Source organism: Streptomyces sp. NPDC053560 (genome assembly GCF_044544605.1).
GTDB lineage: Bacteria > Actinomycetota > Actinomycetes > Streptomycetales > Streptomycetaceae > Streptomyces.
Genome location: NZ_JBITXI010000001.1, coordinates 110417 through 166161 on the forward strand (window position 1 = coordinate 110417; position 55745 = coordinate 166161).

Annotated in this window: 53 protein-coding genes (2 of these 53 running past the window's edge); 25 read left to right on the forward strand and 28 right to left on the reverse strand. The window is 73.6% G+C overall.

Annotated features, from left to right (window positions below):
* Nucleotides 1-1045, reverse strand: the 5' portion of a protein-coding gene (locus tag ACIGQF_RS00540) for an MmgE/PrpD family protein (RefSeq protein ID WP_399703508.1). It extends 173 nt beyond the left edge of the window; the window shows 1045 of its 1218 coding nt (coding positions 1-1045); the start codon lies at nt 1043-1045; its stop codon lies beyond the left edge, outside the window.
* Between the two features lie 257 nt (nt 1046-1302).
* Here ACIGQF_RS00540 and ACIGQF_RS00545 point away from each other — a divergent pair, with 257 nt between their 5' ends.
* From ACIGQF_RS00545 to ACIGQF_RS00560, 4 genes are all read left to right on the forward strand, one after another.
* The gene (locus tag ACIGQF_RS00545) at nt 1303-2697 is read left to right on the forward strand and encodes an MFS transporter (RefSeq protein ID WP_399703511.1); all 1395 of its coding nucleotides are present in this window, start codon (nt 1303-1305) and stop codon (nt 2695-2697) included.
* Nucleotides 2698-2728: 31 nt separating this feature from the next.
* Entirely contained in the window at nt 2729-3637 is a 909-nt protein-coding gene (locus tag ACIGQF_RS00550) for a hypothetical protein (protein WP_399703514.1), read from the forward strand.
* Complete coding sequence (locus ACIGQF_RS00555) at nt 3634-4461, forward strand: HpcH/HpaI aldolase/citrate lyase family protein (protein ID WP_399703518.1); 828 nt, start codon at nt 3634-3636, stop codon at nt 4459-4461. The genes ACIGQF_RS00550 and ACIGQF_RS00555 overlap by 4 nt, the downstream gene beginning before the upstream one ends.
* A gap of 147 nt (nt 4462-4608) precedes the next feature.
* On the forward strand, nt 4609-5349 hold the full coding sequence (locus ACIGQF_RS00560) for a GntR family transcriptional regulator (protein WP_399703521.1): 741 nt from the start codon (nt 4609-4611) through the stop codon (nt 5347-5349).
* A 15-nt stretch (nt 5350-5364) separates the two neighbouring features.
* Here the strand turns inward: ACIGQF_RS00560 and ACIGQF_RS00565 are convergent, their stop codons facing one another.
* From ACIGQF_RS00565 to ACIGQF_RS00580, 4 genes are all read right to left on the reverse strand, one after another.
* Nucleotides 5365-5928: a GNAT family N-acetyltransferase gene (locus ACIGQF_RS00565; protein WP_399703523.1), complete on the reverse strand. Its 564-nt coding sequence runs from the start codon at nt 5926-5928 to the stop codon at nt 5365-5367.
* Between the two features lie 105 nt (nt 5929-6033).
* Complete coding sequence (locus ACIGQF_RS00570) at nt 6034-7401, reverse strand: aldehyde dehydrogenase family protein (protein ID WP_399703526.1); 1368 nt, start codon at nt 7399-7401, stop codon at nt 6034-6036.
* Nucleotides 7402-7555: 154 nt separating this feature from the next.
* The gene (locus ACIGQF_RS00575; protein WP_399703528.1) at nt 7556-8251 is read right to left on the reverse strand and encodes a type 1 glutamine amidotransferase domain-containing protein; all 696 of its coding nucleotides are present in this window, start codon (nt 8249-8251) and stop codon (nt 7556-7558) included.
* Nucleotides 8252-8376: 125 nt separating this feature from the next.
* The gene (locus ACIGQF_RS00580; protein ID WP_399703530.1) at nt 8377-9678 is read right to left on the reverse strand and encodes an MFS transporter; all 1302 of its coding nucleotides are present in this window, start codon (nt 9676-9678) and stop codon (nt 8377-8379) included.
* Between the two features lie 213 nt (nt 9679-9891).
* Between ACIGQF_RS00580 and ACIGQF_RS00585 the strand changes: the two genes are divergently transcribed.
* Entirely contained in the window at nt 9892-10413 is a 522-nt protein-coding gene (locus ACIGQF_RS00585) for a DinB family protein (RefSeq protein WP_399703532.1), read from the forward strand.
* Nucleotides 10414-10558: 145 nt separating this feature from the next.
* Nucleotides 10559-11188 (forward strand): histidine phosphatase family protein, encoded by a 630-nt coding sequence (locus ACIGQF_RS00590; protein WP_399703534.1) that lies wholly within the window; start codon nt 10559-10561, stop codon nt 11186-11188.
* A gap of 18 nt (nt 11189-11206) precedes the next feature.
* Here ACIGQF_RS00590 and ACIGQF_RS00595 read toward each other — a convergent pair whose 3' ends face one another.
* Nucleotides 11207-11380 (reverse strand): hypothetical protein, encoded by a 174-nt coding sequence (locus ACIGQF_RS00595; RefSeq protein WP_361561562.1) that lies wholly within the window; start codon nt 11378-11380, stop codon nt 11207-11209.
* Nucleotides 11381-11598: 218 nt separating this feature from the next.
* Here ACIGQF_RS00595 and ACIGQF_RS00600 point away from each other — a divergent pair, with 218 nt between their 5' ends.
* Both ACIGQF_RS00600 and ACIGQF_RS00605 read left to right on the forward strand, forming a co-directional pair.
* Entirely contained in the window at nt 11599-11793 is a 195-nt protein-coding gene (locus tag ACIGQF_RS00600) for a hypothetical protein (RefSeq protein WP_103835563.1), read from the forward strand.
* 49 nt (nt 11794-11842) lie between these two features.
* The gene (locus ACIGQF_RS00605) at nt 11843-13447 is read left to right on the forward strand and encodes an ATP-binding protein (RefSeq protein ID WP_399703537.1); all 1605 of its coding nucleotides are present in this window, start codon (nt 11843-11845) and stop codon (nt 13445-13447) included.
* 131 nt (nt 13448-13578) lie between these two features.
* On the opposite strand, the gene ACIGQF_RS00610 is transcribed toward ACIGQF_RS00605, so the two are convergent.
* Nucleotides 13579-15084 carry a PLP-dependent aminotransferase family protein gene (locus ACIGQF_RS00610; protein ID WP_361561564.1) on the reverse strand — a complete coding sequence of 502 codons (1506 nt, stop codon included), beginning with the start codon at nt 15082-15084 and terminating at the stop codon, nt 13579-13581.
* A 208-nt stretch (nt 15085-15292) separates the two neighbouring features.
* Here ACIGQF_RS00610 and ACIGQF_RS00615 point away from each other — a divergent pair, with 208 nt between their 5' ends.
* The 4 genes from ACIGQF_RS00615 to ACIGQF_RS00630 all read left to right on the forward strand — a co-directional run bounded on the left by ACIGQF_RS00615 (nt 15293) and on the right by ACIGQF_RS00630 (nt 18984).
* Complete coding sequence (locus tag ACIGQF_RS00615) at nt 15293-15961, forward strand: YitT family protein (RefSeq protein WP_399704735.1); 669 nt, start codon at nt 15293-15295, stop codon at nt 15959-15961.
* A 155-nt stretch (nt 15962-16116) separates the two neighbouring features.
* Nucleotides 16117-16917: a glycerophosphodiester phosphodiesterase family protein gene (locus tag ACIGQF_RS00620; protein WP_399703541.1), complete on the forward strand. Its 801-nt coding sequence runs from the start codon at nt 16117-16119 to the stop codon at nt 16915-16917.
* A 68-nt stretch (nt 16918-16985) separates the two neighbouring features.
* Complete coding sequence (locus ACIGQF_RS00625) at nt 16986-18350, forward strand: MFS transporter (RefSeq protein ID WP_399703544.1); 1365 nt, start codon at nt 16986-16988, stop codon at nt 18348-18350.
* Nucleotides 18351-18606: 256 nt separating this feature from the next.
* Entirely contained in the window at nt 18607-18984 is a 378-nt protein-coding gene (locus ACIGQF_RS00630) for an RNA polymerase-binding protein RbpA (RefSeq protein ID WP_103835566.1), read from the forward strand.
* A gap of 138 nt (nt 18985-19122) precedes the next feature.
* Here the strand turns inward: ACIGQF_RS00630 and fxsA are convergent, their stop codons facing one another.
* From fxsA to ACIGQF_RS00655, 5 genes are all read right to left on the reverse strand, one after another.
* Nucleotides 19123-19689, reverse strand: coding sequence for an FxsA family membrane protein (fxsA, locus tag ACIGQF_RS00635; RefSeq protein ID WP_399703548.1), 567 nt, complete (start codon nt 19687-19689; stop codon nt 19123-19125).
* 229 nt (nt 19690-19918) lie between these two features.
* Complete coding sequence (locus ACIGQF_RS00640) at nt 19919-20698, reverse strand: polyprenol monophosphomannose synthase (protein WP_399703551.1); 780 nt, start codon at nt 20696-20698, stop codon at nt 19919-19921.
* Nucleotides 20695-22407 carry an apolipoprotein N-acyltransferase gene (lnt, locus tag ACIGQF_RS00645; protein WP_399703554.1) on the reverse strand — a complete coding sequence of 571 codons (1713 nt, stop codon included), beginning with the start codon at nt 22405-22407 and terminating at the stop codon, nt 20695-20697. Before lnt ends, ACIGQF_RS00640 begins: the two co-directional genes overlap by 4 nt.
* A 575-nt stretch (nt 22408-22982) precedes the next feature.
* A complete protein-coding gene (locus ACIGQF_RS00650) occupies nt 22983-24623 on the reverse strand; it encodes an amidohydrolase (RefSeq protein WP_399703556.1) in 1641 nt (546 codons plus the stop codon).
* A 111-nt stretch (nt 24624-24734) separates the two neighbouring features.
* Complete coding sequence (locus ACIGQF_RS00655; protein ID WP_030261445.1) at nt 24735-25175, reverse strand: Lrp/AsnC family transcriptional regulator; 441 nt, start codon at nt 25173-25175, stop codon at nt 24735-24737.
* Between the two features lie 208 nt (nt 25176-25383).
* Between ACIGQF_RS00655 and ACIGQF_RS00660 the strand changes: the two genes are divergently transcribed.
* Entirely contained in the window at nt 25384-25800 is a 417-nt protein-coding gene (locus ACIGQF_RS00660; RefSeq protein WP_361561570.1) for a hypothetical protein, read from the forward strand.
* 107 nt (nt 25801-25907) lie between these two features.
* Here ACIGQF_RS00660 and ACIGQF_RS00665 read toward each other — a convergent pair whose 3' ends face one another.
* Nucleotides 25908-27080 carry an acyl-CoA dehydrogenase family protein gene (locus ACIGQF_RS00665; protein WP_399703561.1) on the reverse strand — a complete coding sequence of 391 codons (1173 nt, stop codon included), beginning with the start codon at nt 27078-27080 and terminating at the stop codon, nt 25908-25910.
* Nucleotides 27081-27428: 348 nt separating this feature from the next.
* On the opposite strand from ACIGQF_RS00665, the gene ACIGQF_RS00670 reads away from it, so the two are divergent.
* The 7 genes from ACIGQF_RS00670 (at nt 27429) to ACIGQF_RS00700 (ending at nt 37172) form a co-directional block, all read left to right on the forward strand.
* Nucleotides 27429-28721, forward strand: a complete 1293-nt coding sequence (locus ACIGQF_RS00670) for a glycoside hydrolase family 18 protein (protein WP_399703564.1) — start codon at nt 27429-27431, stop codon at nt 28719-28721.
* A 308-nt stretch (nt 28722-29029) separates the two neighbouring features.
* Entirely contained in the window at nt 29030-29539 is a 510-nt protein-coding gene (locus tag ACIGQF_RS00675; RefSeq protein WP_399704737.1) for a DUF6230 family protein, read from the forward strand.
* Complete coding sequence (locus tag ACIGQF_RS00680; RefSeq protein ID WP_399704739.1) at nt 29536-30555, forward strand: DUF6114 domain-containing protein; 1020 nt, start codon at nt 29536-29538, stop codon at nt 30553-30555. Before ACIGQF_RS00675 ends, ACIGQF_RS00680 begins: the two co-directional genes overlap by 4 nt.
* Nucleotides 30556-30781: 226 nt before the next feature.
* Nucleotides 30782-33427, forward strand: a complete 2646-nt coding sequence (lanKC, locus tag ACIGQF_RS00685) for a class III lanthionine synthetase LanKC (RefSeq protein WP_399703567.1) — start codon at nt 30782-30784, stop codon at nt 33425-33427.
* Complete coding sequence (locus ACIGQF_RS00690) at nt 33424-33543, forward strand: SapB/AmfS family lanthipeptide (RefSeq protein ID WP_399703570.1); 120 nt, start codon at nt 33424-33426, stop codon at nt 33541-33543. Before lanKC ends, ACIGQF_RS00690 begins: the two co-directional genes overlap by 4 nt.
* A gap of 66 nt (nt 33544-33609) precedes the next feature.
* Nucleotides 33610-35385 carry an ABC transporter ATP-binding protein gene (locus tag ACIGQF_RS00695; protein ID WP_399703572.1) on the forward strand — a complete coding sequence of 592 codons (1776 nt, stop codon included), beginning with the start codon at nt 33610-33612 and terminating at the stop codon, nt 35383-35385.
* Nucleotides 35382-37172, forward strand: coding sequence for an ATP-binding cassette domain-containing protein (locus ACIGQF_RS00700; RefSeq protein WP_399703575.1), 1791 nt, complete (start codon nt 35382-35384; stop codon nt 37170-37172). The genes ACIGQF_RS00695 and ACIGQF_RS00700 overlap by 4 nt, the downstream gene beginning before the upstream one ends.
* On the opposite strand, the gene ACIGQF_RS00705 is transcribed toward ACIGQF_RS00700, so the two are convergent.
* A complete protein-coding gene (locus ACIGQF_RS00705; protein WP_399703578.1) occupies nt 37102-37707 on the reverse strand; it encodes a response regulator transcription factor in 606 nt (201 codons plus the stop codon). The genes ACIGQF_RS00700 and ACIGQF_RS00705 overlap by 71 nt on opposite strands.
* A 234-nt stretch (nt 37708-37941) precedes the next feature.
* Complete coding sequence (locus tag ACIGQF_RS00710; RefSeq protein WP_399703580.1) at nt 37942-38889, reverse strand: hypothetical protein; 948 nt, start codon at nt 38887-38889, stop codon at nt 37942-37944.
* 179 nt (nt 38890-39068) lie between these two features.
* Here ACIGQF_RS00710 and ACIGQF_RS00715 point away from each other — a divergent pair, with 179 nt between their 5' ends.
* On the forward strand, nt 39069-39287 hold the full coding sequence (locus ACIGQF_RS00715) for a hypothetical protein (protein ID WP_399703583.1): 219 nt from the start codon (nt 39069-39071) through the stop codon (nt 39285-39287).
* 51 nt (nt 39288-39338) lie between these two features.
* Here the strand turns inward: ACIGQF_RS00715 and ACIGQF_RS00720 are convergent, their stop codons facing one another.
* Nucleotides 39339-40094, reverse strand: a complete 756-nt coding sequence (locus ACIGQF_RS00720) for a FadR/GntR family transcriptional regulator (RefSeq protein WP_399703585.1) — start codon at nt 40092-40094, stop codon at nt 39339-39341.
* A gap of 5 nt (nt 40095-40099) precedes the next feature.
* Nucleotides 40100-41419 carry an enolase C-terminal domain-like protein gene (locus ACIGQF_RS00725; protein WP_399703588.1) on the reverse strand — a complete coding sequence of 440 codons (1320 nt, stop codon included), beginning with the start codon at nt 41417-41419 and terminating at the stop codon, nt 40100-40102.
* Between the two features lie 184 nt (nt 41420-41603).
* Here ACIGQF_RS00725 and ACIGQF_RS00730 point away from each other — a divergent pair, with 184 nt between their 5' ends.
* Together ACIGQF_RS00730 and ACIGQF_RS00735 are read left to right on the forward strand one after the other, a co-directional pair.
* A complete protein-coding gene (locus ACIGQF_RS00730; protein WP_399703590.1) occupies nt 41604-42935 on the forward strand; it encodes an MFS transporter in 1332 nt (443 codons plus the stop codon).
* The gene (locus ACIGQF_RS00735; RefSeq protein ID WP_399703592.1) at nt 42910-43836 is read left to right on the forward strand and encodes a fumarylacetoacetate hydrolase family protein; all 927 of its coding nucleotides are present in this window, start codon (nt 42910-42912) and stop codon (nt 43834-43836) included. Before ACIGQF_RS00730 ends, ACIGQF_RS00735 begins: the two co-directional genes overlap by 26 nt.
* Nucleotides 43837-43886: 50 nt before the next feature.
* Here ACIGQF_RS00735 and ACIGQF_RS00740 read toward each other — a convergent pair whose 3' ends face one another.
* Entirely contained in the window at nt 43887-44309 is a 423-nt protein-coding gene (locus ACIGQF_RS00740; protein ID WP_399703595.1) for a PaaI family thioesterase, read from the reverse strand.
* 98 nt (nt 44310-44407) lie between these two features.
* The gene (locus tag ACIGQF_RS00745; protein WP_399703598.1) at nt 44408-45049 is read right to left on the reverse strand and encodes a maleylpyruvate isomerase family mycothiol-dependent enzyme; all 642 of its coding nucleotides are present in this window, start codon (nt 45047-45049) and stop codon (nt 44408-44410) included.
* 239 nt (nt 45050-45288) lie between these two features.
* Here ACIGQF_RS00745 and ACIGQF_RS00750 point away from each other — a divergent pair, with 239 nt between their 5' ends.
* Nucleotides 45289-46083: a BTAD domain-containing putative transcriptional regulator gene (locus tag ACIGQF_RS00750; protein WP_399703601.1), complete on the forward strand. Its 795-nt coding sequence runs from the start codon at nt 45289-45291 to the stop codon at nt 46081-46083.
* Nucleotides 46084-46118: 35 nt separating this feature from the next.
* Here the strand turns inward: ACIGQF_RS00750 and ACIGQF_RS00755 are convergent, their stop codons facing one another.
* From ACIGQF_RS00755 to ACIGQF_RS00795, 9 genes are all read right to left on the reverse strand, one after another.
* Nucleotides 46119-47339, reverse strand: a complete 1221-nt coding sequence (locus tag ACIGQF_RS00755; protein ID WP_399703603.1) for a beta-ketoacyl-[acyl-carrier-protein] synthase family protein — start codon at nt 47337-47339, stop codon at nt 46119-46121.
* Nucleotides 47339-47569, reverse strand: coding sequence for an acyl carrier protein (locus tag ACIGQF_RS00760; protein WP_399703605.1), 231 nt, complete (start codon nt 47567-47569; stop codon nt 47339-47341). The genes ACIGQF_RS00755 and ACIGQF_RS00760 overlap by 1 nt, the downstream gene beginning before the upstream one ends.
* A gap of 72 nt (nt 47570-47641) precedes the next feature.
* Complete coding sequence (locus ACIGQF_RS00765; RefSeq protein ID WP_399703607.1) at nt 47642-48673, reverse strand: beta-ketoacyl-ACP synthase III; 1032 nt, start codon at nt 48671-48673, stop codon at nt 47642-47644.
* 7 nt (nt 48674-48680) lie between these two features.
* Nucleotides 48681-49661, reverse strand: a complete 981-nt coding sequence (locus ACIGQF_RS00770) for a VlmB-like protein (RefSeq protein WP_399703610.1) — start codon at nt 49659-49661, stop codon at nt 48681-48683.
* Complete coding sequence (locus tag ACIGQF_RS00775; RefSeq protein ID WP_399703613.1) at nt 49654-50190, reverse strand: hypothetical protein; 537 nt, start codon at nt 50188-50190, stop codon at nt 49654-49656. The genes ACIGQF_RS00770 and ACIGQF_RS00775 overlap by 8 nt, the downstream gene beginning before the upstream one ends.
* Nucleotides 50191-50193: 3 nt before the next feature.
* Nucleotides 50194-50694: a type II toxin-antitoxin system RatA family toxin gene (locus tag ACIGQF_RS00780; protein ID WP_399703615.1), complete on the reverse strand. Its 501-nt coding sequence runs from the start codon at nt 50692-50694 to the stop codon at nt 50194-50196.
* A 5-nt stretch (nt 50695-50699) separates the two neighbouring features.
* Nucleotides 50700-51980, reverse strand: a complete 1281-nt coding sequence (locus ACIGQF_RS00785; RefSeq protein WP_399703618.1) for an aspartate aminotransferase family protein — start codon at nt 51978-51980, stop codon at nt 50700-50702.
* Entirely contained in the window at nt 51977-53611 is a 1635-nt protein-coding gene (locus ACIGQF_RS00790; protein WP_399703621.1) for an MmgE/PrpD family protein, read from the reverse strand. Before ACIGQF_RS00790 ends, ACIGQF_RS00785 begins: the two co-directional genes overlap by 4 nt.
* Nucleotides 53612-53617: 6 nt before the next feature.
* Nucleotides 53618-54616, reverse strand: a complete 999-nt coding sequence (locus tag ACIGQF_RS00795) for a diacylglycerol/lipid kinase family protein (RefSeq protein WP_399703624.1) — start codon at nt 54614-54616, stop codon at nt 53618-53620.
* Between the two features lie 193 nt (nt 54617-54809).
* Between ACIGQF_RS00795 and ACIGQF_RS00800 the strand changes: the two genes are divergently transcribed.
* Nucleotides 54810-55745, forward strand: the 5' portion of a protein-coding gene (locus ACIGQF_RS00800) for a bifunctional lysylphosphatidylglycerol flippase/synthetase MprF (RefSeq protein WP_399703625.1). 63 nt of this gene lie beyond the right edge of the window; the window shows 936 of its 999 coding nt (coding positions 1-936); its start codon is at nt 54810-54812; the stop codon falls past the right edge of the window.

A 55745-nucleotide genomic window follows, 5' to 3' on the forward strand; every position in this document is an offset into this window, starting at 1 on the left:
GGGCCAGCTCGGAGTGGACGGCCGTGCCGTCGGCGAAGTCCAGCCGGAGGGCGACCTCGCCGTCGAGCAGGGTGGTGGTCCCGCCGGGCCGCCGGTCGACGGTGACCTGTCCCATGAGCTGCTGCGCTGCGGGGCGGGACACGGCCTCGTCGGTGAAGCTGCCGAAGCCGGGATAGTCGTCGAGGAGCGCGGTGGCGACCGCGTACGGCATGGAGAACTTGCCCTCCAGGCCGGTGAGGGGCCGGTCGTGGATGAGGGGGTGGACGGTGCCGGCGGGGGTGGTGACGGTGACGCCGGTGAGGTCGCCGTGCACCCGGTCGCGGACCTCGCGCAGTGCGGCGATCGGCCGCTGCATGGCGTAGCAGCAGGGGTACATCTTGATCGCCAGACCGCCGGGGACGGCGGGGGCTGTGGGGAAGTCGGTGGCCGGGGTGCCGCCGACGCGGGTCAGCCAGGCATCCAGGGCGCGCGGGTCGGCGGTGGCGCCGGCGCGGGCGAGCCGGGCGGCGCGTACTCCGGCGTCGGCGGCGAAGCCCACTTGGAGGGACTTGCTGTGGGTGCCGAACGCCTCCTGGACGCCGCCGGCCGCGGGGACGGCGAGCGCCATGGCGGTGGCGAGCCGGTCCACGTCCAGGCCGAGGGCGATACCGGCCGCGACGGCGGCGGCCGGGGCGCCCGCGGTGCAGGTCGCGTGCCAGCCCGCCGCGTAGTGGCCCCAGCCGAGCATCGCGCCGAGCCGGGCCATGACGCCGGCGCCCGCGAGGTAGGCGCGCGCGTCGCCGCCTGCGGCGAGCACGGCGGGGACGGTGACGACGGAGATGTGCGTGGTGGTGTCCGTGTGCAGGTCGTCGAAGTCCAGCACGTGGGCCATGGCCGCCCAGCGGGCCGCGTCCGGGAGCGGCGCGGCGACCGGGCGCAGCGGGTGGTCCCGGGCGGCCAGCGCGACGGCGAGGGTGTCGGCCAGCGCCCGGTCGGCGAGCGCGTGGCCGTCGGGGTCTGCCCGGTGGTCGTGTGCCCACTGGGCAAGGGCTCGGGCGGCGGTCATGCGGTCCCCTCCGTGGTTCGGCGGCCACCGGCCTCACGGTCGGCGGCTCCTCTGCCGAGGATTTGTACGGCCAAATGATCGCGGTGTCAATGGCGCCTCACCCGGCCGACAAATCCAGCGATCACCGGGCCTTGACGTCGCCGTGAGCCGGACCACAGAATGCCGACGCCATGCGTGGAGCCACTTTGTACGCAGCAATGCCGTACATTGCCGCACCGAATGGCCGACCCTTTCCGGGACTCCTTGGAGGTACGTCAGTGACGCCCCCGTCCCCCGCCCTCGCCGCGCTCGGCACAGCGCCGATCGGCCGCACCCACCGCAAGGTGCTGCTGGTCGTCAGCGCGATGTTCCTGTTCGACCTCGCGGACCTGAACACCTTCGCCTTCGCGGCGCCGGCGATCCGCGCCACGCACCACTTCACCGTCCAGGACGTGGCTCTGGTGACCGCGCTGAGCTTCGCCGGGATGGCGGTGGGCGCGGTCCTCGGCGGCCGGGCGGCCGACCTCGTCGGCCGCCGGCTCGGCATGTCCGCCGCCGTCGCCCTCTTCTCCGCCGCCTCGCTGCTCAACGCCGCCGTCTCGACGCCGGGCACGATGGCCACCGCCCGCGCGCTCACCGGCTTCGGCCTCGGCGCGATGACCGCCATCGCGATCTCCTACCTCTCCGAGGTCACCCCCACCACCCACCGCGGCCGCTTCCAGGCCGTCGCCCTCGGCGTCGGCCTCGTCGGCATCCCGCTGGTCGCCTTCACGGCCCGCGGCATCACCGTGTCCCACCCCGCCTCCTGGCGCTGGCTGTTCGTCGCCGGCGCGCTCGGCTTCCTGCTGCTCCCGCTGGTCCTCCGGCTGCCCGAGTCGCCGCGCTGGCTGCTCACCCGGGGCCGGACCGCGGAGGCCGAGGAGACGGTGCGCCGCTTCGTACCGGACTTCCGCGGCGGCGGGCAGGAAGAGCCGGGCGGAACGCTTCCCGCGGCCGCGCCCAAGGCCCGCTTCCGCGACCTCTTCGCACCGGGGCAGCGCCGCAACTCGATCGTCATGATGGTCGTCTGGGCCTTCGCGCTGACCGGCTTCTACGGCTTCCAGTCCTGGGTGCCGACCCTGCTGGCCGATCGCGGCCAGGACTTCGCCACCTCGATGACCATGTCGGCGGTCAACACGATCGGCGCGGTGCCCGGCGCCTTCCTCGCCGCCCCGTTCATCGACCGCTTCTCGCGCAAGCACCTCGCGGTGGCCCTCGGGCTGATCGTCGCCGCCGTCGGCATCGGCTACGGCCTGAGCGCCGGCTCGGTGGCCATCATGCTCTTCGGCGTCGCGTTCGCCGCGCTCAGCCAGGCCTACATCGCGGTCCTGTACTCCTACACACCCGAGCACTTCCCGACCGCCCTCCGCACGGCGGGGTCCGGTCTCGGCAACGGCGCCGGGCGGGCCGCCAACATCGTCGCTCCCTTGATCATCGCGGCCGTCTACACCGCCCCGCACCTCGGCTACGCGGGCGTGTTCGCCTTCGTCGCCGGCACCTGGCTGGTCGCCACCCTCACCGTCGCGTTCTTCGGCATCGACACCCGCGACCGGCCGCTGGAGGACCTGCACGGCCGCACCGCGCAGGACGATGGAGTACCCGACGGCATCCCGCGCCCCGCCACCACCCGCTGACCCGCACCCGCCCCGTACGACAGGAGCCTTCATGACCGGCGCCCCCGCCGACGTCCCGGCCGCCGACTTCCGCGTCCTCGAAGAGACCGCCCGCACCTGGCACCCCGCCGACACCGGCGCCACCGACCCCCTCGACCCGGCGCCGGTCGCCGCGCTCTCCGCCGTACTGGACCTGCCGGAGCCGGTCGCCGCGGCCGGGCAGCCGCTCCCCCCGCTGTGGCACTGGCTGCACTTCCTGACCTGGCCCCGGCAGAGCGAGCTGGGACCGGACGGGCACCTGCGCGACGGCCACTTCCTGCCACCGCTGCCCGAGCGGCGCCGGATGTTCGCGGGCGGCCGGCTGAAGGTCCGCAAGCCGCTCACGGTCGGGCGGCCGGCCGAGCAGACCAGCGGCGTGGTCAAGGCGCAGGCCAAGCAGGGCCGGACCGGCGGGCTGCTGTTCGTCACCGCGCGCACCGAGTTCCGCCAGGACGGCGAGGTGCGGGTGACCGAGGAGCAGGACATCGTCTACCGCAGCGGCGGCGGCGCGCCCGTACCGGACCGGATCACCCTCGACCCGGACGCCGCACCGCACAGCGACGAGCCGTGGCAGCTGCCGTGGACCACCGACCCGGCCGTCCTCTTCCGCGTCAGCGCGCTCACCGCCAACGCGCACCGCATCCACTACGACCAGCCCTACGTCACCGGGGTCGAGGGCTACCCCGGGCTGGTCGTGCACGGCCCGCTGCTCGTCCTGCAGATGCTGGAACTGGTCCGCCGCCACGCGCCCGGCCGCACCGTCCGCACGCTCTCCTACCGGCTGCGGCAGCCGTCCTTCTGCGGCGAGCGGCTGCTGTCCTGCGGCACGCCGTACGAGGAGGACGGCCGGGCGGGCGTCCGGCTGTCCGTCGCCGGACCGCGCGCCGCCGAGCACGCCACCGCGGAGGTGACCTTCGCATGACCGTCGCCGAGGCAGCCCCGTACGTCCGGGCCCTGGCCGCAGCGCGCAGCCTGCTCTTCGTCCCCGGCAACCGCGCCGACCGCTACGCCAAAGCGGCCGGGGCAGGCGCCGACGGGGTGATCGTGGACCTGGAGGACGCGGTCGCACCGGACGGCAAGAACGCCGCGCGGGACGCCGTCGCCGAGTGGCTGGCGGGCGGCGCGCGGGCGGTGGTGCGGATCAACCCGCCGGACACCGAATGGCACGAGGCCGACCTGGCGATGGCCGCCGCGCACGGCGCGCCCGTCATGCTCCCCAAGGCCGAGGACCCGGCCGTCCTCGCGGCGGTCGCCGACCGGACCGGCGGCAGGCTGCCGGTGCTGGCGCTGGTGGAGACGGCGGCCGGGGTGGAGAACGCCGCCGCGCTGTGCCGCGCCCCGAACGTCGTACGCGCCGCCTTCGGCAACATCGACCTCGCGGCGCAGCTCGGCGTGGATCCCGACGACCACCAGGCGCTGGCGTACGCGCGCTCGCGGCTGGTCTGCGCTTCCGCGGCGGCCGGGCTGGCACCGCCGCTCGACGGGGTGACGGCCGGGCTGGCGGCCGACGGGCCGCTGCCGGGGGACGTGGCGCACGCCCGGCGGCTGGGCTTCGGCGGCAAGCTCTGCATCCATCCGCGTCAACTCGGCACCGTGCACGAAGGGTTCACTCCGTCGGCGGCCGAGACGGAGTGGGCGCGGCGGGTGCTGGCGGCGGAGGGCGCGGTGGCGGTGGTCGACGGGCAGATGGTGGACCGGCCGGTGCTGGAGCGGGCCCGGCGCATTCTGGCAGCGGGGCGCGGTTGAGGTCGGTGCGGCGCGTGGCCCGGCGGCCGCGCCGGGCCGGCCGGGCCGCGCGCCGCACCGCGTCGGAGACGTCCCCGCAGGTGACCAGGGTGTTCCGCGGCCGATAAGCTGGCCTTCCCTTCCCACCCGAACGGCGACGAGGATGTGATGGCCAACAAGCCGACCCGTGGACGGACCGCGTACCAGCAGCTGGCGGACGACCTGCGCACGGACCTCGCGGGCGACCGGTACCCCAAAGGGGTGCGGCTGCCGACCGAGGCGGAGCTGGCCGAGAAGTACCGGGTCAGCCGGCAGACGGTGCGCCGCGCCTTCCACGACCTGGTCGCCGAGGGCCTGGTGTACCGGGTGCCCGGGCGCGGCACGTTCGCCGCGCCGCGCGACGGCCGCTATCTCCGCAGGTTCGGCTCGGTCGACGACCTGATGGGCCTGTCGCTGGACACGATCATGCAGCTGACCGGCCCGCTGCGGCGGCGGGTGGACATCGACGCGGCCGGGCGGCTGCGGCTGGACAGCGACGTGGTGCACACCCTCGCCTTCCGCCGGCTCCACGACGACGTGCCGTTCTGCCATACGACGGTGTGGCTGCCGCCGGACGTCGGCGAGACGCTGGCGGACGTGGAGCAGCTCACCGAGACCGGCGCGCGCTCCACCTTCACCATCATCGGCCTGCTGGACGACCGGCTGGACTCGCCCATCACGGAGGCCGAGCAGTCCATCACGGTCGCACCGGCCCCGGCGGCCGTCGCGGAGGAGCTGGCGTGCGAGCCGCACCACCCGCTGCTGCGCATCGACCGGCTCTACACGACCTCCGAAGGCCGCCGCGTCGAGCTGGCCACCAGCTACTTCCTGCCCGAGCAGTACTCCTACCGGGTCCGGCTGCGCCGCTGATCCCCGCCCCCGGCGTCAGGCCCCGGAGGGCGGCCGGTCGTTCAGGATCCGCTGGAAGAGCCGGTGGTCCTGCCACTTCCCGTGCACGTGGAGGAATTGCGGCGCGACGCCGTAGGCCCGGAAGCCGCACTTCTCCAGGACGCGCTGGGAACCGACGTTGTGCAGCAGCGTCCCCGCTTCGAGCCGGTGCAGCCCGGCGTCCTCGTCGGCGTACCGGGCGACCGCCTCGACGGCGGCGCTCGCCAGCCCTTTCCCGGTGTGGTCGACGTCGATCCAGTAGCCGACGCTGCCGCTGTTCAGCGGGGCGCGCACGATCCCGGACAGCGTGACCGTGCCGGCGAGCCGAGAGCCGTCGGTGAGCACCCAGGGCATCGCCCGGCCGGCCTCGCGCTCCGCCAACTGCACGGCCAGGCGGTCCCGTTGTCCCTCGATGGTGTAGAAGCCCTCGTCCCGCCACGGGTCCCACGGCCGCAGGTGCTCGCGGTTGCGCAGATACGCCGCGAGCAGCGCGTCGACATCGCCGGCGTCGGCCGGGCGCATCTCGATGCCACCCGGCAGCACGCATGTCTCATTCCCCATGCCCGTCACAGTAACTCCGCCGCCTGCCGGGCCTATTGGCCCGGTGCGGAAGGCGTCGGGCAGCGTCGGGTACGCGCTCCGGGGGCGGGGCGGCGACGCGGGGCCTCAGGCCAGCGGGACGTCCAGCACGGCCTTGCGGTGGCTGAACGTGGCGATGGAGTGCGGGCCGTGGTACGCGCCCATGCCACTCTCGCCGACGCCGCCGAACGGCAGGTCGGGGATGCGCAGATGGGCCATGGGCATGCCGAAGCCCAGGCCGCCCGAGGAGGTCTCCGTGGCCAGCCGGCGACGGGTGGTCTCGTTCTCGGTGAAGCCGTAGAGGGCCAGCGGCTTGTCGCGGTCGTTGATGAACGCGATCGCCTCGTCCAGGCCCTCGACCTCGACGATCGGCAGCAGCGGACCGAAGATCTCCTCCTGCATGACCGGGGAGTCGGGAGCGACGTCGGCCAGCACGGTCGGCGCGATGTACTTCTGCTCCCGGTCGTGGCCACCGCCGGTGACGGTCCGGCCGGAGCCGAGCAGACGGGTGAGCCGGTCGAAGTGGCGGTGGTTGATGATCCGGCCGTAAGCGGGGGACGCCGCCGGGTCGGTGCCGTACAGCCCCTCGACGGCCTCAGCGAGCGCCGCCTGGAGGGCCTTGGAGGTCTCCGGGTCGGTCAGCACGTAGTCGGGTGCGACACAGGTCTGGCCGGCGTTCTGGAACTTGGTGCGGGCCAGCCGCTGCGCCGTGCGCGTCACGTCCGCGTCCCGGTCGACGAACGCCGGGGACTTGCCGCCCAGTTCGAGGGTGACGGGCGTGAGATGCTCGGCGGCGGCCCGCATCACGATCCGGCCGACCGTGCCGTTGCCGGTGTAGAAGATGTGGTCGAAGCGCTGCGCGAGCAGTGCCGTGGTCTCCGGCACCCCGCCCTCGACGACGGCGACCGCGTCGTTGTCGAGGTACTCCGGCAGCAGCCGGGCCAGCAGCGCCGAGGTGGCCGGGGCCAGCTCACTGGGCTTGGCGATGACGGTGTTGCCCGCCGCCAGCGCGCCCGCGAGCGGCACGAGCAGCAGCTGTGCCGGATAGTTCCACGGGGCGATGACCAGGACGACGCCGAGCGGGTCGAACCGGGTGCCCGCCGTGCTGCCCGCCGGGAAGCCCTCCGCCGAGAGCGGCTTGGCGCTGGGCCGCAGCCACTCCTCCAGGTGCTCCAGGGTGTGGTCGATCTCCCGGACCGGGAAGTCCACCTCGGCGGCGAATGCCTCGGCCTCGCTCTTGCCCAGGTCCGCGTGGAGCGCGGCGGCGAGGTCGGCGCGGTGCTCGGTGAGCAGCGTCCGGAGCTTCCAGAGCTGCTGCGCACGCCACTCCAGGGAGCGGGTGCGGCCGTCGCGGAAGGTGGCACGCAGCCGGGCGACGAGGTCGGCGGGGGCCTCGGCGGCGGTGTCAGCGGTGGCTGCGGGCGCTTCGGCGGTGGTGGCGGGTGAGCCGGTCATGCGGTGCTCGATTCGTTCGAGGTGTTGCGTGCGATCGGTTATGCACAGCGTCGGAGTGGAAGCATTCATTCCGCCGAGGACGGGACCGGCCCGGAGGCAGTACCGAAGCCGGAGCGGACCCGGGGTCGGCGCCGGGGCCGGAGCCGGCCCGCGGTCAGCCCAGCGCCTTGGCCACCTCGGTGGCCAGCGGCGCCGACGAGGACGGGTTCTGGCCGGTGTAGAGGTTCCGGTCGGCGATGACGTGCGGCGCCCACGGCTCGCTCTCGCGGAAGTCCGCACCGAGCTCCACCAGGCGGTCCTGGAGCAGCCACGGCGCCTTGTCCGCGAAGCCGGCCTGCGCCTCCTCGGCGTTGGTGAAGGCGGTGAGGCGGTACCCGGCGAACGGCGAGGTGCCGTCGGCGCCGCGCGTGGCGAGCAGCGCGGCCGGGCCGTGGCAGACGATGCCCAGCGGCTTGCCCGAGGCGAGCGTCTCGGTGAGCACCCGGCCCGAGGCCTCGTTCACCGCCAGGTCCTCCATCGGGCCGTGGCCGCCGGGGTAGAAGACGGCCGCGTAGCCCGCCACGTCGACCTGCTCCAGCTTGACCGGGCTGCGCAGCGGGTCCATCGACTGCAGCGCGGCGGCGACCGCGTCCGAGCCGTCCTGGCCGCCGTTGAACTCCGGCGCCAGGCTCGCCGGGTCCAGGGTCGGCTGCACGCCGCCGGGCGTGGCGACCACGACCTCGTGCCCGAGCTCGGTGAAGACCCGGTACGGGGCCACCACCTCTTCGCCCCAGAAGCCGGTGGGGTGCCGGGTGCCGTCCTTCAGCGTCCAGTGGTCGGCGCCGGTCAGCACGAAAAGGATCTTCGCCATGTCGGTCCTCCGGTTCCTTCGGTTCCGCGGGGCGTGTGCGCTGCCCCGAACGTAACGGCTGTGCCCGGTCCGCGCCGTCCAGCGCGCCGGGGCCTCGGACGCCCGCGTGCCCGGCCGTCCGCCGGCTATGCCTGGTTCCCCCGATCCGAGGGCGGCCCCACCGTTCCCTCCGGGCCCGCGCCGCCCGCGTCCTCCCCGCCGTTCCACTCCCGGTCCATCTCCCGCCACTCCCGCCGGAGTCCCGCCAGCTGGGTGGCGAGAAGGTACGCGGCGCCGCTCACCGCCAGGACCGGTACCAGCCCGAGCCAGCCCACCACCGCACCCGCCACCAGGCCGCCGAGCGGGATGCCCGCCCAGGACAGCGAGTCGCCGAGGGCGCCGACCCGGCCGAGCAGCCGGCGCGGGACCCGTTCCCAGACGACCGCGCCCAAGATCGGGTTGAGGAAGCCGGAGCCGAAGCCGGAGAGCGCGTACACGGCCACCACTGCCCACACCGGTACGTCCAGCGCCAGGATCACGAAGCGGGGCGCGCCGGAAAGCAGGAAGCCGGTGAAGAAGACCAGCCGGCGGCGCATCCGGTGGGCCACGACCGCGGCGACCAGGCTGCCGGCCACCGCCGTGAGGCCCGTCGCTGCCGTCATCAGCCCGATGGCGGACGGTCCGTTGCCGGTCTCCCTGGCCCAGATCGGCAGCAGCACGGCATTGCGGGCCGCGTCGAGGAAGTTGGTGAAGCCCACGGTGCCGATGATGGCGAGCAGCAGCGGCTGGCCGCGCAGGTAGGCGAAGCCCTCGGCGAACCGCCGCCAGTAGCCAGGCCCGGGACCGCCGTCCGCGGCGGCGGGGTCCGGCGCCGCGGCACCGCCCATGCCGCGCGGCAGCGCCAGGCCGACGAGCACCGACCCGAGCGCGAACGTCGCGGCGTTGACGAGGAGTCCGGTCAGCGGTCCGAGCACGGCGACCAGGACGCCGCCCGCGCCGGGGCCGACCGTCGAGGCGAGCCGTTCGACGACGCCGAGGAGGCCGGTGGCCCGCTCGATGGAGACCGCCGAACGCGCCGCCGCCTCCGGGATCATGACCTCCTTGGCCAGGTCACCGGGGCCCCGCGCGCCGCCGATCACCGCGACCACGACGAGCAGCAGCCAGAAGTCCAGCACCCCGAGCGCGTGCAGCACCGGTATAGCGGCGACCCCCGCCGCGCTGGCCACGTCCGTCGTCCAGGAGATCACCCGCGGTCCCGCGCGGTCGACCAGCGGCCCGGTCAGCGCCTTGATCAGCACGTACGGCGCCATCTCGCAGAAGGCGACCAGGCCGGTGCGGGCCGCGCTGCCGGTGCTGACCAGGACGAACCAGGGCAGCGCGATGGCCGAGACCCGCGTACCGGCCTGCGAGACGGCGGCCGCGACCAGCAGCCCCGCCAGCGGCCGCATCCGGGCGCGACTCCCCGCCCACCGGCCCGGTGTCCGTCTCGGCCGCTCGCCCATGGCTGGTCTCACGTCGCCACGCCCCCGTTCCCGCCCCGCGCACTCACGCGCCCCCCGGCGCTCCTATTGCCCTCCGGTTTCCTATACCGCCCGCCGGGCGCGTATGGCAGTGCCCGTTGGTCCCTTACCGCGCTGCCGTAGGTGCGCGAAGATCACGGCATGACAGAGTCCCACCGCACCGGCACCGCTGCCCTGCCCGCCCCGCTGCTCGTCCGTACCGGCGGCGAGCACGAGGTCCTCGAAGCATTCCTGGACTTCCACCGTGCGACGGTCAGGGGGAAGGTCGGCGGCCTGGCCGATGCCGCGGCGCGCCGCCGGCTCGTGCCCTCGCAGACCACCCTCGCCGGCCTGGTCAAGCACCTGACCCTGGTCGAGCGGGAGTGGTTCCCCGCCCTGCTCACCGACGGCGAACCGCCCGTGGAGAGCGGGCACACGGGCGGCTGGGAGGTGGCGCCCGAGGAGACCCTCGACGCGTTGGTGACGGCGTACGACGCGGCCTGCGCGCGGTCCCGCGCTGTGGCCGCCGGCCTCCCGCTGGACCACGTCGTTCCGCATCCGCAGCTCGGCGAGGTCTCGCTGCGCTGGATCTACGTCCACATGATCGAGGAGACGTCCCGGCACGCCGGGCACGCGGACATCCTCCGTGAGCAGACGGACGGCGCGACGGGAGTCACGGCGTGAGCGCCCGGCGTGGCTGCCGGGCCCGTACCGGTGTCCGGTAGCCTGAAATTGATTGCATAGCCCATATACGTACGTGCCGTACGGGCGGCGCGCCGTACGGCCGGCGCCGTGCGGAGCCCGCCCGCGCTTCCATCGGAGCTCCCCCATGCGCCTGCTGCTGATCCGTCACGGTCAGACCCCGTCCAACGTCGGTCACCTCCTGGACACGACCGCCCCGGGGCCCGGCCTGACCGAACTGGGCGAGCAGCAGGCGGCGGCGCTCCCGCAGCGGCTGGCCGACGAGAAGATCGACGCGCTCTACGCCTCCACGCTCGTGCGGACGCAGCTGACCGCGGCGCCGCTCGCGCAGGCCCGCGGCCTGGAGGTGGTGGTCCGCGACGGCATCCGCGAGATCACCGCGGGCGACCTGGAGATGCGCGGCGACGCCGCTTCCAACGACCAGTACCAGCGCGTGGCGTTCTCGTGGCCGGCGGGCAGGCCGGAGCTGCGGATGCCCGGCGGGGAGAACGGCACGGAGATGCTGGCGCGCTACGACGCGGTGATCGAGGAGATCGCCGCGTCCGGCGTGGAGGCGGCCGCGGTGGTCAGCCACGGCGCGGCGATCCGTACCTGGTCAGCGGCGCGCGCCGGCAACCTGGACGCGGACTGGGCCATCGCGCACCCGCTCCCGAACACCGCGGTCGTCGTCCTGGAGGGCACGCCCGCCACCGGCTGGACGGCCGTGACCTGGTCGGACCTGGAGATGACCGGCGCGGAACCGCAGCCCGGCCGCTGAGCCCGGCGCTCGGAGCGGTCACGGAAACAGGCTGTCGCCGATCCAGAGGACCAGTGCGCAGGCGGCTGCCAGGGCCACCATGAGGAGGACGAACTCGACCCACGCGGCGACCGGAAGGCGCGGCTTGGGCACCGGCCGGGCAGGAACGACCGGGCAGCACTTCGAGCAGTGCGGTGGCACCGATACGGCCATGGCGCACAGGATCCTGCGTACCGAGGTACCGCACAAGGGGCGCGAACGGCGTCTTCGGCGCCCGTAGGCACACTCCGGGCCATGCTGCGCTACGACGGACCCCGAATGGGGGGTTTCAACGATAAATCACCCATTTGCGGCTTTCTTGGGCTTGATACGTACTGTGAGGCTGGAAGAACTCACGGTGACCGTCCCCACGACCCCAGGAGAGCATCCCCATGGTCCTGTCCGTCTCCGGCGTTGTCCTGCTCGGCGTCATTGTCTTCCTCTTCTTCCGCAAGGACGGGCTGAAGGTCACCCACGCCCTCGTCTGCGCGCTCTTCGGCTTCTACCTCGCGGGGACCGCCATCGCCCCGGGCATCAAGGCCGGCGGCGCCAGCCTCGCGGGGCTGATCAGCGGGCTGAACCTCTGAGAGCCGTGACGCGCGAGCCGCCACGCCACCACCTTCCAGGAGACCTTCCGTGCCCCGGCGTCCACTGCCCAGCATCCTGAGCAACCGCATTCCCCTCGCCCGCGGCCGCGACTTCGCGCGGACCGCGGCCGACGGCGCCTCCGACGTGTTCCACCCGCTGTTCGTCATCGGCCGCGGCCTGCGCCGCCTGGTCGGGTCCGGCCGGCAGCGGTGGTCGGCGACGCCCCGGGAACGCCGCGGCCCGACGCTGTGCATGGCCGCCATGGGCCTGGCCGCGCTCGCCCTCGCGCCGTACGGGCCGCTGCTCGCCCTCATCTCCCTGATGGCCGCGGCGGCCTGGGCGGGCCGCGAGCGGACACCGGCGGACACCGGTCCCAGTGAGGCGGAGACCGGCCGGCTGCGCGCGCTGTACGAAGCGCTGGTGCCGTACCTCAGCTTCGAGGGCGACCCGAACCCGCTCTACGTGCACGACGGCGACTGGACCGCCGCCTTCACCGAGTACGAGTTCGACGAGGACGGGCGGCTGTCCCGGCTCCTCCTGAAGTACCCGGTGTACTTCACCGATGCCGAGGCCCCGTCCCGGGCACGCATCGAACAGGTCCTGCTCGCCAAGTCCGGGCGGGGCCGCGAGTACCACTTCGCATGGGACCAGGAAGCCAACCGGCTCGTCCTGAGCGTGCTGCCCGCGCTGCCGACCGACATCGCCGCGCAGCGGTTCGTGACCGCGCCCGGCGAGACCGTCCTCGGCTTCACCGACGCCGGCGCCGTCCAGCGCACCGTCCCCGTGGCGGGCGCCGCCGAGGAGGCGGAGCCCAGGGACGTGCCGCCGGTGGTCTGGCGGACCGGACCGCGCTCCACCGAATCCCACCTGCTGGCCCTGGGCCGCCCCGGCAGCGGCACCACGACCCTGCTGCGCTCCGTCGCACTGCAGGCGCTCGCCCACGGCGACGTACTGGTCGTCGACGGCAGCGGCACCGGCGAGTACGCCTTCCTGCTCGGGCGGCCCGGCGTACTCGGCGTGGAATGCGGGCTCAGCGGCACGCTCGCCACGCTGGAGTGGGCGGCCCGCGAGACGGAGCGGCGGCTGATCGCCGCCAACCGCGCGCGGCAGGCCGGGCTCCCCGTCCCCGACGACATCCGCCAGCCGCTGTGGATCATCGTCGACCGGCCGGCCACACTGACCCACCTCGCCGCCGCCGAAGGCCGCGAGGACCCGCAACGCCTCCTCCAGGTCCCGCTGCGCCACGGACGCGCGGCAAACGTCACGATCGTCCTCGCCGAACAGTTCGAGGGCGCCGAGCTGCTGAGCGAGCCGGTACGGGCCCACACCCGCGCGCGGGTCGTGCTCGGACCCACCTCGCCCGAGGACGTACGCGCCGTCCTCGGCGCCGCCCCGGAGACCACGCCCGCCGACCAGGTGCCGCCGGGGCGCGGCTACGCCCGCCTCGGGTCAGGCCCGGTGCTCCGCCTCCAAGTGCCCGCCACGCCGGACCCGTTCGACGACGCGACGAGTGAATACCACCGGCAGGCGGTGCTGGCGCTGCTGCCGGAGCGCTCGGCACAGCTCGGCTCCGTCCCCGCGGCCGCCGACCCGCTCGCCGACCCGGACTTCGGATTCGGGTACCGGAGCGGCACCGCCTCGGAGGCGGTATAGCCGCTGCCCCCCAGGGGCACCCCGCCTCCGGGCGGCCACCGGTGACGCGCTCCACCGGTGGCCGCCCGGACCCTTTCGGGGGCCGGGAACCTCAGGCCACGAAGGAGTGCACCGGTCGGGGGCCGGCAGCCTCAGGCCACGAAGGAGTGCACCGGCTCGGCATCGAGGGACTGGCCCGTGGCCACGAGATGAGCGGCGCCGGCCAGCCGGGCGGCGGCCTGGTCGGCCACCGCGCCGCTGACCGTGAACGGCAGCCGCACGAAGCCCTCGAAGGCGCCGTCGACGCCGAAGCGCGGCCCCGACGGGACACGTACGCCCAGCCGCTCCCCCGCCTCCGCGATGCGCGAGCCGGACAGCCCGCCCGTACGCGCCCACAGGGTCAGGCCGCCGTGGGGAACGCTGAACTCCCAGTCGGGCAGGTGGCGCCGGACCGCTTCGACGATCGCGCCACGGTTCTCGCGCGCCTGCTCCCGGCGGATCTCGACCGCCTCTTCCCAGCCGCCGCCCTCCAGCAGCGAGACGATCGCGAGCTGTTCGAGGACCGGCGAGCCGAGATCCGCGTAGGCACGGGCCGCGACCAGGCTGCGGATGATGTCGGGCGCGGCACGCACCCATCCGATGCGCATGCCGGCCCAGAACGCCTTGCTCGCCGAACCAACCGTGATCACCGAGCTGCCGGACGGGTCGAACGAACAGAGCGCCGACGGCACTTCGACGTCGGGGTCGAGGCACAGCTCGGTCATCGTCTCGTCGACGACCAGGACCGTGCCGGCCGAGCGGGCCGCGGCGACCAGCCCGCGCCGCTGCTCCTCCGTGGCGAGCGACCCCGTGGGGTTGTGGAAGTCGGCGACGACGTACGCCATACGGGGCGCGGCGTCCCGCAGCACCTGGCGCCAGGCCGGAATGTCCCAGCCGCCCAGCCCCTCGGCCAGCGCGACCGGAACCAGCCGGGCCCCGGCGTCCCGCATCAGCTGGAGGATGTTGGCGTACGACGGCGAGTCGACGGCCACCCGCTCCCCGGGGCGGGTGATCAGACGGCAGATCGCGGCCACGGCGCCCATCGCGCCGGTGGTGACCATGATCTGCTCGGGCATGGTCGGGATGCCGCGCGCGGTGTACCGGTCGGCGAGGGCCTGCCGCAGCGCGGGCAGCCCGGCCGGGTAGTCGCCGTGCGTGTGGGCGTAGAGCGGCAGCTCCGCCATGGCGCCCTGGACCGCACGGGTGAGCCAGGGCTCGGGCGCCGGCAGTGCGGCGCAGCCCAGGTCGATCATCGAACCCGCGGCCTCCGGGGGCAGCGGTTCGAGGCCCCGGGTGGGCAGCGGGTTGCCGGCCGGGACGGCGGTCCAGCTGCCCGAGCCGCGCCGGGACTCCAGAAAGCCCTCCGCGCGCAGCGCTTCGTAGGCGGCGGCGACGGTGGTCCGGCTGACCGACAGCGCGGCTGCCAGCTCGCGCTCGGCGGGCAGCCGGGCCGCCACGGGGACGCGGCCCTCCAGCACCAGGAGGCGAACGCCGTCGGCGAGGGTCCGGTAGGCGGGGATGCGGCGGCCGCCGACCGCCGCCGCGGCGGCACGGTCGTCCTGCGACCGCACCAGGCGGGCGAGTTGGGTCGCGCCCACCGCTGAAGTCCACTGCGCCATCTCGACCAGTCCACCTTTCCCGAATTGGCCCTGGTACCGGCTCATCGGCCCGCCACAGGCTGACCTCCTACAGTCCAATTCTGCCAGGAGGGGGAACCCGTTGTCTGCGAAGGGGTCCGCGAAGGGGTCGGGAGCCGGGCCGGGCAGGCGCCATCTGCCCCGGCGGCTGCTCCAGCTGTACGTCGGTCTCACGGCCTACGGCGTCAGCATGGGCCTGATGGTGCGCGCGGGGCTGGGCCTGGAGCCGTGGAGCGTGCTGAACCAGGGCATCTCCGAGCACACGGGCGTGAGCATCGGCACCGTCACGATCATCGGCGGAGCGCTGATCCTGCTGCTCTGGATCCCGCTGCGGCAGCGCGTCGGGCTGGGGACGGTCTCGAACGTGGTCGTGCTCGGCCTGGTCATGGACGCCACGATCGCCCTGGTGCCCGCGTACTCCTCGTGGGCCGTCCGCGTCCCGATGCTGGCGCTCGCGGTCGCTCTGAACGGCGCGGCGACCGGCCTGTACATCTCCGCGCGCTTCGGGCCCGGGCCCCGGGACGGCCTGATGACCGGCCTGCACCTGCGTACCGGGCGCCCGATCCGCCTCGTCCGTACGTGCATCGAGGTCACCGTTCTCGTGGTGGGCTTCGTGCTGGGCGGTTCGGTCGGCGTGGGCACCGTCGTGTACGCGCTGGCGATCGGCCCGATGGCGCAGCTCTTCCTGCGGGTCTTCGCGATCGAGGGACTGGAGGAGGAACGGTCCCGGGTGGTCGCCGCGGGGAGCGCGGCACCGGCGCCCCAGGAGCCGGCGGCAGCATCGGAGGAGCAGGCGGCGGCACCGGAAGCGGCCACAGGACCGGCCGCGGCGGAATCGGCCACGAGGCCTGGCTGCTGAGCGCGGCGCTTCGGGGGCGCGCCTTCGGGAGGGCCGCGCCTTCGGGGCGGTAGGCGCCTTCGGGAGGGGCCACGTCTCCAGGAGCGCCTCCCGTAGCGGCCTTCCTGGCCGGACCCCGCTCCCCCGCCCCACGGGCCGCCCGCCATACTGCCCGCGTGACCGCACTGCTCCCGCGCCCCCGCCACCCGTACCTCGATCACCCGGCGCCGCTCGCCTTCGCCCACCGGGGCGGCGCGGCGGACGGCCTGGAGAACACCGCACTCGCCTTCCGCCGCGCCGTGGCGGGCGGCTACCGCTATCTGGAGACCGACGTCCACGCCACGTCGGACGGCCGTCTCGTGGCGTTCCACGACGCCACCCTGGACCGGGTCACCGACGCCCGCGGCCGGATCGGCGCACTGCCCTGGCACGCGGTACGACGGGCCAGGGTGGCGGGCCGGGAGCCGCTGCCGCTCTTCGAAGAGCTGCTGGAGGAGTTCCCCGAGGCGCGCTGGAACGTGGACGTGAAGGCGGAGCCCGCGCTGCGCCCGCTGCTGACGCTGCTGCGCCGTACGGGGGCGTGGGACCGGGTGTGCGTCGGCTCGTTCTCGGAGGGACGGGTGGAGCGGGCGCAGCGGCTGGCGGGCGGCCGGCTGGCCACCTCGCTGGGCACCCGCGGGGTGGCGGGGCTGCGACTGCGCTCCTACGGGCGGAGCCTGCCGCTGGACCGGCTGCTGGGAGCGGCGGTACGGCGCAGCGCGGTGTGCGTCCAGGTACCGGAGCGGCACGCGGGCCTCCGGGTGGTGGACCGGCTGTTCCTCCAGGCCGCGCGCCGGCTCGGCCTCCAGGTGCACGTGTGGACGGTCAACGATGCGCGGCGGATGGCGGATCTTCTGGACCTCGGCGTGGATGGCATCATGACCGATCACATAGACACGCTGCGGGATGTACTGGCCGCGCGGGGCGCCTGGACCTGACCTACGGGATGCCGCACCGCGACCGTTTCCACCCGCCGTGGCGGGAACGCGAGGGGGAACGGGTGGGTGTGGACATCGCCGTGGAACCGGACGGGCCGACGGACGGCGCGGCCCGGCGGCGCGAGCAGCGCGGCTGGTACTGGTACGACTGGGCGAACAGCGTCTACTCGACGACCGTCCTGACGGTTTTCCTCGGGCCGTATCTGACGTCCGTGGCCAAGGCGGCAGCGGACGCGCACGGCTTTGTGCACCCGCTGGGCATCCCGGTACGGGCCGGATCGTTCTACGCGTACTCGGTGTCGGCGTCCCTGCTGCTCTCCGTGCTGGCGATGCCGCTGGCCGCGGCCGCGGCGGACCGCAGCGGCCGCAAGAAGCCGCTGCTGGGCTGCTGCGCGTACGTGGGCGCCGCGGCGACGACGGGAATGTTCTTCCTGGACGGCGACCGCTATCTGCTCGGCGGGGCGCTGCTGATCATCGCGAACGTCTCGTTCGTGGTGTCGATGATGCTCTACAACTCCTACCTGCCCCAGATCGCGGCGCCGGAGGAGCGGGACGCGGTGTCGTCCCGGGGCTGGGCCTTCGGGTACGCGGCGGGCGCGCTGGTCCTCGTGGCCAACCTCGTGCTGTACGCGGGCCATGCCTCCTTCGGGCTCTCCGAGGGCAGCGCCGTACGGATCTGCCTGGCCTCCGCGGGGCTGTGGTGGGCGGTCTTCACGGTGGTGCCGCTGCGGCGGCTCCGGGACCGGTTCCCGGCCCGCGCCGCGACGGCCCCGGCCCCGGCCCCGGCCCCGGGCGGCGGTCTGCGGCAGCTGCGGGAGACCCTGCGCGACCTGCGGCGGCATCCGCTGACGCTGGGCTTCCTGCTGGCTTACCTGGTGTACAACGACGGCGTGCAGACGGTGATCACCCAGGCGTCGGTGTTCGGCTCGGAGGAGCTGGGCCTGGACCAGACGACGCTGATCGTGGCGGTCCTGCTGGTGCAGGCGCTGGCGGCGGCCGGCGCGGTGCTGATGGGCCGACTGGCCCGGCGGTACGGCGCCAAACGGACGATTCTCGGCTCGCTGGTGGCATGGACGGCCGTGATCGTGGCGGGGTACTTCCTGCCCGCGCACGCGCCCGTGTGGTTCTTCTGCCTGGCCGTGGCCATCGGGCTGGTGCTGGGCGGCAGCCAGGCGCTCTCGCGGTCGCTGTACTCGCACCTGATACCGCGCGGAAAAGAGGCCGAATACTTCGCCGCTTACGAGATCAGCGACCGGGGCGTGAGCTGGCTGGGGCCGCTGGTCTTCGGGGTCGCCTACCAAGTGACGGGCAGCTACCGGGACGCGATCGTCTCGCTGGCGGCGTTCTTTGTGATCGGATTTGTCCTGCTCAGCCGCGTGCCGGTGCGGCGCGCCGTGATCGCCGCGGGGAATCGCGCACCGGACCTGATTTAGGCAAGCGGGGCGCGGGGCGGTAGTGTACGCCTTTGGCTCACCAGGCGGACCGTTACTGCGCGCTGAACCTCGGACAGCGGCGGGTGACATCTGCTGCCAGATGTGACAAACCGGGCGTTGGTGGGTACAACAAGGGGCGGCACGACGGGCGACGCATGTGCGGGTTACGGGAATCTTCACCGCCGACCGGACGTTGACCGGATGACGACGACAGCGACACCTGTCCTGTGGGCGACAAGCCCGGGAGGCACGATTCATGAGTGAGCGAGCTCTTCGCGGCACGCGACTCGTGGTGACCAGCTACGAGACCGACCGCGGCATCGACCTGGCACCGCGCCAGGCGGTGGAGTACGCATGCGAGAAGGGCCATCGTTTTGAGATGCCCTTCTCGGTAGAGGCCGAGATTCCGTCGGAGTGGGAGTGCAAGGTTTGCGGCGCTCAAGCACTCCTGGTGGATGGCGATGGCCCTGAGGAGAAGAAGGGCAAGCCCGCGCGTACGCACTGGGACATGCTCATGGAGCGGCGTACCCGCGAGGAGCTGGAGGAGGTGCTGGCCGAACGGCTGGCCGTCCTGCGCTCCGGCACCATGAACATCGCCGTGCATCCGCGCGACACCAACAAGAAGTCCGCCTGACGGCGGACGGCGCATGAGGGCCGGGACCCCTGCTTCGGCAGGGGTCCCGGCCCTCATGTCGTTTCTGTCTCCCCCGGTACCGTTCCCGTCAGCCGTGAGCCGAGGGCCGACCCCTGGGGCCCGGGGGCGCCGCGCCCCTCAGCGGGGCAGCGGCGGGTCCTGGCGCGGCGCGGCCGGCGGCTCGTCGTCGCGGATCACCTCGCCCTGGACGACCTTGCCGTCCGGAGCGTGCATACGCGCCTGCTGGAAGGCGTCGCCGAACGAGCCCGGGGTGTGGCGGGTCTGCCGCTCCAGCAGCCGCTCCACGCGCCGCTGAAGCAGCTTGCGGGTGGGCGGGAAGAGGCACAGCAGCCCTGCGACATCCGAGATCAGCCCCGGGCACATCAGCAGCAGACCGCCGAGCATCGGCAGGACGTTGCCGCCGCTCCGCTCGGGCGCGGCCTTCGCCGGGTCGGCGCCGGGCTGTTGGAAGGCTTCGGTCAGGTTCTTCCAGGCGCGCCGGCCGGCCCGCTTGATGACGTACCCGCCGATCACCACCCCGGCCACCAGCAGGAGAAAGACCGTCAGTCCGCCCGCGGCCCCACCGACCAGGGAGAGCAGCCAGATCTCCAGGACGGCCCATACGGCGATGCCGATCGGCACCAGACGGCGGGCGCGGGAACGCTGCGGCGGACGGGAATGCGGTGGCGTGGTGGCGGACGTCATGACTCAAGTGTGCCTGGCCGGGCGGCGTACGCGACGGGGGGCTGACCCTGGGCGGGAAGTTCCCTCGCCGTGCGGCCGGGGGCGGAGCGTTCCCTGTCGCCCCGATCAGCCCTGGGCAGGGCCCCTCCCTCTCCCCGGACCGTGCGTGGGACCCCCTCCCCCGCCACCACCGCACACACCCAAACCAGCCCCGCCCGCAGCCCGCCCCCGAGTTATCCACAGGGCCTCGTCAGCCGCTCTTCTTCCCCCGCAGTTTGTCCAGGCGGGAGCCGACGCCCCAGGCCGTGACCCGCCAGAGGGCCTCCACGACGATGTCGCGGCTCATCTTGCTGTCGCCCCGTTCCCGTTCGACGAACGTGATGGGCACCTCGACGACGTGGTACCCGGCCTCGACGGCGCGGCGGGCCAGGTCGACCTGGAAGCAGTAGCCCTGCGAGGCGACCTCGTCCAGGCCCAGGCCCTCCAGGGTCTGCCTGCGGAAGGCCCGGAAGCCGCCGGTGACGTCCCGGATCGGTACGTCGAGCAGCAGCCGCGAGTACGTGCTGCCGCCGCGGGAGAGGACCTCCCGGTACTTGGGCCAGTTGACGACCCGGCCGCCCGGCAGCCAGCGGGACCCCAGCACGAGGTCGGCGCCCTTGAGCGCGGTCAGCAGCCTGGGCAGCTCCTCGGGCTGGTGGGAGCCGTCGGCGTCCATCTCCACCAGGACGTCGTAGCCGTGCTCGATGCCCCACTGGAAGCCGGCCAGGTAGGCGGCGCCCAGGCCTTCCTTGCCCTTGCGGTGCAGGACGTGCACGTGGTCGTCGGCGGCGGCCAGTTCGTCGGCGAGCTTGCCCGTACCGTCCGGGCTGTTGTCGTCCGCGACCAGTACGTGCGCGTCGGGCGCACCCGCGCGCACCCGCTCGACGACCGGCTTGATGTTCTCCGCCTCGTTGTACGTCGGAATGATCACCAAGGTGTCGCCCAGCGGTCCGTACTGCCGCTGCCCGCCGTCCTGTCGGCCGTCTGTCACTGCTGCCCCTTCTCGTCCTTCGTACGCCCGCGCCGGCCGAGCACGAACGCGGCAGCGCAGGACAGAAGGCCCACCATAGCGATCACCCATTCCGGAGACGCGCCGACGCGGTCGGCGACCGTCTTTTCCTCCCGTAGCGGAAGGCTCGCGCTGACCACGCCCCGGGTGAATTCGGGGATGCGGTGGGTGACTTCGCCGTCCGGGGCGACGACGGCGCTGATGCCGCTGGTGGCCGCGGTCACCACGGCGCGGCCGTGCTCGACGGCGCGCAGCCGGGACATCGCGAGCTGCTGCTCGGGCTGTCCGGTGCGCCCGTAGGTGGCGTTGTTGGTCTGCACGATGAGGGCGCGGGCGCCGGCGTTCACGGTGTCGTGGACGATCTCGTCGTACGCCACCTCGAAGCAGATGACGTCGCCGAGCTCGGCGCCCGCCATGTCCAGCACGCCGGTGTGGTCGCCCGGGTAGAAGTCGCGGGGGACTCGCTGGAGGCGGGTGATGACCTTGCTCAGCTGGTCCCGGAAGGGCACGTACTCGCCGAAGGGGACCGGGTGCTGCTTGGTGTACGAGGCGCCGGGCCCGGTCTTGGGGTCCCAGACGATGCCCTGGTTGAAGACGTAGCCGGGCTTGCTGGGGTGGTCCACGAGGGCGCCGACGAGGACCGGCACGCCGATCGCCCGTACCGCCTCGTCGATGCGGGCCTTCGCCTCCGGGTACTGGAACGGGTCCAGGTCGGAGGAGTTCTCCGGCCAGATGACCAGGTCGGGCTTCTTGACCCGGCCCGCCTGCACGTCGGCGGCCAGCTTCTCGGTGGCCGTGGCGTGGTTGTCCAGGATCTGCATGGGGCGGCCGAGGAAGTCCATGCCGGGCTGCTGGACGTTGCCCTGGACGACGGCGATGTTCAGGTGGTCGGTGGCCTTGGTCGGGACGGGGACGGCGTACCCGGCGACGGTGAGGGCCGCGGCCAGCCCGAACGCCTCCAGGGCCGGCAGCGCCCGGCGCAGTCGCGTGCCGCCGCCGTCGGCCCGGCCTCGCAGCCCCCACAGGGTGACGACGATCGCGGCGGCCAGCGTGCCGGTGAGGGCGACGGCGAAGGTGACCAGGGGTGCGCCGCCGAGTGCGGCGAGCGGGGTGAAGGGGGTGCCGGTGTGGGCGAAGGCGAGGCGTCCCCAGGGGAATCCGCCGAAGGGCACGCGGTCGCGGGCCCATTCCTGCGCGACCCACAAGCAGGCGGCCCACAGGGGCCAGGCCTTGAGGCGGGAGGTGACGGCGAGGCCGGCGCCGAGCAGCGCCACGAAGACGGCTTCGGCGAAGGAGAGGCCGATCACGGCGTCCCAGCCGATGACGTGCAGCCACTTCAGGAGCAGGAAGAAGAACGGCCAGCCGAACACGAGGCCGGTCCAGGCCGCCTGACGGGCCGTGCGGCCGCGGGTGAGGAGGCTGAAGGCCGCCACGGCGACGAGCGAGAGCGGCCACAGGTCGTACGGCGGGAAGGCCAGTCCGAGGGCGAGTCCGGCGAGGACCGCGAGCACGGTACGGGGCGTTTCGCGGCGTACGAGGGCGCCGAGGCGGCGCAGGCGTCCCGCTGTGCGGCCCGTGGCGTCGGGCGCCCCGGTGGCCGCCGTGCCGCCGTCGGTGGCGGGGCCGTGCGCGCCGGGTCCCTGGGCAGGGCCTGGCACGGCTTCGGCGGTGGTTTCGGAGCCCGATGGCACGGTCGCGGCCTTCCTGCAGGTCGTGCGGTGGTGAGCCGACGGTACAACGGGGCGTGGGCCTGCGGGACGCCGGTGGCGGGTACGGGGCGCGCGGTCGCTCTCGGTGAGGGGCGCGGCGCGGGCCGTACGGGGCGTGGCGTGCAGGTGCGGGGTGGGGCGGATCCGCGGTGCGGATAGGGGCCCGGAGCCCTTCGGGCCGACCTGGGACCCGCTGGCTGCGGGTCGACCGAGAGCCGTTGTCTACTGAGCGTCCGGGCCCCACCCGGGTCGCACCCGCCGGCCGACTGAAGCCTGTCCGTCGCTTCCGTGCCGCAGGGGTGGACCTGGCTCCCAGTTGTGGTGCGCCTGCGCGGTGCACCACCCCATGGCCCAGCTGCGTTCGACGGCTGCGCGGAGGTCTGCCGGTCGGACGTCCTTGTGGTGGACTCGGCCGAACCTACCGGCCGACGGCGGCCTGCTGTCAACAGCTGTTCTACCTGCGTCGTTTTTGCGTTCAACCAGGTCAGTGCCGAACTGCCGCAGGTAGGGCGAGTACTCGCCGGGCACGGCGCCCGGCGGCACCCGCCACGGGAGGTTCACTCGTTCGGCCGCTGGAAGACCGTCCGGCCGCCCACGACCGTCCGCAGGCACTGCGGCAGCGGCCGGCCGGGGGTGAGGTCGGGGAGGCCCGGAGTGCCGGAGCGGGGGTCGGTCGACCAGCGTTCCACGCGCTCGTCGGGGGCCTGGACGATGAGCTCGCCGGTACGCCAGACCGCGTAGTCGGCGGGTGCGCCAGGTACCAGCACGCCCGCGTCGTCGCGGCCGACGGCGCGCCAGCCGCCGCGGGTGTGTGCGGTGAACGCGGCCCGCGCGGAGATGCCGTGCTCGGGAGTGCGGTGGAAGACGGCGGCGCGGAGGGTGCCCCAGGGGTCGAGGGGGGTGACGGGGCTGTCGGAGCCGAGCGCGAGCGGTACGCCGGCCTTGAGGAGGGCGGCGTACGGGTTGAGGGTGCGGGCCCGTTCGGCGCCGAGCCGGGTGGCGTACATGCCGTCGGCGCCGCCCCAGAGTGCGTCGAAGGCGGGCTGTACGGAGGCGGTGAGGGCGAGCTCGGCGAAGCCGGCGATGGTGTCGGCGGTGAGCATTTCGCAGTGTTCGACGCGGTGCCGGGCGGCGCGCACGCGGTCGAGGCCGACGTGTCCGGCGGCCGCCCGTACGCCGTCGATCACGGCGGTGATGCCGGCGTCGCCGATGGCGTGGAAGCCGGCTTGAAGGCCGGCTTCGGTGCAGGCGGCGACGTGGGCGGCGACGGTGTCGGCGTCGAGCAGGGCGTTGCCGCTGTGTGCGGCGTCGGTGTAGGGGGTGCAGAGGTGCGCGGTGTGCGAGCCGAGGGATCCGTCGGCGAAGAGGTCGCCTGCCGCGCCGACGGCGCCCAGCTCCCTGATCCGCTCCGCTTCCTTTGCGTTTGTGATGAGTTCACCCCAGTAGCCGACGACGCGCGGCCCGTCGCCCTCGATGGCGCGGGCGAGCAGCGCGACGAGGTCGTCCTCGCCGGAGATCTCGGGGCCGGCGCATTCGTGGACGGTGCCGATGCCGAGGGATGCGGCATGTGCGAGCGCGGCGTCCTGTGCGGCGGCTCGCTGGGTGGGGGTGACGGTGGCGTACGCGGCTTCGCGCACGGCGTGGTGGGCGTCGCCGGTGAGAGGTGCCTCGGGGTGGAAGCCGGGGCGTTCGCGCAGGCCGGGAACGAGGTCCTGGAGTGCGGTGGTGGCCACGGCGGAGTGCACGTCGATGCGGCTGAGGTAGAGCGGGCGGCCGCCGGTGGCCTCGTCCAGCTCGGCCCGGGACGGCGGGCGGCCCTCGGGCCAGGCGGCGGCGTCCCAGCCGTGGCCGAGGAGTACGCGGTCGGCGGGACGGGCGGCGGCGAAGGAGCGGATGCGCTCCAGGGCCTGGGAGAGGGAGGAGGTGTCGCCGAGGTCCAGGCCGGTCAGCGCGAGCCCGGTGGCGGTGGTGTGCACATGTGCGTCAGTGAACGCGGGGGTCACGAGCGCGCCGTCGAGGTCGATGACCTCGTCGACCCCGTCGGCGAAGGAGTCGGCGGCGCCCTCCGAGCCGACCCAGGCGACCGAGCCGCCTTCGACGACCATGGCGGTGGCGAAGGGGTCGGCCGGGCTGTGGACCTCGCCGCCGCGCAGCAGGACGGTGCGGTCGGGGGCCGGTACGGGGGTGCGTTCACTCATACCGGACAGTTTCGCCCCTGCGTGTGCGCGGCGGTCGCGCGGGGTCGCCACGGCGCGGCCGGATCCGTACGGGCCGGCCGCCCGCGCCCCTCCCCCGCGTGTCCCGGCGGATCAGATGCGGGGCGGCCGGGCCTCGTACGGCGTGGACAGGACCACGGTCGTACGGGTCGAGACGCCGGCCAGGGTGCGGATGCGGGTGAGCAGGTGCTCCAGCTCCAGCGGGGCCGCGACCCGGACCTTGAGGATGTAGTTCTCGTCGCCCGCGACGCTGTGACAGGCCTCCAGTTCGGGTACCTCGGCCAGCCGCTCGGCGATGTCGTCCGGGGCACTGGGGTCGAAGGGTTTGACCGAGATGAAGGCGGTCAGCGGCAGCCCCACCGCCTCGGGGTCGACGATGGCGGCATAGCCGCGAATCACGCCGCGCTGCTCCAGTCTGCGCACGCGCTGATGCACCGCCGAGGTGGACAGGCCAGTGGCCTTGCCCAGGTCGGTGTAGCTCATCCGCCCGTCCTTGACGAGCAGATCCACGATTTGTCGGTCCAGCTCCTCCACACGATCAACCTACTGTGCCGGAGCGCTGCGGCGCAGCTCGCGCCGGATCGTGGACATCGCACGCCCCCTGTGTGACGAACACCACACCCATCACTCCGTGTCCGGAGCGCAGCCGAGATTATGCACAGGAGAGGCAGGGAAATGCTCGTGATGGTCGAGGCCGCCCGACACCGGAAGATGGCGGTATCTCGCAGCCCACCCGAGGGGGATGGACATCATGCGACGCCCGAAGCAGGAATCCACGCTGGAGAACACCGCCGCCCAGGAGGGCGACAGTTTCCGCGACGACGACTTCCACGACGCCTTTGACACCGTCGAGCTCTACCGGGTCAGCTGCCCGGACTGCGCTCAGCCCATCGCGCTGCTCGCCGAGGAGGACGCGCTGCCCGAGCACGCGGTCTGCTCCTCGCCGTGGAACCCCTTCGGCCTGACGGTCTGCCAGGGGTCCGGACGGGCGGTTTCCGAGACGGACTCGCCGGACGACGCACTGGAGCCCCAGGAGCAGGACAGCGGCATGCTCCTGACCCTCCCGGAGGGCCTGAACTGGCGTACGCAGCCCTTCTCCCACGTGGGTGGCCCCGGCTCCCGGCCGGTGCGGGTGCCCATGATGCGCCGGCGCCTCTGAAGCCCCCGGCGCGAGCAGAACCGTGCGAGTGAGCCGTAGGACTCACTCGCACGCCTTTGCCACCGGTACGTCCCGGCCGCCCGAGCAGGCGCGGCCCTCGGGCCCCGTCAGCGGCTCTCCGGCCCCGTCAGCTGCCGCGCGATCACCATGCGCTGGATCTGGTTGGTGCCCTCCACGATCTGCAGGACTTTCGCCTCGCGCATATAGCGCTCGACAGGGAAGTCGGCGGTGTAGCCGTACCCGCCGAGGAGCTGGACCGCGTCGGTGGTGACGCCCATCGCCATGTCCGTGCAGAAGAGCTTGGCCATGGCCGCCTCCTTGGTGAAGGGGCGGCCCTCGTCCCGCAGCCGGGCCGCGGTGAGGTACAGCGAGCGGCCGGCCTCCAGCTGGGTGGCCATGTCGGCGAGCATGAAGCGCAGGCCCTGGAAGTCGGCGAGCGGCCGGCCGAACTGACGGCGTGTCGCCAGGTACCCCAGCGCCTCGTTCAGCGCCGCCTGCGCCACGCCCACCGCGCACGCGGCGATCCCGAGCCGGCCGGAGTCCAGTGCGGCCAGCGCGATGGCGAAGCCCTGGCCCTCCTCGCCGATCCGGCGAGCGTCCCCGATCCGTACGCCGTCGAAGTGCATCTGCGCGGTGGGGGACCCCTTCATGCCCATCTTGCGCTCGGGCGGCGCGGCACTCAGCCCTTCGGCATCGCCCGGCACCAGGAACGCCGTGATGCCGTGCGCGCCCGCTCCCCCGGTGCGGGCGAGGACGGTGTAGAAGTCGGCGAGGCCGCCGTGGGTGGTCCAGGCCTTGGTGCCGTCGAGGACCCAGGTGTCGCCGTCGCGCGTGGCGCGGGTGGTGAGGGAGGCCGCGTCCGATCCGGCGGCGGGCTCGGAGAGGCAGTAGGCACCGAGCAGCCCGCCGCCGAGCATCGCGGGCAGGTGCTCGGCGCGCTGCTCCTTGGTGCCGAAGGCGGCGAGGGCGTGGCAGGCCAGGGTGTGCACGCTGACGCCGAGGCCGACGGTGAGCCGGGCGGCGGCCAGTTCCTCCAGGGCCTGGAGGTAGACCTCGTAGGGCTGGCCGCCCCCGCCGAACTCCTCCGCGTACGCCAGGCCGAGGAGGCCGGACTCGGAGAGCAGGGTGAACAGTTCGCGGGGGAAGTGCCCCGCCTCCTCCTCCGCTGCCGACCGGGGCGCGATCTCCCGCGCGGCCAGGTCGCGTACGAGCGTCATCAGCTGGCGGGCCTCGTCGGTGGGCAGCCTGCGGTCCACGGGTCCGTGGCCGTACTCGGTCATGGCGGCGCTCTCCTCCCTGTCGGGCGATACGGCAGCGCGCCGCCCGGGTGGTGCGGCGCGGCCGGTTGCCACTGCCGCGGTGATGATCCCTCTCCGGATCGCGGAAGGCGACGACCTGCGGCGGCGGCGCAGGGAGTATGCCCGGTACGGCGGTGTCCGTCACCGGTTGATCGACTTCTTCCGGAGGTCGCCCGGGAGCCGTCGGGAGTTCAGCAAATTGGTCCAAACCATTGACCGAGTTGGTCTAGTCCTTCTACCTTCTCCTCCGACGCTCCACGCGTTCGGCGCCACTGCGGACGCAGGTCACAGCACTCTCCCCTCGATGGACTCCCACTCCGAGGAGCAACCATGCTCAGACCGCACAAAAAGCGCTTCCCCCACAGACTCGCCGCGGTCGCCGCCGGCCTGTGTACGGTCGCGCTGACCGCCGGCGGGCTCGCCGGAACCGCCGCGGCCGCACCCTCCGACACCGCCGCGAAGCCCGCCACCACCACGAAGGCCGCGCAGCCCGCCTCGGGCGCAGGGACCGCGGCGGCCGGGAACAAGGTGGTCGGCTACTTCACCAACTGGGGTGTCTACCAGCGCAATTACCACGTCAAGAACATTGAGACCTCCGGCTCGGCCAACAAGCTGACGCACATCAACTACGCCTTCGGCAACGTCACCGGCGGCAAGTGTGCGATCGGCGACTCCTACGCCGACTACGACAAGGCCTACACGGCCGACCAGAGCGTCGACGGCAAGGCCGACACCTGGGAGAACGGCGCGCTGCGCGGCAACTTCAACCAGCTGCGCAAGCTGAAGAAGCTGCACCCGAACCTCAAGGTGATCTGGTCCTTCGGCGGCTGGACCTGGTCCGGCGGGTTCGCCGAGGCCGCCAAGAACCCGGCCGCCTTCGCGCAGTCCTGTTACGACCTGGTCGAGGACAAGCGCTGGGCGGACGTCTTCGACGGCATCGACATCGACTGGGAGTACCCCAACGCCTGCGGCCTGACCTGCGACACCAGCGGCCGTACCGCCTTCACCAACGTCATGAAGGCGCTGCGGACGAAGTTCGGCAGCTCCAACCTGGTGACCGCGGCGATCACCGCCGACGCCTCCTCCGGCGGCAAGATCGATGCGGCCGACTACGCGGGCGCGGCGCAGTACGTCGACTGGTACAACCCCATGACGTACGACTACTTCGGCGCCTGGGACGCGAAGGGCCCGACGGCCCCGCACTCCCCGCTGACCTCGTACAACGGCATTCCGAAGGCCGGCTTCAACAGCGACGACACCACCAAGAAGCTCAAGGGTCTCGGCATCCCGGCGAACAAGCTGCTGCTGGGCATCGGCTTCTACGGGCGCGGCTGGTCCGGCGTCACGCAGGCGGCGCCGGGCGGCACCGCGACCGGCGCGGCACCGGGCAAGTACGAGGCGGGCATCGAGGACTACAAGGACCTCAAGGGCCGTTGCCCGGCGACCGGCAAGGTCGGCGGCACCGCGTACGCCAAGTGCGGTGACCAGTGGTGGAGCTATGACACTCCGGAGACCATCGGCACGAAGATGGACTACAAGAACGCGCAGGGAATGGGCGGCACGTTCTTCTGGGAGCTCAGCGGTGACACCGCGAACGGTGAGCTGATCAAGGCGATCCGGTAGCCCCATCGCACCAACTGCACCATCAACTGCACGTCGGGCGGGAGGCCACGGGCCTCCCGCCCTTCGTCGTGCAGCACTGTTGACGCGCCGTCAACAACGGCTCTAATCTCTCGACAGCTACCTTCGTTACCGCAAGTAACCGCACGTCAGCGCTGTGACCGCACGCCATACGCCATGACCGAGCGCTCCCCCGGGAGGAAGCAGTGGGCAGTGATCAGCGGGCCGTACCGGAAGGCCGCACGTCCTGGAAGAAGAGCGCGGCCGTGGCCGTCCCCGCCGTACTGGCCGTCGGGGCGCTGGCGACCGTGATGGCGCAGGGCGTACTGGCCGCGTCCTTCGCCGTCTCCGGCACCCACTTCCAGGTCGCTTCCGGCAAGTTGACCAGCGACGGGTTGTCCTCGTACGTACACACCGACCGCGCCGCCGACGGCACCGGCCACCCCGTCGCGCTGCTCGGCATCGGCAAGGCCTCGCTCTCCGACATCTGCCAGTCGGCGCAGGTGGAAACGCCGGTGGGGCAGGTGGTCTTCAAGCTCACCGCGGGCGGCGCCGCGGGCCCCGTCACCGCGGACAGCCTCGTCATCGACGGCGAGGACCTCGTCGGCGACGCGCGGTTCGGCACCGCGCAGATCGGCCGGGACGCCTCGACGCTCGACGAGGTACCGGGCATCCGCGGGCCGAAGGGCAAGTTCGGGCTACAGGCCGGGGACATCGAGGTCGCGGGCGTGAAGTCGCACGCCTGGTCGGCCACCGGCGGGAACTTCCGCCTCAAGGGGCTGAAGCTGGGCGTCAGCCTGGGCGGCAAGAAGTGCTTCTGAGGCGCCCGCGCCCGTCGGCCCGGCTGACGGCTCTCCGGGCCCGGTGGGACGCGCGCCTGCCATGGCCCGAGGCACGGACACGGTTCGGCAGGTGGCGGCGGACCCGGCCGTTCTGGGCCGGGCTGCTGCTGATCCTCGGCGGCGCCGAACTGCTGCTCGTGCCGCTCTCCCCGCTCGGCGTGCTGATCAGCCTGGGGATCGGCGGACTCGCCGCGCTCGGCATCGGGCTGGCGCTGATCGTGGCCGGGCTGTTCCTGTGGTGCACCCCCGGCGCGCGGCACTACGTGAGCGTCAACGCGCTGATCCTGTCCGTGATTTCCTTCGCGGCCACCAACCTCGGCGGCTTCCTGGTCGGCATGGGGCTGGGCATCGCCGGCGCGGCGATGGGCTTCGGCTGGACACCACTGCCCGCGGAACCGGATCCCGCGGCGGACGAAGGCGTGGCGAAGGAAGGCGTTGCGGAGGAGGACGCCGCTCGCCCGCCGGGCCGTACGGGTCCGCGCACCGCGCTCGCCGTGGCGCTCCCGCTGGCCCTGCTCGTCACGCTCGGCGCGCCCGCCACCGAGGCGCGCGCCGCCGGACCGGGCGTCCCCGCGCCCGCCACCGTCCCCACCGTCACCACCAGCCGTTTCGCGCCGAAGGGCTTCACGGTGGCAGGGGTCGAGGACGTGCCCACCGCTCGCGGCCCGGTGCGGGCGATGGTGCTGAGGATGAAGGCCGCCTCGCTCTCCGACTACCGGCTGTTCACCCGTGACGGCAGCGAGGAGCTGGGGCTGGGCGCGAAGGAGCTGCAGCTCAGCGGGGACGTGACGCTCTACCTCACCAAGTTCAGCGGCTGCGTGGAAGGCGTGCTCTGCCTGACCTTCACGCCCGACCGGCTGCCCGTGCCTCCGCTCGTACCGCCCTTCGTGTACCTGACGGACGTCTCGGCGGAGCAGGCACTGGTCACCTCGGACGTGATCATCGCCGACGGCCTGCGGCTGCGCGCCGACGCCCCGGTGCCACCGGTCGGCTGACGCGACACCGCACCCTCGCCCGCCCCCGGCCCACCGTGCGTTTGTCACGGGTGGGCCGTGCGTCTTTCCCGGTCAGCACGTGACGGACGGTGCTGTTGCGCGCCGGGCAACTCTGGGATGGTCACAGATAGGTGGTACCGCAGCGAGATCCGCGGGACGGATCGTCTCCGGTGCCACGCGCGCGGCGAACGCTTCAGGGGCCGACGCTCCGGGACCGGAGGGTTCAGTGGACAAACGGTACGAGGTCTACTGCCTCATGGATCCCCATTTCTACGACGCACCGGCCCGCGCCGAGGGCGGGGAAACCGCCTTCCCGCAGGCCCTGGGGCCCGCGCCGGACGGCTGGCGCCGCGCGGAGGTGGACGACTGGATCGCCTTCCGCCCCGGCGGCGGCACGCTCCCCGCGCAAGGCTGGAAGATCCACGTGTCGGCGTGCCCGGACAACGCGGCGGACATCCTCACCACGGTCTGGGGGTACTGCGTACCGCGCCGGATCGCCTTCAAGTTCCTGCCCGACCGGGACACCCTGCTGCTCGCCAACGCCAAGTACGCGCACCGCGGTTCGAGCGGCAAGTTCGTGACAATCTACCCGGCGGACGAGGCGGAGCTGGCGCGCGTGCTCACCGAGCTGGGCCGGCTGCTCGACGGCCGGGCCGGCCCGTACATCCTCAGCGACCTGCGCTGGGGCGACGGCCCGCTCTACGTCCGGTACGGAGCCTTCGCCGAGCGGTACTGCGTCTCCGCCGACGGCGAGGTCGAACCGGCGGTGACGGACGGCGAAGGGCGGCTGGTGCCGGACGTCCGCGGGCCGTCCTTCCAGGTCCCCGACTGGGTGGAGCTGCCGGACTTCCTCGCCCCGCACCTCGCGCGGCGCGGCGACGGCGCCGCCCTCGCCGATCTGCCCTACCGGTTCGAAAGCGCGCTGCACTTCTCCAACGGCGGCGGCATCTACGCAGGTAGGGACGTGCGTACCGATGAGCGTGTGGTGCTCAAGGAGGCCCGGCCGTACGCGGGGCTGACGCCGGACGGCCGGGACGCGGTCGCCCGGCAGCGGCGCGAGCGGGAGATGCTGGCGCGGCTGCGGGGACTGGACTGCGTTCCCGCGCTGCACGACCACTTCGAGCAGGGCGGGCACCACTTCCTGGTCGAGGAGTTCATCGAGGGGACCGAGCTCAACGACCTGTTCGTCGACCGGTACCCGCTCACCCTCGCGCGCCCGGACGAGGCCGCCACAGCCGACTACACCGCCTGGGCCCTCGACGTGTACGACCGCGTGGCGCGGGCCGTCCGCGAGGTCCACGCACGCGGGGTCGTCCTCGGCGACCTGCAGCCGTCGAACGTCATCGTCCGCCCCGACGGCAGCGTGGTCCTCATCGACCTCGAAGGAGCGGCGGACGAGGCCGAGGGGCGGCGGCAGGCCCTCGGTGCCCAGGGCTTCACGGCGCCGCGGAGCATGCGCGGCACCGCCGTCGACGACTACGCCCTGGCCTGCCTGCAGCTCTTCCTCTTCCTGCCGCTGACCGGCCTGCTCACCCTCGCGCCGGGGAAGGCGGGGCAGTTCGCCCGGGAGGCGGCCCGCACCTTCCCGCTGCCCGACGGGTACTTCGACGCCGCGGTACGCCTCCTCACCGGCGCCGGCGGAACGGCCGGCGGAACGGCGGCCGAACCGCGGCTGCGGCCGGACCGCGCCGGCTGGGCCGAGGCCCGAGACTCCCTGGCCGGTGCCGTCCTCGCGGCGGCCACGCCCGGGCGCGACGACCGGCTCTTCCCCGGCGACATCGAGCAGTTCGCCTCGCCGGGCGGCGGCCTGGGCGTGGCGTACGGCGCGGCCGGGGTGCTGTACGCGCTGGACGTGACGGGCGCCGGGCGCCACCCGGGGCACGAGGAGTGGCTGATCCGGCGCGCCCTGCGCCCGCAGCCGGGCACCCTGCTCGGCTTCTATGACGGGCTGCACGGCGTCGCGTACGTCCTCGACCACCTCGGGCACCGGCACGAGGCGCTGAAGATCCTCGACCAGCTGGCGGGCGAGCACTGGCAGCGGCTCGGCCTGGACCTCCACGGCGGACTGTCCGGCATCGGCCTGAACCTCCTCCACTTCGCCACGGCCACCGGCGAACCGGCCCTCCAGGACGCGGCCCGCGAGGCGGTGGACGCCGTGGCCGCCCGGCTGGGCCCGGCCGACGCCGTGCCGGAGGTGAGCGGCGGCGGAAACCCGTACGCCGGCCTGCTGCGCGGCTCGTCCGGCCCCGCGCTGCTGTTCCTCCGGTGGTACGAGCACACCGGCGACCCCGAATTCCTCGACCTCGCCGCGACGGCGCTCCGGCAGGACCTGCGCCGCTGTCTCCTCCGGGACGACGACGGCGTCATGGAGGTCGACGAGGGCTGGCGGACGATGCCGTACCTCGCGGACGGCAGCGTCGGCATCGGCCTCGCCCTGGACGACTACCTGGCACACCGGGAGAACGAGGGCTTCACGGCGGCCGCCGCGGCGATCCGCCGCGCCGCCGAGGGGCGCTTCTACGTCGAACCGGGCCTCTTCGACGGCCTGGCGGGGATGATCCTGCACCTCAGCCGCGCGTACCCCGCCGGCACCGCGGCCCAGCGGGACCCGGCCGTTGCGGAACAGATCCGCCGACTGGCCCGGTACGCCGTGGTCCACGAAGGCCGGCTCGCCTTCCCCGGCGAGGAGCTGCTGCGCCTCTCCCTGGACCTGGCCACCGGCAGCGCCGGAGTGCTGCTGGCGCTCGGTGCCGCCCTCCACGACTCCCCCGTGCGGCTGCCGTTCCTCGCGCCGCCGCCCGCCCGGCACGCCGGGCCCCCGAACCATTCCGTCCCCGTCCCCATGGAGAAGTACGGAGGTGAAACGTCATGACCGTTCTTGACCTGCAACGCATGGAAACCACCGCTCACTACGGCGGCAAGCCGAGAAGGAGCGGTGCCAGCAAGTACTGCGGCGGCACCAGCCGGCTGAGCCTGCTGCTCTGCTGAAGGCCGTAGGGGCGAGGACGTGCGACACGTCCCCGCCCCTTCGTGTATCCGTACCGGGAGTGGGCCATGGACCGACACGCCGCGGACCGCCTGCTGCTGGCGGCAGCGCGGCGGGGCGGGCCCTGGGTGCCCGCCATGCTGGCCACCTCCCTGCTGCTCGCAGGTGTGTACACCGTGCTGCCCGCCCTCATGGGCCGCACCGTCGACGCCGTGCTCGCCGGCGGCCACGCCGCCGGCTGGCTCACTCTCAGCATCGCGGCGATCGCCGTCCTCATGGTGTGCGACCTGCTGGACGACCTCGTGGGCAAGCTGGCCGAGGCGCGTGCCACCGCCTGGCTCCGGCACACCCTCCTCCGGCACATCCTGGACCTGGGCGCCAGCGCCACCCGCCGCTTCACGGCCGGGGACCTGGTCAGCCGGCTGGTGGGCAACTCCGCGCGGACCGGGCAGGTCGCGTCGACGCTGGTGTGGGCCGTGATGGACCTGGTGCCGCCGGTCGGCGCGGTCGTCGCGCTGGCCCTCATCGACCCCTGGCTGTGCCTCACCTTCCTCGTGGGGCTGCCGATCGTGCTGTCCCTGGTGCGGACGTTCGTGCGCGACGCCTCCGACATCAACGAGCGCTACTACGCCGCCCAGGGCCGGGTGGCCGCCCGGCTCGTCGACGCCCTGACCGGGATCCGCACGATCACCGCGGCCGGGACCGTGGACCGCGAAGTGGGCCGGGTCCTCGGCCCGCTGCCGGAGCTGCGCCGGCACGGCTCCGGGATGTGGCGGGCCCTCGCGCGGGTCTCGGCGCGGGAGGCCCTGGTCATCCCGCTGCTGGAGGTCGCCGTGCTCGCGGTTGCCGGCCTGGAGCTGACCCGCGGCCGCATCACGCCGGGCCAGGTGCTCGCGGCGGGCGAGTACGTGGTGCTGGCCACCGGGATCAGCGCGCTGGTGTCGTCGGCGAGCCGGCTGGCGATGGCCCGCGCCACCGCGGGCCGGGTCGCCGAGGTGCTCGCCGAGCCTCCGGTGACGTACGGCGGTACCAGCCTCCCCGACGGGCCCGGGACGCTGGAGTTCCGTGGCGTCACCGTGCGGGGGCCGGGCGGCGACGGGCGCGGCCCCGGCGGCACCGTCCTGGAGGACGTGTGGCTGACCGTCCCCGGCGGAGCCCTGGTCGCGGTCGTGGGCCGGTCCGGGTCCGGGAAGTCCCTGCTGGCGGCGCTGGCCGGGCGGCTCGCCGACCCGGACGAGGGCGAGGTGCTGCTGGACGGCGTGCCGCTGCGGCGCCTCGGCAGGCCCGCGCTGCGCGGCGCCGTGGCGTACGGCTTCGAGCGTCCGGTGCTGCTCGGCGAGACGTTCGCCGACGCCATCGGCATGGGTCCGCGGCCCGCCGGTGCCGAGGAGGTGGTCCGGCAGGCCGCGGCGGCGCGGGCCGACGCCTTCATCCGCCGGCTGCCCCAGGGGTACCGGACCTGTCCGGCGGACGCGCCGCTCTCCGGCGGCGAGGCGCAGCGCGTCGGGCTGGCCCGGGCATTCGTGCAGGCCGGGCGGGTGCTGGTGCTGGACGATGTGGCCGCCAGCCTGGACACCGTGACCGAGCACCACGTCAGCCAGGTCCTCACCGGCGCCCTGGCGGGACGCACCCGGCTCGTCGTGACCCACCGCGCGTCCACCGCGGCCCGCGCCGACCGGGTGGTGTGGCTGGACGGCGGCGGCGTACGGGGGCAGGGCACGCACCGTGAGCTGTGGTCGCGGCCTGAGTACCGGGCGGTGTTCCGGCCGGACCCGCCCGGCGCGTGCCCCGCACCGGGGGCGGCCGCACAGGACGGCGCCAAGCAGGCCGGGGGCGCGGCGTGACGGGCGCGGCCGGGCTGCTGCGGTCCTCGCTGCGCCGTCGGCGCCGGGAATTCCTGCGGCTCGCCGGGTGGTCGCTGATCCAGGCCGTGCCGGCGTTCCTCTCGGGGTGGGTGGTCGCCCGCGCGGTGGACGACGGCTTCCTCGCCGGCCGGGCCGGAACGGGCTTCGCCTGGCTGGGGGTGCTGGCGGTGGCGGCCGGGGTCGGCGCGTGGGCGACGCGGCATGCGACGCTCGGGCTCGCGGCGGTCGTCGAGCCGCTCCGGGACGAGCTGGTCACGATGGTCGCTTCCGGCACGCTGCACCGGTCGGCGCGGCGTGCCGACCGGCCGGCCGACACCGGCGGCGTGGCACGCCTGACCGAGCAGGTGGAGATCGCCCGTGAGGCGTACGCGGCGGTGGTGATGTTCGTGCAGGGGTTCGCCGCCTCGTCGGTGGGGGCGCTGCTGGGCCTGGCCACCCTGGACCCCGCCCTCCTGCTGTTCGTGCTGCCGCCGCTCCTCGTGGGGCTCGGGCTGTTCGCGGGGGCGCTGCGGGCGATGGCCGCGCGCCAGCGGGACGTGGCGCTGGCCGACGAGCGCGTCGCCGGGACCGCGAGCGAGGTGACCGGCGGGCTGCGGGACGTGGTGGCGTGCGGCGCCGAGGACGTCGTACGGGAGCACGCGGGGCGGCACATCGACGCCTCGGCGCGGGCCACCCGGGCGCTGGCCCGGATGACGGCGGTGCGGACCGCTTCGCTGGCGGTCGGCGGCTGGCTGCCGCTCGTCCTCGTCCTGGCCGGCGCGCCCTGGCTGGTGCAGCGGGGGGTGACGGCGGGTGCGGTGCTGGGTGCGGTGACGTACGTGTCGCAGGGGCTTCAGCCGTCGTTGCAGGAGCTCGTCTCGGGGGTCGGCGACAGCGGGCTGTGGCTGCTGGTGACGCTCGGCCGGATCGCGGAGGTGGCAGAGGGGCAGCGGGCTACTGCCGCGTCCCGGGAGCCCGGACGCCCGAGGGACGCGGGGGTGGAGCTGCGCGGCGTCACATTCGGCTACGCGCGATCCGCCGAACCGGTGATCGACGGGCTCGCTCTCACGCTGCGGCCGGGCGAGCATCTGGCCGTCGTGGGGCCGAGCGGGGCGGGGAAGTCGACGTTCACCGCGCTGGTGGCGGGGGTGCTCACGCCCCGGTCCGGCGGTGTCCGGCTGGGCGGCGCACCGGTCGCTTCCCTGGACGGGGCCACGGCCCGGCACCGGGTGCTGATCCCGCAGGAGGCGTACGTGTTCGCGGGGACGCTGTGGGAGAACCTCACCTACCTGGCGCCGGACGTTGCGGTGGCGACGGTGGACGAGGCGGTGGACGAGGTCGGGGCGCGGCCGCTGGTGGGCCGGCTGGGCGGTTACGAAGCGGCCGTGGACGGGCAGCGGCTGTCGGCCGGGGAACGCCAGCTGGTGGCCCTCGTGCGCTCCTATCTGCCGCCGGCGGAGCTGGTCCTGCTGGACGAGGCGACCTGCCATCTCGATCCGGCCGCCGAGGCGCGCGCGGAGGAGGCGTTCGCCCGCCGCCCGGGGACGCTGATCGTGTGCGCGCACCGGATCAGTTCGGCGCTGCGGGCCGACCGGGTGATGGTGCTGGACGGGGCGCGGGCCGCGCTCGGCACGCACGAGGAGCTGATGGCGGGGTCAGCGCTCTACCGGGACCTGGTGGGGCACTGGGAGGACGGGGACGGCGGGGTCCCGGGGCTCAGAGCCAGCCCGACTCACGGGCGATCCGGATCGCATCGATCCGGTTCCGCGCCCCGACCTTGCGAGTGATCGCCGAGAGGTGGTTGCGGATCGTGCCCACGGACAGCGACAGCAGGTCCGCGATCTCCCGCCCGGGGGTGCCCGCCGCGGCGAGCCGCAGGACCTCCCGCTCCCGCGGCGTCAGCGGGTCCTGCGCCGCGTCGAGCACCAGCAGCGCCAGCTCCGGGTCGATGTAGCGGTGGCCGCCCACCACCTTGCGGATGCCCTCGACGAGCCGGTCCGAGGGCGCGTCCTTGCAGACGAGACCCGGCGGCCGCAGGGCCAGTACGCTGCGCAGCCGCTCCAGCGTCGGCGTTCCTGCGACCAGCAGCGTCCGGCATTCGGGGAGCCGCTCGCACAGTGCGCCGGCGGCGGCGAGCACCTCGTCCTGCCGGCCGTCGGCGTCGATGACGACCACGTCGGGGCGGTAGGTCAGGGCCCGCGCGAGGACCTGGCCGTCTCCCTCGGCCTGCGCGACGACCTCGATGTCCGCTTCGCGGGTCAGGAGTGCGGCGAGCGCTCCGCGCATGAGCCCGTTTTCCTCGACGAGAAGAACCCGGATCACTGTCGCTCCCTGGGATCGGACCTGTTCCCCGCATCTCCCCGGGAAATTATCTCCGGGTCTGCCCGGATCTGCCCGCCCTGCCGGGCGCCCCATGGATTTATTCGCGAAAAATTCGGGAACCGCGGAACCTCTTGGCGGGCCCGCCCGTTGTAGAGAGTGAGGCCCCGCATCATCCCCCGTGTGCGGGGCCTCACCAATGCCCGCGGCCCCGGGCCGGTAGCCGGTCGCGGACTGCTACGCCTCGTCCTGGACCAGGCGGTCCAGCATGGTCTGGAAATCCTCGTCGACGATCACCCGCAGCCCGTCCCCGTCCGGTTCACTCAGCCGGGTCATCGTGCCCCGCCGCCACCAGAACACATTCGGGGTGATCGCGCCCGCCGAGTCCTCGTGCCCGGCCGCAGCGAACTGCGCCATCGCCTGGAGCGCCGGGATGACCTGGGCGTCGTGGATCCGGTGGAAGGCCAGCTGATGCCGGAAGGGCAGCGCCACCAGCGCGCCGTCCGGCGTCAGCGGCGCCCCGGTCAGCCGCTCCGCCAGCTCGTCGAGGACCAGCACCCGGCTGGCGGTGAAGAAGGAGTCGCCGAGCACCACTTCGAAGTTCGAGCCGTCGCCCCGGCGGACCGTCTCGTGCCCCTCGACGGGCAGCGCCCGCAGGTTGTTCAGCGCGCGGATGCGCAGCTCGGCGAGGTCCCCGATGTCCAGCAGCGAGTCCTCGCCGAGCATCTGCACGGCTTCGGGGAGGTCGAGCGCGAGCACCTCGCGCAGGCCGGCGGCGAGCGGCCGGGCGTACCGGAAGGAGTCGGAAGCGGGCAGGGAGTCCTCGGCGACGACGCGCGGGTAGAGCCGGGCCCGGATCTCGTCCTCGGACAGCGTCTCCAGCGGCTGGGGGCCGTCCATCGTACGGAGGACCTTGCCGACGTGGTCCCGGACGAGTGCGGGCCAGGCGCGCTCGCCGCGCCGGTCGCGGTGGCAGACGGCGGCGAGGTTGCCCAGGCCGAACTGCCGGCCGGAGGAATCGGCGACCATCCCGGCGTACACGGTCACTTCCAGGCCCTGCTCGGCGAAGGCCGTCCGCACCTGGCCGCGGAAGATTCCGCCCTCCCGGTCGGAGAAGAATCCGAACTCCGCGTCGCGCGGGGTGTCGCGCGGATCCCTCTTCGGTCCGCGGCGGAACAGGCCCATCTCTTCCTCTTCCTCCCGGCGACAGCCACGAATGCGCCGATGGTAGCCGCCCGCCGGTCCGGTCTCGACCGCGCGTGACGCCGTCCGGAGCACGTACCGGAATCCGCCCGACGCCATCGTCACGAGCGGATTCGGGGCTTCGGGATGCGCGGCGGGCAGCGGGGGGACAGCCTGGGGGTATGACCACACATCCACCGGTGATCGTGTATCCGCCCGCCGCCGGTGGGCGGCGGGTGACCATTCACGGCCAGATCGTGGGGCTCGCCCACGGCCGCGGGGACGTCGCGGAGTTCCTGCGCCGGGCCGGGGTGTCCGATGCCGAGGAGATCCCGCTGGCCGATCCCGCGCTCATCGAGTGGCGGGGCGGCGACCTGGACTACTGGCCGCGGAGCGAGTGAGAGCGGCGCGCGTACCGGCCTCCGCGTGCCTGCCGGAGGCCGGTACGTCCGTCAGAGTCCCTCCCCGGCCCGCTCCGTGCTTCCCCGGAGCGGGTCCAGGCGTGCGCGGACCCACCGTTCCACGTCGCCCACGTGGCGGCCGGCCGCGGTGAAGGCGGCCAGGCTGTCGCGGGAGCGCAGCGCGGCGTAGATGTCCATGTGCTGCTGATGGGTCCAGGAGAGGACGTCCGACTTGACCAGGGCACGCCAGATGCGGGCCCTGGCGGTGCGCTGGGTGACGGAGGAGACCAGCGACGTCAGCGTGCGGTTGCCGGTCGCGGCGACGATGTCCGCGTGGAAGGCGAGGTCCTCGCGGACCAGTTCCTCCGGGTCCTGCAGGGTCCGCATCCGTTCGATGCGTTCCAGCAGCCCGTCCAGCGCGGCGTCGTCGATGCGGGTGGCGGCCAGCGCGGTGGCGCCGGGCTCCAGGACCTTGCGGCACTCCAGCATCTCTTCCAGCCCGGTGTCCTGGGCCAGGTCCAGGAAGCTGCCGAGCGCGCTGAGCAGCCGCTCCGGATGCAGGTCGGTGACGAAGGTGCCGTCCCCGCGCCGTACGTCCAGCACCCCCGCCATGGCGAGCGCCCGGACCGCCTCGCGGAGCGAGGGGCGGGACAGCTCCAGCTCGGTGGCGAGCACCGCCTCCGGGGGGAGGCGGTGGCCGGGCGCGAACTCGCCGCTCTCGATGCGCTTGCGCAGCCGGCCGATGGCCTCGTCGACGACGCTGCCGGCCCCGTCGGCGCGGCCCGGCCGCTCTTTCTTGGTGGGCATGGACGTCAGGATGCCACCCGGCCGCCGCCGTTCCAGACCGGGCCGTCCGGGTAGCGGTGGGCGTCCAGCGTCTCGCGGCGGATGCGGGCGCTGTAGCCGGGCGCTTCGGGGACGAGGTAGCGCGAGCCGCGGACGCGTACCGGGTCGTGGAAGTGCTCGTGGAGGTGGTCGACGTACTCGATGACGCGGTTCTCCATGGAGCCGCTGACCGCGATGTAGTCGAAGACGGAGAGGTGCTGGACCAGTTCGCACAGGCCGACGCCGCCGGCGTGCGGGCAGACCGGTACGCCGTGCGCCGCGGCGAGCAGGAGAGCCGCGACGGCCTCGTTGACGCCGCCGAGCCGGCAGGCGTCGATCTGGCAGATGCCGATGGCGTCGGCCTGGAGGAACTGCTTGAACATCACGGCGTTGTGGGCGTGTTCGCCGGTGGCGACGTGGGTGGGGCCGATCTGCCGGGCGATGGCGGCGTGGCCGAGGACGTCGTCGGGGCTGGTGGGCTCCTCGAACCACCAGATGTCGAACTCGGCGAGGGCCTTGGCCCAGGCGATCGCCTCGTCGACGCCGAGGGTCTGGTTGGCGTCGATCATCAGGCGGCGGCCGGGCCCGATGATGTCGCGGGCGATGCGGCAGCGCCGGATGTCGTCCTGGAGGTCGGCGCCGACCTTGAGCTTGACGGAGTCCCAGCCCGCGTCGACGGCTTCCTGGCAGAGCCGGGCGAGCTTGGCGTCGTCGTAACCGAGCCAGCCGGCGCTGGTGGTGTAGGCGGGGTAGCCGTGTTCGCGTACGTAGGCCTCGCGTTCGGTCCGCCCGGCGGCCTTCTCCTCCAGCATGGCCAGCGCGTCCTCGGGGGTGAGCGCGTCCTTGAGGTACCGCCAGTCCACCAGGTCGACGATCTGCCGGGGCGTCATGTCGGCGAGCAGCTTCCAGACGGGCTTGCCGGCCTGCTTCGCCGCCAGGTCCCAGCCGGCGTTGACGACGGCGGCGGTGCCGAGGTGGATGGCGCCCTTGTCGGGGCCGAGCCAGCGCAGTTGGCTGTCGCCGAGCAGGTGGCGGGAGAAGCCGCCGAGGTCGCCGGTGATCTCCTCGACCGTCAGGCCGACGGCCCGCTCGCCGATCGCGCGAGCGGCGTGGACGGCGAGGTCGTTGCCGCGGCCGATGGTGAAGGTGAAGCCGTGGCCGTCGGGGACATCGGCCCCCTCGGTCTTCAGGACGACGTACGCGGCCGAGTAGTCGGGGGCCTCGTTCATGGCGTCCGAGCCGTCGAGCTGCCGCGAGGTGGGGAAACGGACATCGATCGTCTCGACGTCGACGATACGGGCGGTCATCGGCGCTCACTCCTGTACGGGTGCGTCGGGTGAGGGGCGCTGCGGCGCAGCGCGACCAACATGTCAGATGTCTGCATCGTCGACCAGAGATTCCGACGAGAAAAATTGCCGGTGCGCGGAGTATTGCCGGACAAGCACACGGCTCGTACGGTCCAGCGGTCAGATGTCTCCCGCAGGAGGTCAGATGAACGCGGACACCGTGCGCCGGAAAGTGGCCAGGCGCCTGCTCCCACCCCTCTTCCTGATGTTCGTGCTCAGCTTCCTCGACCGCACGAACGTCGCACTCGTCAAGACCCACCTGGCCACCGACGCCGGGATCGACGCGGCCGCGTACGGCTTCGGCGCCGGCGTCTTCTTCGTCGGCTACGCCCTCCTCGGGGTGCCCTCGAACCTGGTGCTGCACCGCTGGGGCGCCCGCCGCTGGCTCGCCGTGCTGATGTTCGTCTGGGGGCTGCTCTCCTGCGCGATGGCACTGACCAGCAGCCCGACCGGCTTCTACGTGCTGCGCTTCCTGCTCGGCGCCGCCGAGGCCGGCTTCTTCCCCGGCGTGATCCTCTACCTCACGTACTGGTTCCCCGCGGCCGACCGCGGGAAGGCGACCGGCATGTTCCAGTCCGCCGTGGCCGTCTCCAGCATCATCGGCAATCCGGTGGGCGGTTACCTCATCGGGCTGCACGGCCTGGGCGGACTGGACGGCTGGCAGTGGATGTTCCTGCTGGAGGGCGCGCCGACGGTACTGCTGGCGCTCGCCGTGCCGTGGCTGCTCACCGACCGTCCCGAGGACGCACGCTGGCTGACCGACGAGGAGAAGACGCTGCTGACCGCGCGGATCGAGGCGGACCGCCCGGCCGAGGACGCGCGTCCGCCCCGCCGGATCCGCGAGATCGTCGGCGACAGCCGCGTACTGCGCCTGATGTTCGTGTACTTCGCGATCCAGATCGGCGTCTACGGGGTCACCTTCTGGCTGCCCGCGCTGGTCGGCCGGATCAACGGCCTGGACGACGTCGGCATCGGCTTCGTCTCGGCCCTGCCCTGGGTGTTCGCGCTGCTGGGCGTGCTGGTCCTGCCCTGGCTCTCGGACCGCAGCGGCAACCGGCGCGGCCCGCTCCGCCTCGCCCTGCTGCTCACCGCGGCGGGCCTCGTGGGCGGGGCGCTGCTGCCGCCGGTCCCCGCGGTACTGGCCCTGTGCGTGGCCGCGTTCGGCTTCCTCGGCGCCCAGCCGGTGTTCTGGACCGTGCCGCCGACGATTCTCACCGGCGTGCAGATGGCCGGCACGATCGCGCTGATCTCCGGCTTCGGCAACCTCGGCGGCTTCCTCGGCCCGTACGTCATGGGCGTCACCGAGTCGGCCACCGGCTCCGGCACCAACGGCCTCTACGCCATCACCCTGATCGTCGCGGCCGGCGCAGCGGTCGTCACCGGCTTCCGCTGGGCGGGCCTCCGCGCCTCCCCCACCACGCACCCGCAGACCGAGAAGGAGGAGATCACCGATGACCCGCATCGTGCGCTTCGCTGACACCACTGGCGTGGTCCGCACCGGACTCGCTGACGACGGCGGCGCGATCCGCGTCTTCCCCGGTACGCCGCAGATCGCCCGGCTGCTGCGCCGCACCGTCGCCGAACTGCGGGCGCTGGCCGAGGAGACGGCGGCGCGCGAGCCGGACGCCACCGAGACGGAGGTCCTTCTGCTGCCGCCGGTCGACGGGCTGACGGAGGTGTGGGCGGCCGGTGTGACGTACGAGCGGTCGCGGGAGGCACGGATCGCGGAGAGCACCGAGCAGTCGGTGTACGAGCGGATCTACGACGCCGAGCGCCCCGAGCTGTTCTTCAAGTCCGTGCCGTGGCGCGTGGTGACCGACGGCGAGCCGATCGCGGTACGGGACGACTCGGCGCTCAACGTTCCCGAGCCGGAGCTGGCGCTCGTCCTCAACCGGCATGCCGAGACGGTGGGTTACCTGGTCGCCGACGACGTCAGCTCCCGCTCCATCGAGGGCGAGAACCCGCTGTACCTCCCCCAGGCCAAGGTCTATGCCGGAAGTACGGCGCTCTCGTCGGGCATCGTGCCGGCCTGGGAGATCGGCGACCCGTCGGCCCTGAAGATCACGATGACCGTGTCCCGGGACGGCGGCGCCGCCTACGAGGCCACCACCTCCACCGCCGCCTTCCACCGCGATCCGCAGGACCTCGTACGCCATCTCTTCCACGGCCAGCCGTTCCCCGACGGCGCGGTGCTCTCCACCGGCACGGGCATCGTGCCGGAGCTGGACTTCACCCTGCGCGCCGGCGACCTGGTGGACATCGCCGTCGACGGCGTGGGCCGGCTGGTCAATCCGGTCCGCACCGGCCGGGACCCGCTGGACTGGCTGACCGAAGCCCTCGACGACCCGTGGGTCCGGCTGACGCACCGCCGCGTCTGAGCCGGACCCGTACGGGACAGCACGGCGTACCGGGCAGCGCGGCTCCCGGGTCAGGCCGTCGGTCGGGCCGGGAGCACCGCCTGCGTCTGGGTGGTCCGGGCGATGTGCCGGCCGCGGTCGTCGTGCAGGTCGGTCTCCACGACGATGCTGGTCCGGCCGGTGTGCAGCGGGCGCGCCGTCGCCCGGACCGTGCCCTCGCGCACGGCGCGCAGGAAGTTGGTCTTGGACTCCAGCGTCGTGGTGGTGGCGTCCGGCGGCAGGTTGAGGAAGGCGCAGACCGCACCGACGGAGTCGGCCAGGGTCATCAGCGCGCCGCCGTGGAGGGCACCGCCGAGCGTCGTCAGCGCGGCCGAGTGGGCCAGGTGCCCTGCTACGGCGTCGGGTTCGGCCGAGTCGATGCGGACGCCCAAAGTGACAGCGAGCGGCATGGACTCCAGCAGCTGGTCCGTGGTGTACGCGGGCCGGGTGGTCATGGCGGCGGGCTCCAGACTCCAGGTTCCAGGGCTTCGTCACCGGGCGGGTCGTCCGTGTCGGACGGCCGGCGGTCGGTCGACGAAGGGGCACGGGACGGTCAGATCGTAGCGGTCGCCGGTCCGGAACGGTCTTGTCCGTCGCTGAGCCTGCCTCGCGTGCCGGCGAATTGCAGCTCTCCGGCCACCACGTCCCGTCCGCCGAGCCACAGGCCGAGCGCTTCGGCCGTGCCCCGTACCTCCGGGCCGCGTCCCAGCGCGGGCACGCCCGCGGTGGTGGGCACCACGCGGTACCGCGTCAGCCGCCGGTTGTGTTCGAGGCTGAGGAGTACGCCTTCCTGGTAGACGGCGCGCTCCACGGCGCGCGGCAGCCGGCGGCCGCGGCCGAGCCCGCGCAGGACGTCCTGGTGGTGGACGGCGATGTCACCGAGGAGGAAGGCGGCGGCACAGCGGCCGAAGAGGGAGGGGTGCCGGGCCCAGCGGCGCCCGGCCGCCGTCAGCTGCGCGCGGCTCGATCCCCGGCCTTTGCGTACCTGTGCGGAGTTGACCCGGTCGATCCGCAATCCGCCGGCGAGGTAGTCGGCGAGCCGGTCCGTGCCCATCACATGGGCGAGGATGTCGCGCGGCGCCCAGCCGGCACACAGCGTCCTCGCGCCTTCGAACTCCGCGTCGGTGAGGCTTTCGATCGTGTCGAGGAAGCGGGCGCGCTCCCGGCGCAGGTCGTCCTCTGCGGGCAGGGACACCGTCGTCCTCGCTTCCGTTGTCCTCCGGCGGTCGTAGGCCATGATGCGGGCTGCCGTTGACCGGTGGCTGACAGCACGCTGACATCGCCGGCCCACCTCGGAGGCAACCTCGGTACCGTGGTTGGCTCATGTTCCCCTGTACCGATTCTCCCGGCTTGAGCGGGAATTGGCGAAGCATCTAGTGTGCGCACGGTCCGGAAGCACGGCACCCCCATGCTCTCTCGCCACGGAGAAGGACCATGCACCCTTCCGATCCCCGTCCCCGACGCGCCGATCCGCCGTTCTTCCGCCTTCTCGGGCCCCTGGAGGCGGGCCACGGACCATGCCCGCTGCCACTGCGTGCGGCACGGCAGAAGCTGATCCTCGCCACCCTGCTGGTGAGTGCCGGGCGCGTCGTACCGGTGGCCGGGCTGATCGAAGCGGTCTGGGAGGAACGGCCGCCGGCCACCGCGCGCAGCCAGATCCACATCTGCATCTCCCAGCTACGCCACAAGCTGGCCGACACGGCACGGGACGGCCGCCGGATCGAGACCCGGGCGTACGGCTACGTACTGCACACCGAGCCCGGCGACCTGGACGTGGCCGTGTTCCGTGAGAAGGTGGCGGCCGCCGATCTGGCAGCGGCCCGGGGCCATGGGGAGCAGGCCGCCGAGCTGTACCGTGCCGCGCTCGGCCTGTGGCGCGGGCCCGCGCTGTCCGGACTGCGGGGTGCCGCGGCGAGCAGGGCGGCCGCGCAGCTGGACGAGGAGCGGATCGCGGCGGCCGAGAAACGCATCGAACTGGAGCTGCGGCTGGGCCGGCACCGGGCACTGGTGCACGAACTGACCGGCCTGGTGGGCGAGCACCCGCTGAACGAGCGGCTGAGCGGCTATCTGATGACGGCGCTGTACCGGTCGGGCCGACAGGCCGAAGCGCTGGCCTCGTACCAGCGGGCCCGTCACCACCTCGTGGCGGAGCTGGGCCTGGAACCGGGGCGGGAGCTGCGTGCCCTGGAACGGGCCATCCTCCGTCAGGACGACATCCCGGCTCTGTAGGGAAGGCGGCCCGGCCGGCGCTCCGGGCCGCCCCGCTAGGCGGCGGCCACCGCGAGGACCGCGTTCTGGCCGCCGAAGCCGATGGAGTGGGTGAGGGCGAGGCCGACGCGGCGGTGGGTGGGGGCGGTGGCGAGGTCGAGGTCGACGGCCGGGTCCGGCCGGTCGAGGTTGGCGGTCGGCGGCACCAGGCCGTGTTCCACGGTGAGGACGGTGTACGCGGCCTCCACCGCACCGGCAGCGCCGATCAGATGGCCGGTGACGCCCTTGGTGGAGGTCACCAGCGGGCCGTCCGGGAGCACCCGGCGCACCACGCGGGCCTCGGTGAGGTCGTTGAGCGGGGTGGCCGTGCCGTGGGCGTTGACGTGCGCCACCGCGTCCGGGGACGCGTCGGCGTCGGCGAGCGCCGCCCGCATCGCGGCCTCGATGCCCCGGCCTTCGGGGTGCGGGGCCGTGATGTGGTGCGCGTCGGCGGTACCACCGTGACCGACGATGCGGGCGCGGACGCGTGCCCCGCGGGCCCGCGCGTGCTCGGGGCGCTCCAGCACCAGCAGTGCGGCCCCCTCCCCCGTCACGAAGCCGTCCCGGTCCGCATCGAAGGGACGGGACGCGCCCGACGGGTCGTCGTGGCGCCGCGACAAGGCACCCATCTGGGCGAAGCCGGCGACGGTCAACGGGGTGACGGGGGCCTCGGCCCCGCCGGCCAGCACGACGTCACAGCGGCCGAGCGCCAGCAGGTCCCTGGCCACACCGATCGCGGCGGTGCCCGAGGTACAGGCCGTGCTCACCACGAGGTTGGGGCCGCGGGCGCCGCACTCGATCGCCACCTGGCCCGCCAGCATGCCGGCCGGATGCATCGCCAGCAGCAGGGGTGAGACCCATTGGGCTCCCTCCTCTCGCAGCACCTGGTGCTCGCGCTCCAGGGTGGCCGCCCCGCCCACTCCGCAGCCGAGCACCACGCCGACCCGGGCGCCGTCCCGGCCGGCCGGGTCCAGGCCGGCGTCGGCGAGCGCCTCGCGCGCGGCCACCAGCGCGAACTGCGCGCAGCGGTCCAGCCGGTGGGCCCGGCGCGCCCCGAGGAGCGCGGCCGGGACGAAGTCCGGTACCCGGCAGGACAGCCGTACCGGTACGCCGTCGAGCTCGGGGTCCAGGGCGGCGGCGGGCTTGGGCGCGCAGATCGTCTCCCAGTTCGGTGCGGTACCGATGCCCGCCGGAGTGACCAGCCCGATGCCGGTGACGGCCGCCTCCGTACCGGGCATCAGAGGGCCGCCCCCTGTTCCTCCATGAGGCGGACGATGTCGCCGACGGTGCCGGCCTCGGCGAGGGTGTCGTCACTGATCTTGATGCCGAGTTCCTTGTCCAGGACGAGGGAGAGCTCGACGACGGCCAGGGAGTCCAGCTCGATGGCCTCGGGCGTGGCCTCCATGGTGATCAGGTCGGCCGGCACCTGGAGCTTGCCGGCAAGAATCTCCTTCAGCTGCTCGAACACGGTCGCTCCTCGGAAGTCGTGGGCGGCGGCAAGTCGTACGCGCCGGAAGCCCCGGCGGGCGCTGCGCCGCGATCAGTGGCAGGGCGTCACGTCCGGCCACACCAGGGTGGTGGCGCCCCAGGTGAGGCCGCCGCCGAAGGCGGTCAGCAGGAGGCGGTGGCCGGGCCGGAGTTCGCCGTCGCGTGCGCTGTCGGCGAGCAGCAGGGGGACGGAGGCGGCGGCGGTGTTGCCGGTGTCGGCGATGTTGCTGAGCTGCCGCTCTGCGGGGATGTCGAGTTCGGCGCCGAGCGCGGCCAGGATGCGGGCGTTGGCCTGGTGGGCTGCGAGCCGGTCGACGTCGCCGCTCTTCCAGCCCGCGGCTTCCAGCGCGGCTCGCGAGGCGTCCGACATCCGCTCCACCGCCTGCCGGAAGACCTCCCGGCCGCGCATGCGCAGGTACTCCCCGCCCGGTGCGCGGGTACGGCCGCTCTGCCGCTCCCGCGAGCCGCCGCCGGCGATCTTCAGCAGTTCGCCGCGTGCCCCGTCGCTGCCGAGGACGACCGGGCCGACCGCACCCGGCTCCTCGGGGGCGCCCGCGCGCAGCACCACGGCGCCCGCACCGTCGGCGAAGAGCGCCGCGAGCGAGCGGTCCGCCGGGTCGACGACGCTGGTGAGCACCTCGGCGCCGATGAGCAGAACGCGCTCGGCGACGCGCCCGGCGATCAGTCCGGAGGCGACGCCCAGCCCGTAGAGAAAACCGGCGCACATCGCACCGATGTCGAACGCCGCGACGTCTCCTAGACCCAGCCGGGTGGCGACCTCCGGCGCGGTGGCCGGCGACGGGTGATCCGGCGTCATGGTGGCCACCAGTACCGCGTCCACCGTGGGCGAGCCCGCGGAGCGCAGGGCCCGCCGGCCGGCCGCCACCGCCAGGTCGGAGGTGGCCGTGCCGCGCGGGGCGACCCGGCGCCGGACGATGCCGGTACGGGAGCGGATCCACTCGTCCGTCGTGTCCAGGCGCGCGCTGAGGTCGTCGTTGGTCACCACGTCGGGCGGCAGGTGGCCGCCCAGCCCGGCCACGACCGCCGCGGGCACGCCGGCCCGGGACAGCTGGTCACCGTTCACCGTGCCCTCAGCCCTCTCCGCCCAGTACCGCGACGGCCTCCGGGAGTCCCATGTGGACCAGCCGGACCTCGGCCATCTCGTCCGTCCAGCGCCCGGCCATGGCGTACCGCTCCTCCGGGGTGGTGTCGAGCAGGCGGCGGCCGGGCCAGACCTCGTAGTCGCCGACCACGTCGGCGTGTTGCCGCATGCCCTCCTGGAACAGCTCCTCGCGGGCGAGGACGTACTCGGCGTCGGGCAGCTCGTCCCACAGCTTCCGGCCCTCGCGGAGGATGTCCAGCAGCCGCGGCCGGTACCCGGGGTGGGCTGCGAGGTGGTCGCGGAGGATCGAACTGCCGACGGTGAGATGGCGGATCTCGTCGATGGCGGCGCCGCGGGCGATCTCCCCGGCGGCCGGGTCGAGCGGGTCCCACTTGCGCTCGCTGAGTTCGGCGGCGGGCGCGAGGACGCCTTCGACGATGAGGGTGAAGACGGCCACGCCGCCCGCGAAGTCGGCCCGGTCGCGGACGACCTCCAGGCAGTAGTCCTCGATCGGGCGCAGCACCCGCGTGCGGTAGTCGGCCGCCATCTCGTCGATGTCCCGCATCAACGTCCGTGCGGGATGGCCGAGTTCGACCAGGTGCTCGCGGAACACCCGGGCGTGCCGGGCCTCGTCCAGCAGCTGCGTGGCGTAGAACTCCAGCTCGGCGATGCCGGGGGCGTTCGCGACGTAGTGGCCGAGTGCCCGGGTGGCCATCTCCTCGGCCACCGATCGGAAGCCGAGTTCCAGGGTCAGGGCCTCGCGCAGCGGGCCCGGCTCCTTCATGTACGCGGGGACGGGCGCGTCGTCGGCGTGTCCGGTGACCGCGCGGCCGCGCAGGGTGCCCTGGGCGACGTGGCGGAGCCAGTACGCGAGGTCGCACTGGGCCGCGGTGAGGTCGAGGGTCTTGGCCCCGTCGAGGAGTCCGGGCGCGGTGTCCCAGTCCGCTGCGGGTGTGGCGGCGTCAGTCATCGCTGCGTGTCCTCCTGTGGTGGGTGCGGACCGGCCCGCCGGCCGGCGCCGGGACGGCCGCGGGGGCCGGGACCCTGGTGCCCGCTGCGCGGGGGCGCAGGGCATCGGCCAGCCGCCGGTACAGCGGCTCGGGTACGGGCTCGAAAGGCAGGGCGAAGGGCTTGAGGAAGTTGCCGAACAGGCCGCGGTCGCCGCACAGGTGCAGCGGCAGCGCCAGCAGGGCCCACTCGGGGCGCACCAGCCAGCACCACAGCGCGGCGACGGCGCCCGCCGTGATCAGGCTGTGCATGGTGTTGTAGAGGACGTAGTAGACCTTGGGGATGCGCCGGTCGGGGCTGCGGCGGTAGGCGAGCGCGCCGGGCAGGTAGCCGATGACGTCGATGTACGCGAAGAGGAGGAGCGCGGGGAGCCAGCGGATCTCGTCGAAGTGCAGCACGATCAGCACGGCCGTGACGGCGAGCCCGGCCAGGTACTCGGCCCGGTGCAGCAGGAAGGTGGTGCGCGTCTCGAAGGGGTTGGCCTGGTCCACCGTTCACTCCCCCGCGCCGGTGGCCCGCACCGTGCCGGACACCGCCTCCGCACCGGCCCCGGCGCCGAGCCGGGCGCCGGGGAACATGCCGGTGACCGCCCAGGCGATGGTCTCCTCGATGACGCGCGCGGCGATCGGGTCGAGGATGCCCGCCATGCTGGGGATGCCGAAGCAGAAGTCCACGTCGAAGCGGAGGGCGCAGTCAGGGCCGGTCTGCCGGAGCAGCCAGGTCCCGGCCAGCTGGTCGAAGTCGCCGTCGGTCTGCCGGAAGGAGATGCGCAGCCCGTCCCGGTCGTACTCCTCGCGCTCCGTCCAGCGCAGCAGCCCGCTGCGGAAGTACAGTTCCCAGCTGGAGCTGCCGTGGGGCCGCGGCGGTCCTTCGTGGACCACGGCGGAGCGTACGTGCGGGGTCAGTTCGGGGTAGCGCTCGAAGTGCAGGACGGCGTCGAAGACGTCCGCAGCGGGGACGTCGGGGATGAGCGCGTCCACGGTCACGTGCCGCATGTCAGCTACCGCCTTTCCGGCATCCGGGCAGCGTGCTCGACCAGGTCGCGGGTGGCCGCGTCGAAGGCGGCCAGCAGATGGTCCACGTCCGCGTCGGTGAGCACGGCGGGCGGGGTGAACCGCACCACGTTGCTGCCGTTCATCGAGTGGTTGGCCACCACGCCGTGGTTGAAGAGTTCGATCAGCAGCTCGCCCGCGAGGCCCGCCTCCACCAGCTCGACCCCGATGAGCAGCCCGCGGCCGCGTACCTCGGTGACCAGCCCCGGGAGGTTGCGCGCGGCGATCTCGGTGAGCGGGGGCAGCAGCCGGGCGCCGAGCGCCGCGGCACGCGGGACGAGATCGTCCTCCCGTACGGCGCGGACCGCGCCCTGTACGGCGGCCATGAGGAGCGGGGCGCCGGAGAAGGTCCCGGTGTGGAGGTAGGGGTCCTTGTCGAACGGGCGGAAGGCCTCGGGGGTGGCGATCGCCGCCGATACCGGGACGACGCCGCCGCCCAGCGCCTTGCCCGCGACCAGCACGTCGGGCACCACCCCGGCGGCGTCCGCGCCCCACCACGTGCCCAGCCGGCCCAGGCCGGTCTGCACCTCGTCCAGGACGAAGAACCCGCCGTACGCGCGGCACAGTTCGGCGACGGTTCGGAGGTAGCCGTCCGGCGGGAGGATCACGCCGCCCTCGCCCTGCACCGGCTCGACGATCACACAGACCTCGCCGGGCCGTTCGGCCAGCTCCTTCTCCAGGAGGTCGGCGTCCCCGTACGGGACGTGGGTGACGCCGTCCAGCAGGGGGCGGAACGGCCGCCGGTAGACGTCCTTGCCGGAGACCGACAGCGCGCCGAGCGTCTTGCCGTGGTAGCCCATGTGCGTGGCGACGACGTGCCGCCTGCCGTTCGCGCGGGCCAGCTTCAGCGCGGTCTCGACCGCCTCCGTGCCGGAGAGCGAGAAGTGCACGCGGTCCAGGCCGGGCGGGGCGACCTCGGTCAGCGCCGCGGCGGCGCGCGCGGCGGCCGGTTCCAGGAGGATGCGGGTGGCGACCGGGTGCACGTCGAGCTGGCGGCGTACCTCCGCCATGACGAGGGGATGTTTCGCGCCCATCAGGAACACGCCGTACCCGCCGCAGTTCAGGTAGCGTCCGCCGTCGCCGGTGGTGAGCCAGGCGCCGGACGAGGCGATCTCCGTCCGGCCGCCGAACAGTTCGGCCACGGTCGCGCGGCCCTTGCTCAGATGGGCCCGGTACAGGCGGAGGGTCTCCGCGTCCGTACCGGGTCCGGGTTCCGCCGCAGCGCTCACGGGAGTCGCTCCTTGAGGATGTCGTCGGCCGGACCGGTGCGCCGGGCGGGCCGGGCGGTGCGCGGGAGGAAACCGTCCGGCGACCGGTGGGACTGCGCCGTCACAGTGGCACGGGCGCCTGACGGATCGCTGACGGCCGCCTGATCCCCGCCTGCCGGGTCCAGCGCGGCGGCCGTCCACGCGGCCAGTTCGGCCGCGTTCATCTCCGGCAGGCGGGGCAGTGCGTCGGCGACGTGCGCGGGCCCGCCGAGCGCCCGGAACTTCTCCCGCACCAGCTCGGCGTGGTGCGCGTGGGTGTGCGGGCCCGCCGCGCCGTAGGGGATCAGCAGCTCGCGTACGGCGGTGCGGCCGTCGGTGCGGCGGACCGTCACCCGCGCGCCCGTGGCCTTCGTCGCGGCGGTGAAATCCGCCGCGGGCGGGGCCGGTTCGCCCGCCGTGCGGACCAGGTCCTCGCCGCCGAACTCGCGCAGCCATGCCGTGCCCGCCGGGCCCGCCCGGCGCAGCGCCTCGCCGAAGGGTGCCTCGGAGGCGAGGAGCGCGCGTGTCAGGCCGGGGTCGTGGCACAGCCGTACTTTTCCGGCCACCGCCCGGCGTACCGGGTCGTCTGCGGCCGGCGGCTCCAGGTCGGCGACGGTCAGGCGTCCGGTGAGCAGTGCGGTGGCCACCGGGTACGCGATGTCCAGGACCAGGGCGCCGAGCGGCCGTCGCAGCCCGTCGAGGTAGCGGCGGGCCCGCTGTCCGGCGAGCACCGTGTACAGGGACGCCTCCACGCGTACGTCGTCGAGGGTGGCGGCGAGCTCCGCCGCGTCCGGGGCGCCCAGGTCGTGGTGCAGGTCCAGCGCGCAGTCCACGGCCGCGTCGATGCCGGGCCCACCGGGGTGCAGCTTGTACGAGAACGTCTCGGTGTGCCAGCGCGCCCCGAGCCCCGCGGTGACCTCCTGGGGCAGCGGTACGGTCGCGAACCGGCGGAGGAAGCCGTCCGGGTGCTCCAGCAGGTCGGGCTGGCCGCCGAGCCCGGCGGCGGCCGCGTCGCAGGCGTCCAGCCCGGTACGGACCGGGCCGAAGGCATTGAGCACCCGGGCGTCGCCGGCGAGGAAGGCGTGCATCAGGGGCCAGGGCGGCTGCGCGTACGCGAGGCCGAGCGCGTCCGTCCAGCGGCCGGCCGGGGCGCCCTCGCAGTGCAGCCGCCCGGCGACCGCGCCTGCGAGGTGGGCGTGCAGCGCGGTCTGGCCCCGGAGCGGCCCCAGCGTGGCGGCGGCGGTGATGCGGGCCGCGCATTCGTTGGCGGCGACGACGGCGGTGAGCAGCGCGCGGCCGTCCAGCCGCCGGGCGTGGGCGTAGGCGAGGGGCACCGCGACGGTGGAGTTGGACAGGTGCCCCGCGTACGCCGTGTCGTCGAGGTTCAGGAAGGAGCCGAGGCCGGCGAGCACACTCGCGGACTGCCGCGGATCGCCCTGGAGGGGCGGCCCGAAGGCGGCCTTCAGGCGCCGGCCGAGCGGATGCGCGGCGCCCGCGCGGACGGCGGCGAGCTGGGACAGTACCTGGCTGGCGGCGCGGCGCAGTACGCGTTCGGGTACGTCATCGGGTGTGAGCCGCGCGGACCAGCCGCCGATCTCTGCCAACAGGGACATCGCGGCTCACCCTCCCTGCCGGGCGCGGTGTGCGGCCCAGACCGGCAGCGCCCCCGGCACGACCTCGAAGGTGGCGGTGGCCGCGATGGCGTCCCGCAGCTCACCGTCGTGTTCCAGGACGAGCCGTTCGCCGTCCAGCCGCTCCAGGACGACGCGCCGGCCGCGGCCGTAGGCGGTGTCCGGCTGGTCCAGGTGACTGCCGTCGCGCGCCAGCCGGGGCAGCAGCGCGGGGTCGGTCCGGCCGCCGACGACGCAGACGTCCAGCAGGCCGTCGTCCGGCTCCGAGCGGGGCAGCAGGAGGTACTGCCCGGCGCGGTAGCGCCCGCCGCCGACCCCGGCGAGGACGGTGGGGCCCTCGGCGAGCACCTCGCCGTCGACGGTGACCCGGCCGGGGTAGGGGCGGTAGCCGGCCGCGGTGTCGGCCAGCAGGCGGGCGTAGCGTTCCCGGCCCGCGCCGGGGCCCCGGCTGCCGCCGTCCGGCGCACCGTTCGCTGTCGTCCCGTTCGCCGCCGCGCGGGCTGCGAGGATCTCGGCGCCCAGTCCCGTGCAGGAGCCGAGCAGGACGTGCGCACCGGTCTCCGCCAGCCGCGCGAGGTCGACGCGGCGTACGGCAGCACGCCCGTCCAGCACCATGGCCACCGCGTCCTGCCAGGGCCGGTCGTTCCAGAACATGCGGTAGCCGGAGTTGGCGCTGCCGGCGGGGATCATGAGCAGCGCCGCCCGGGGGCCGTCGTCCTGTCCGAGCAGCCCCTCGGCGGTCTCGTGCACGGTGCCGTCCCCGCCGACCGCCACCACCAGCTGGGGTCCGTGCCCGTGGGGCCCTCCGGTCAGTGCGCGGCGTACCGCGTCCGTGGCGTCACCCGGTCCTGTGGTGCGGTGCACCGCCACCGAGCCGAGGCGTTCGCGGCAGCGGGCGGCCAGGTCCTCGATGAGTTCAGCGGAGTGGCCGCCGGCCGCCGGATTGGCCACGATGAGGGCGCTCGACGGAAAGAGAAAGGGATTCACGGAAAGGAGCCTGGCCCAGCGTACTGACCATTCCCTGACCTCTTCCTGACCGATTCCTGATATTCCGCTGACAGTGCGCTGACCACGGCTCCATTTCCGTTCCACGGCCCAGGAATTACTTGTCGCGGCCGTCCCGCACTGCTCTACTCGGACCTCGGCCCGTTCGCTTGCACAGGCTCGGAGGAATGGACGTATGACCATTGAATCGGTCCCGGGTGCCCTGACTCACCACGCCATCAGCACATATACCGGCTCCGCGAATCCGAGCGCGTTTCTGGCACTCAACGAGGGGAACAGCAATTTCACCGCCCCCGGCGTGGAAGGCGTGATCGTCTACCGGCGTTCGGGGCGCTGCCTGGTCCAGTTCGGTGGGCCGTTCGCGCCTGCGGAGGACTACTCCCGGCTGCTCGCCGCGTTCACCGGGTACGCACGCCGCAAACGGCTGCGGCTGGTGAGCGTCCAGCTTCAGCACGCCGATGCCGTGCGGTACGCGGCGGAGGGCTTCACCGTCAACCAGATCGGCGCGTCCTACGCGGTGGACCTGGCCGGATTCAGCCTGCGCGGCTCCCGCTTCGTACGGCTCCGGAACAAGATCTCGCGGGCTCGGCGCAGTGGCCTGGTCGTGCGGGAGGCCGCCGCGGGAGAGTGGGACGGCGCGCTGCGGGAGCTGGACGCGTGCTGGCTCGCCGGCAAGGGGAAGCACGCCAGGCCGCTGGAGTTCCTGGTGGGGCAGCACGGCGGCGCAGGGCACCGGCACCGCCGGCTGTTCGTCGGCACCGTCGACGGCCGGCCTGCCGGATACATCTCGTACTCGCCCGTCTACGGGAACCGTTCGGGCTGGCTGCACGACCTGAGCCGGCGTCGTCCCGACGGGCCGCCGGGGGTGGCGGAGGCCATCAACAGCCATGCGATCGAGGTGTTCCGCGGCGAGGGTGTGCGCTGGCTGCACTTCGGCTTCACCCCGTTCACCGGGCTCGGCCGCGAGTACGAGGTGCCCGGTCACAGCCCGGCGTTCCGGTGGCTGGTGGGCAAGCTGTGGGAGCGCGGCGAGGCCGTCTACCCCGCGCGCAGCCAGCTCGCCTACAAGGAGAAGTGGGCGCCCGACACGGTGTTCCCCGAGTACATCGCC

Bases quoted from the DNA above. Each gene is read 5' to 3' on its own strand.
- ACIGQF_RS00730 (WP_399703590.1), top strand. From the start codon at position 41,604: ATGAACGCGGACACCGTGCGCCGGAAAGTGGCCAGGCGCCTGCTCCCA.
- ACIGQF_RS00560 (WP_399703521.1), top strand. From the start codon at position 4,609: ATGGCCAACAAGCCGACCCGTGGACGGACCGCGTACCAGCAGCTGGCG.
- ACIGQF_RS00660 (WP_361561570.1), top strand. From the start codon at position 25,384: ATGGACATCATGCGACGCCCGAAGCAGGAATCCACGCTGGAGAACACC.
- ACIGQF_RS00650 (WP_399703556.1), bottom strand. From the start codon at position 24,623: ATGAGTGAACGCACCCCCGTACCGGCCCCCGACCGCACCGTCCTGCTG.
- ACIGQF_RS00690 (WP_399703570.1), top strand. From the start codon at position 33,424: ATGACCGTTCTTGACCTGCAACGCATGGAAACCACCGCTCACTACGGC.
- ACIGQF_RS00615 (WP_399704735.1), top strand. From the start codon at position 15,293: ATGGGCCTGATGGTGCGCGCGGGGCTGGGCCTGGAGCCGTGGAGCGTG.
- ACIGQF_RS00725 (WP_399703588.1), bottom strand. From the start codon at position 41,419: ATGACCGCCCGTATCGTCGACGTCGAGACGATCGATGTCCGTTTCCCC.
- ACIGQF_RS00675 (WP_399704737.1), top strand. From the start codon at position 29,030: ATGGCGCAGGGCGTACTGGCCGCGTCCTTCGCCGTCTCCGGCACCCAC.
- ACIGQF_RS00780 (WP_399703615.1), bottom strand. From the start codon at position 50,694: ATGCGGCACGTGACCGTGGACGCGCTCATCCCCGACGTCCCCGCTGCG.
- ACIGQF_RS00565 (WP_399703523.1), bottom strand. From the start codon at position 5,928: ATGGGGAATGAGACATGCGTGCTGCCGGGTGGCATCGAGATGCGCCCG.
- ACIGQF_RS00580 (WP_399703530.1), bottom strand. From the start codon at position 9,678: ATGCGGCCGCTGGCGGGGCTGCTGGTCGCGGCCGCCGTCTCGCAGGCC.
- ACIGQF_RS00695 (WP_399703572.1), top strand. From the start codon at position 33,610: ATGGACCGACACGCCGCGGACCGCCTGCTGCTGGCGGCAGCGCGGCGG.
- ACIGQF_RS00550 (WP_399703514.1), top strand. From the start codon at position 2,729: ATGACCGGCGCCCCCGCCGACGTCCCGGCCGCCGACTTCCGCGTCCTC.
- ACIGQF_RS00590 (WP_399703534.1), top strand. From the start codon at position 10,559: ATGCGCCTGCTGCTGATCCGTCACGGTCAGACCCCGTCCAACGTCGGT.
- ACIGQF_RS00755 (WP_399703603.1), bottom strand. From the start codon at position 47,339: ATGCCCGGTACGGAGGCGGCCGTCACCGGCATCGGGCTGGTCACTCCG.
- ACIGQF_RS00740 (WP_399703595.1), bottom strand. From the start codon at position 44,309: ATGACCACCCGGCCCGCGTACACCACGGACCAGCTGCTGGAGTCCATG.
- ACIGQF_RS00610 (WP_361561564.1), bottom strand. From the start codon at position 15,084: ATGGCGCAGTGGACTTCAGCGGTGGGCGCGACCCAACTCGCCCGCCTG.
- ACIGQF_RS00750 (WP_399703601.1), top strand. From the start codon at position 45,289: ATGCACCCTTCCGATCCCCGTCCCCGACGCGCCGATCCGCCGTTCTTC.
- ACIGQF_RS00715 (WP_399703583.1), top strand. From the start codon at position 39,069: ATGACCACACATCCACCGGTGATCGTGTATCCGCCCGCCGCCGGTGGG.
- ACIGQF_RS00575 (WP_399703528.1), bottom strand. From the start codon at position 8,251: ATGGCGAAGATCCTTTTCGTGCTGACCGGCGCCGACCACTGGACGCTG.
- ACIGQF_RS00790 (WP_399703621.1), bottom strand. From the start codon at position 53,611: ATGTCCCTGTTGGCAGAGATCGGCGGCTGGTCCGCGCGGCTCACACCC.
- ACIGQF_RS00585 (WP_399703532.1), top strand. From the start codon at position 9,892: ATGACAGAGTCCCACCGCACCGGCACCGCTGCCCTGCCCGCCCCGCTG.
- ACIGQF_RS00595 (WP_361561562.1), bottom strand. From the start codon at position 11,380: ATGGCCGTATCGGTGCCACCGCACTGCTCGAAGTGCTGCCCGGTCGTT.
- ACIGQF_RS00630 (WP_103835566.1), top strand. From the start codon at position 18,607: ATGAGTGAGCGAGCTCTTCGCGGCACGCGACTCGTGGTGACCAGCTAC.
- ACIGQF_RS00600 (WP_103835563.1), top strand. From the start codon at position 11,599: ATGGTCCTGTCCGTCTCCGGCGTTGTCCTGCTCGGCGTCATTGTCTTC.
- ACIGQF_RS00720 (WP_399703585.1), bottom strand. From the start codon at position 40,094: ATGCCCACCAAGAAAGAGCGGCCGGGCCGCGCCGACGGGGCCGGCAGC.
- ACIGQF_RS00555 (WP_399703518.1), top strand. From the start codon at position 3,634: ATGACCGTCGCCGAGGCAGCCCCGTACGTCCGGGCCCTGGCCGCAGCG.
- fxsA (WP_399703548.1), bottom strand. From the start codon at position 19,689: ATGACGTCCGCCACCACGCCACCGCATTCCCGTCCGCCGCAGCGTTCC.
- ACIGQF_RS00665 (WP_399703561.1), bottom strand. From the start codon at position 27,080: ATGACCGAGTACGGCCACGGACCCGTGGACCGCAGGCTGCCCACCGAC.
- ACIGQF_RS00570 (WP_399703526.1), bottom strand. From the start codon at position 7,401: ATGACCGGCTCACCCGCCACCACCGCCGAAGCGCCCGCAGCCACCGCT.
- ACIGQF_RS00770 (WP_399703610.1), bottom strand. From the start codon at position 49,661: ATGACTGACGCCGCCACACCCGCAGCGGACTGGGACACCGCGCCCGGA.
- ACIGQF_RS00710 (WP_399703580.1), bottom strand. From the start codon at position 38,889: ATGGGCCTGTTCCGCCGCGGACCGAAGAGGGATCCGCGCGACACCCCG.
- ACIGQF_RS00670 (WP_399703564.1), top strand. From the start codon at position 27,429: ATGCTCAGACCGCACAAAAAGCGCTTCCCCCACAGACTCGCCGCGGTC.
- ACIGQF_RS00735 (WP_399703592.1), top strand. From the start codon at position 42,910: ATGACCCGCATCGTGCGCTTCGCTGACACCACTGGCGTGGTCCGCACC.